General features: G+C 40.6%; 42 protein-coding genes, 13 tRNA genes, 6 rRNA genes and 1 other annotated feature (2 of these 62 running past the window's edge). Of the genes, 2 read left to right on the forward strand and 59 right to left on the reverse strand.

All coding sequences use genetic code 11. The features are described 5' to 3' along the window. From MKX29_RS08530 to spoIIE, 49 genes are all read right to left on the reverse strand, one after another. On the reverse strand, positions 1–113 hold the 5' portion of the coding sequence (locus tag MKX29_RS08530) for a Mini-ribonuclease 3 (protein ID WP_341105061.1). Its footprint begins 313 nt before the window's first position; only the first 113 of its 426 coding nucleotides appear in the window; it begins with the start codon at positions 111–113; its stop codon lies off the left edge, out of view. A gap of 5 nt (positions 114–118) precedes the next feature. Then, entirely contained in the window at positions 119–1519 is a 1401-nt protein-coding gene (gene cysS, locus MKX29_RS08535; RefSeq protein WP_341105063.1) for a cysteine--tRNA ligase, read from the reverse strand. Beyond that, complete coding sequence (gene cysE / locus MKX29_RS08540) at positions 1519–2169, reverse strand: serine O-acetyltransferase (protein WP_224938661.1); 651 nt, start codon at positions 2167–2169, stop codon at positions 1519–1521. Before cysE ends, cysS begins: the two co-directional genes overlap by 1 nt. Before the next feature lie 149 nt (positions 2170–2318). Continuing rightward, positions 2319–2545 (reverse strand) — a binding site (T-box leader). Positions 2546–2612: 67 nt separating this feature from the next. Then, the gene (gltX, locus tag MKX29_RS08545) at positions 2613–4070 is read right to left on the reverse strand and encodes a glutamate--tRNA ligase (protein WP_341105065.1); all 1458 of its coding nucleotides are present in this window, start codon (positions 4068–4070) and stop codon (positions 2613–2615) included. Positions 4071–4223: 153 nt separating this feature from the next. Further along, a complete protein-coding gene (gene ispF, locus MKX29_RS08550; RefSeq protein WP_095371246.1) occupies positions 4224–4703 on the reverse strand; it encodes a 2-C-methyl-D-erythritol 2,4-cyclodiphosphate synthase in 480 nt (159 codons plus the stop codon). 13 nt (positions 4704–4716) lie between these two features. Then, a complete protein-coding gene (gene ispD / locus MKX29_RS08555; RefSeq protein ID WP_341105067.1) occupies positions 4717–5406 on the reverse strand; it encodes a 2-C-methyl-D-erythritol 4-phosphate cytidylyltransferase in 690 nt (229 codons plus the stop codon). Positions 5407–5493: 87 nt separating this feature from the next. Beyond that, positions 5494–6576, reverse strand: coding sequence for a PIN/TRAM domain-containing protein (locus tag MKX29_RS08560; protein WP_224938658.1), 1083 nt, complete (start codon positions 6574–6576; stop codon positions 5494–5496). A gap of 217 nt (positions 6577–6793) precedes the next feature. Then, positions 6794–7867: a DNA integrity scanning diadenylate cyclase DisA gene (gene disA, locus MKX29_RS08565; RefSeq protein WP_095371249.1), complete on the reverse strand. Its 1074-nt coding sequence runs from the start codon at positions 7865–7867 to the stop codon at positions 6794–6796. A 4-nt stretch (positions 7868–7871) separates the two neighbouring features. Then, positions 7872–9251 carry a DNA repair protein RadA gene (gene radA, locus MKX29_RS08570; RefSeq protein ID WP_095371250.1) on the reverse strand — a complete coding sequence of 460 codons (1380 nt, stop codon included), beginning with the start codon at positions 9249–9251 and terminating at the stop codon, positions 7872–7874. Positions 9252–9410: 159 nt separating this feature from the next. Then, positions 9411–11855, reverse strand: coding sequence for an ATP-dependent protease ATP-binding subunit ClpC (clpC, locus tag MKX29_RS08575; protein WP_341105069.1), 2445 nt, complete (start codon positions 11853–11855; stop codon positions 9411–9413). A 6-nt stretch (positions 11856–11861) separates the two neighbouring features. After that, the gene (locus MKX29_RS08580; protein ID WP_224938656.1) at positions 11862–12941 is read right to left on the reverse strand and encodes a protein arginine kinase; all 1080 of its coding nucleotides are present in this window, start codon (positions 12939–12941) and stop codon (positions 11862–11864) included. A gap of 2 nt (positions 12942–12943) precedes the next feature. After that, positions 12944–13492: a hypothetical protein gene (locus tag MKX29_RS08585; protein ID WP_281202953.1), complete on the reverse strand. Its 549-nt coding sequence runs from the start codon at positions 13490–13492 to the stop codon at positions 12944–12946. 27 nt (positions 13493–13519) lie between these two features. Further along, positions 13520–13981: a CtsR family transcriptional regulator gene (locus MKX29_RS08590; protein ID WP_095371254.1), complete on the reverse strand. Its 462-nt coding sequence runs from the start codon at positions 13979–13981 to the stop codon at positions 13520–13522. A gap of 247 nt (positions 13982–14228) precedes the next feature. After that, positions 14229–14345: ribosomal RNA gene (gene rrf / locus MKX29_RS08595) — 5S ribosomal RNA — on the reverse strand. Between the two features lie 75 nt (positions 14346–14420). Then, positions 14421–17353: ribosomal RNA gene (locus tag MKX29_RS08600) — 23S ribosomal RNA — on the reverse strand. 252 nt (positions 17354–17605) lie between these two features. Then, positions 17606–17681: transfer RNA gene (locus MKX29_RS08605), tRNA-Ala, on the reverse strand. Positions 17682–17696: 15 nt separating this feature from the next. Then, positions 17697–17773 (reverse strand) — tRNA-Ile (locus MKX29_RS08610). 99 nt (positions 17774–17872) lie between these two features. Beyond that, a 16S ribosomal RNA gene (locus MKX29_RS08615) occupies positions 17873–19421 on the reverse strand. A gap of 184 nt (positions 19422–19605) precedes the next feature. Beyond that, positions 19606–19681 (reverse strand) — tRNA-Ala (locus MKX29_RS08620). 16 nt (positions 19682–19697) lie between these two features. Continuing rightward, positions 19698–19774 (reverse strand) — tRNA-Pro (locus MKX29_RS08625). A gap of 4 nt (positions 19775–19778) precedes the next feature. Then, positions 19779–19855 (reverse strand) — tRNA-Arg (locus tag MKX29_RS08630). 9 nt (positions 19856–19864) lie between these two features. After that, positions 19865–19953 (reverse strand) — tRNA-Leu (locus tag MKX29_RS08635). Between the two features lie 6 nt (positions 19954–19959). Further along, positions 19960–20034, reverse strand: a tRNA-Gly gene (locus MKX29_RS08640). Positions 20035–20052: 18 nt separating this feature from the next. Then, positions 20053–20137 (reverse strand) — tRNA-Leu (locus tag MKX29_RS08645). Between the two features lie 9 nt (positions 20138–20146). Next, a tRNA-Lys gene (locus MKX29_RS08650) sits at positions 20147–20222 on the reverse strand. Between the two features lie 7 nt (positions 20223–20229). Then, positions 20230–20305, reverse strand: a tRNA-Thr gene (locus MKX29_RS08655). A 17-nt stretch (positions 20306–20322) separates the two neighbouring features. Next, positions 20323–20398, reverse strand: a tRNA-Val gene (locus MKX29_RS08660). Positions 20399–20407: 9 nt separating this feature from the next. After that, a 5S ribosomal RNA gene (gene rrf, locus MKX29_RS08665) occupies positions 20408–20524 on the reverse strand. A 75-nt stretch (positions 20525–20599) separates the two neighbouring features. Beyond that, a 23S ribosomal RNA gene (locus tag MKX29_RS08670) occupies positions 20600–23532 on the reverse strand. Positions 23533–23755: 223 nt separating this feature from the next. Then, positions 23756–25304 (reverse strand): 16S ribosomal RNA (locus MKX29_RS08675). Together the 16S, 23S and 5S rRNA genes with 11 tRNA genes alongside form the textbook arrangement of a ribosomal RNA operon. Before the next feature lie 887 nt (positions 25305–26191). Continuing rightward, positions 26192–27691, reverse strand: coding sequence for a lysine--tRNA ligase (gene lysS / locus MKX29_RS08680; RefSeq protein ID WP_444507431.1), 1500 nt, complete (start codon positions 27689–27691; stop codon positions 26192–26194). 237 nt (positions 27692–27928) lie between these two features. Continuing rightward, positions 27929–28930 carry a tRNA dihydrouridine synthase DusB gene (gene dusB, locus MKX29_RS08685; protein WP_341105075.1) on the reverse strand — a complete coding sequence of 334 codons (1002 nt, stop codon included), beginning with the start codon at positions 28928–28930 and terminating at the stop codon, positions 27929–27931. 17 nt (positions 28931–28947) lie between these two features. Beyond that, positions 28948–29172, reverse strand: coding sequence for a helix-turn-helix domain-containing protein (locus MKX29_RS08690; protein WP_095371256.1), 225 nt, complete (start codon positions 29170–29172; stop codon positions 28948–28950). Next, positions 29088–29651 carry a 2-amino-4-hydroxy-6-hydroxymethyldihydropteridine diphosphokinase gene (gene folK / locus MKX29_RS08695; RefSeq protein ID WP_224939144.1) on the reverse strand — a complete coding sequence of 188 codons (564 nt, stop codon included), beginning with the start codon at positions 29649–29651 and terminating at the stop codon, positions 29088–29090. The genes MKX29_RS08690 and folK overlap by 85 nt, the downstream gene beginning before the upstream one ends. After that, complete coding sequence (folB, locus tag MKX29_RS08700) at positions 29651–30022, reverse strand: dihydroneopterin aldolase (RefSeq protein WP_425389333.1); 372 nt, start codon at positions 30020–30022, stop codon at positions 29651–29653. Before folB ends, folK begins: the two co-directional genes overlap by 1 nt. Next, positions 30006–30842, reverse strand: a complete 837-nt coding sequence (gene folP / locus MKX29_RS08705; protein ID WP_341105079.1) for a dihydropteroate synthase — start codon at positions 30840–30842, stop codon at positions 30006–30008. Before folP ends, folB begins: the two co-directional genes overlap by 17 nt. A 10-nt stretch (positions 30843–30852) precedes the next feature. Then, positions 30853–31713 (reverse strand): aminodeoxychorismate lyase, encoded by an 861-nt coding sequence (gene pabC, locus MKX29_RS08710; RefSeq protein ID WP_341105081.1) that lies wholly within the window; start codon positions 31711–31713, stop codon positions 30853–30855. After that, entirely contained in the window at positions 31703–32305 is a 603-nt protein-coding gene (pabA, locus tag MKX29_RS08715; RefSeq protein WP_341108236.1) for an aminodeoxychorismate/anthranilate synthase component II, read from the reverse strand. Before pabA ends, pabC begins: the two co-directional genes overlap by 11 nt. After that, positions 32302–33711 (reverse strand): anthranilate synthase component I family protein, encoded by a 1410-nt coding sequence (locus MKX29_RS08720; protein WP_281203194.1) that lies wholly within the window; start codon positions 33709–33711, stop codon positions 32302–32304. The genes pabA and MKX29_RS08720 overlap by 4 nt, the downstream gene beginning before the upstream one ends. A 171-nt stretch (positions 33712–33882) precedes the next feature. Continuing rightward, entirely contained in the window at positions 33883–34806 is a 924-nt protein-coding gene (gene cysK / locus MKX29_RS08725) for a cysteine synthase A (protein ID WP_341105083.1), read from the reverse strand. Between the two features lie 177 nt (positions 34807–34983). Then, on the reverse strand, positions 34984–35856 hold the full coding sequence (locus tag MKX29_RS08730) for a peptidyl-prolyl cis-trans isomerase (protein ID WP_251163608.1): 873 nt from the start codon (positions 35854–35856) through the stop codon (positions 34984–34986). A 108-nt stretch (positions 35857–35964) separates the two neighbouring features. Continuing rightward, positions 35965–36843: an Hsp33 family molecular chaperone HslO gene (gene hslO / locus MKX29_RS08735; RefSeq protein WP_095371265.1), complete on the reverse strand. Its 879-nt coding sequence runs from the start codon at positions 36841–36843 to the stop codon at positions 35965–35967. Between the two features lie 37 nt (positions 36844–36880). Then, on the reverse strand, positions 36881–37660 hold the full coding sequence (locus MKX29_RS08740; RefSeq protein WP_095371266.1) for a type III pantothenate kinase: 780 nt from the start codon (positions 37658–37660) through the stop codon (positions 36881–36883). 558 nt (positions 37661–38218) lie between these two features. After that, positions 38219–40216 carry an ATP-dependent zinc metalloprotease FtsH gene (ftsH, locus tag MKX29_RS08745; protein WP_095371267.1) on the reverse strand — a complete coding sequence of 666 codons (1998 nt, stop codon included), beginning with the start codon at positions 40214–40216 and terminating at the stop codon, positions 38219–38221. A gap of 122 nt (positions 40217–40338) precedes the next feature. Continuing rightward, a complete protein-coding gene (hpt, locus tag MKX29_RS08750; RefSeq protein ID WP_095371268.1) occupies positions 40339–40884 on the reverse strand; it encodes a hypoxanthine phosphoribosyltransferase in 546 nt (181 codons plus the stop codon). A 24-nt stretch (positions 40885–40908) separates the two neighbouring features. Continuing rightward, positions 40909–42300 (reverse strand): tRNA lysidine(34) synthetase TilS, encoded by a 1392-nt coding sequence (tilS, locus tag MKX29_RS08755; RefSeq protein ID WP_341105085.1) that lies wholly within the window; start codon positions 42298–42300, stop codon positions 40909–40911. Between the two features lie 98 nt (positions 42301–42398). Next, positions 42399–43340 (reverse strand): serine/threonine protein kinase, encoded by a 942-nt coding sequence (locus tag MKX29_RS08760; RefSeq protein WP_341105088.1) that lies wholly within the window; start codon positions 43338–43340, stop codon positions 42399–42401. After that, positions 43324–44061 carry a VWA domain-containing protein gene (locus MKX29_RS08765; RefSeq protein ID WP_095371271.1) on the reverse strand — a complete coding sequence of 246 codons (738 nt, stop codon included), beginning with the start codon at positions 44059–44061 and terminating at the stop codon, positions 43324–43326. The genes MKX29_RS08760 and MKX29_RS08765 overlap by 17 nt, the downstream gene beginning before the upstream one ends. A gap of 115 nt (positions 44062–44176) precedes the next feature. After that, positions 44177–46651 (reverse strand): stage II sporulation protein E, encoded by a 2475-nt coding sequence (gene spoIIE / locus MKX29_RS08770; protein ID WP_341105090.1) that lies wholly within the window; start codon positions 46649–46651, stop codon positions 44177–44179. Between the two features lie 327 nt (positions 46652–46978). On the opposite strand from spoIIE, the gene MKX29_RS08775 reads away from it, so the two are divergent. Both MKX29_RS08775 and MKX29_RS08780 read left to right on the forward strand, forming a co-directional pair. Then, positions 46979–47055, forward strand: a tRNA-Met gene (locus MKX29_RS08775). Between the two features lie 11 nt (positions 47056–47066). Next, a tRNA-Glu gene (locus tag MKX29_RS08780) sits at positions 47067–47138 on the forward strand. 514 nt (positions 47139–47652) lie between these two features. Here MKX29_RS08780 and MKX29_RS08785 read toward each other — a convergent pair. The 10 genes from MKX29_RS08785 to mfd all read right to left on the reverse strand — a co-directional run. Continuing rightward, positions 47653–47895: a hypothetical protein gene (locus MKX29_RS08785; RefSeq protein WP_341105092.1), complete on the reverse strand. Its 243-nt coding sequence runs from the start codon at positions 47893–47895 to the stop codon at positions 47653–47655. Positions 47896–48109: 214 nt separating this feature from the next. Continuing rightward, positions 48110–48556, reverse strand: coding sequence for a S1 domain-containing RNA-binding protein (locus MKX29_RS08790; protein ID WP_095371273.1), 447 nt, complete (start codon positions 48554–48556; stop codon positions 48110–48112). Between the two features lie 95 nt (positions 48557–48651). After that, complete coding sequence (locus MKX29_RS08795; protein ID WP_095371274.1) at positions 48652–49062, reverse strand: FtsB family cell division protein; 411 nt, start codon at positions 49060–49062, stop codon at positions 48652–48654. Between the two features lie 22 nt (positions 49063–49084). Continuing rightward, positions 49085–49714 (reverse strand): spore cortex biosynthesis protein YabQ, encoded by a 630-nt coding sequence (gene yabQ, locus MKX29_RS08800; protein WP_224939132.1) that lies wholly within the window; start codon positions 49712–49714, stop codon positions 49085–49087. Beyond that, the gene (gene yabP / locus MKX29_RS08805; protein WP_095371276.1) at positions 49711–50010 is read right to left on the reverse strand and encodes a sporulation protein YabP; all 300 of its coding nucleotides are present in this window, start codon (positions 50008–50010) and stop codon (positions 49711–49713) included. Before yabP ends, yabQ begins: the two co-directional genes overlap by 4 nt. A gap of 82 nt (positions 50011–50092) precedes the next feature. Next, positions 50093–50356 (reverse strand): RNA-binding S4 domain-containing protein, encoded by a 264-nt coding sequence (locus tag MKX29_RS08810; protein ID WP_224939131.1) that lies wholly within the window; start codon positions 50354–50356, stop codon positions 50093–50095. Positions 50357–50388: 32 nt separating this feature from the next. After that, entirely contained in the window at positions 50389–51831 is a 1443-nt protein-coding gene (mazG, locus tag MKX29_RS08815) for a nucleoside triphosphate pyrophosphohydrolase (protein WP_251163603.1), read from the reverse strand. Positions 51832–51875: 44 nt separating this feature from the next. Next, positions 51876–53438, reverse strand: a complete 1563-nt coding sequence (locus MKX29_RS08820; protein WP_341105096.1) for a putative polysaccharide biosynthesis protein — start codon at positions 53436–53438, stop codon at positions 51876–51878. A 620-nt stretch (positions 53439–54058) separates the two neighbouring features. Next, the gene (gene spoVT / locus MKX29_RS08825) at positions 54059–54595 is read right to left on the reverse strand and encodes a stage V sporulation protein T (RefSeq protein WP_095371279.1); all 537 of its coding nucleotides are present in this window, start codon (positions 54593–54595) and stop codon (positions 54059–54061) included. Positions 54596–55015: 420 nt separating this feature from the next. Next, on the reverse strand, positions 55016–57671 hold the 3' portion of the coding sequence (mfd, locus tag MKX29_RS08830; RefSeq protein WP_281203201.1) for a transcription-repair coupling factor. 881 nt of this gene lie beyond the right edge of the window; the window shows 2656 of its 3537 coding nt (coding positions 882–3537); the start codon falls outside the window, past its right edge; the stop codon is at positions 55016–55018.

The raw sequence follows: 57671 nt of genomic DNA on the forward strand, positions 1-57671 counted from the left end.
CCTTTTTGTAATAGGTCCTGACGTACGTATTGTTCATAAACAGCATCGCCCATATAAGCAAGGGCGAGACTGTTTAATTGTTTAGGATTAAGATTTTCTTCGTATGAAAGCATCTCTCTTATCCTCTTTTCCATCTTGTTCCTTGAGCTGTATCCTCAAGAATAATATTCATTTCTTTTAATTGATCACGAATTTGATCAGCTAATTGGAAATTGCGATCTTTTCTTGCTTGAATCCGATCGGCTATCAATTGATCTACTTCCTCATCTAGCAGTTCTGGCTCATCCTCTAACGATAGTCCAAGTACATCGAAGAAATCCTCGAATTGAGTCATAAATGCATCAATTACAGCAGTGGATGTATTCTTTTCCATCAAATAATAATTCGCTTGTTTTGATAATTCAAATACAATAGAGATGGCATTCGCCGTGTTAAAATCATCATCCATATCTGTGATGAATTGCTTTTGTAAATCACCAATTTTCTCTAACCATTCTTGGTTATTTTCTGTTAACTCACTACTCGCCTCTTTACGATGTTTTAAATTCTCATACGATGCTTTAATACGCTCATAACCCGCTTTTGTATTTTCCAGCAATTCTTCATTATAGTTAATTTGATTACGATAATGCACTGCTAACATGAAGAACCTTAACACTTGCGGATTGTGCTTCTTAATAATATCGTGTACCAAGACGAAATTACCGAGTGATTTAGACATTTTCTCGTTATCAATATTTATATAGCCATTATGCATCCAGTAACGAGCGAAGGTTTTACCTGTCACTGCCTCTGACTGTGCAATTTCATTCTCATGGTGAGGAAATGATAAATCTTGTCCTCCCGCATGAATATCAATCGTGTCACCTAGATATTTACGAGCCATAGCGGAGCACTCAATATGCCACCCTGGGCGACCTGCCCCCCAAGGACTATCCCATTTAATTTCACCTTCCTTCGCCGCTTTCCAAAGGACGAAATCAAGTGCGTCTTTCTTCTTCTCACCAACAGCAATACGATTGCCTAACTTTAACTCATCAATCGATTGATGAGAAAGCTTGCCATACTCTTCAAACTTTCGTGTATGGTAGTACACATCTCCTTCTGATTCATAGGCAAAACCTTTATCAATCAGCGCTTGGATAAAATCAATAATCGTATCCATATTTTTTGTTACTCTCGGGTGTGTGTCTGCTTTTTTGCAGCCTAATGCCGATACATCTTCAAAATACGCTTCAATAAATCTCTCCGCAATTTCCGGCACCTCTTCACCTAGTTCTTTGGCCGTGCGGATTAATTTATCATCGACATCTGTGAAATTTGACACAAAATTCACATCATATCCGCGATACTCCAAATATCTCCTCACTGTATCGAACACAATTGCAGGGCGAGCATTTCCTATATGAATATAATTGTATACAGTAGGTCCACAAACATACATCTTTACTTTACCCTCTTCTAACGGGATAAACGGCTCTTTTTTTCTTGTTAACGTATTATATAATTGAATCGCCATTATGAGTGGCTCCTTTCAGCTTTCAGTTGTTCAAACTCTTTTTTCACGTGCTCTAACTCATTTTCTAGCTCTTTAAAGCGATCAGAAATGGGATCTGGTAAGTCTGTATGATTTAAATCTTTCGTTACTTTGACGCCATCTTGGATTTTTACCTTACCAGGTATACCAACAACCGTTGAATTAGGTGGCACTTCATGTAAAACAACTGAGCCGGCACCTATTTTTGAGTTTTCCCCAATTGTAATGGATCCAAGCACTTTTGCCCCTGTAGCAATAAGAGCATTATCCTTAATCGTTGGATGTCTTTTGCCTTTTTCTTTCCCTGTTCCCCCAAGTGTTACACCTTGGTAGACAGTGACATTATCTCCAATCTCGCATGTCTCTCCAATAACAACACCCATCCCGTGATCAATAAAAAATCGACGGCCTATTTTCGCCCCAGGGTGAATTTCTATCCCAGTAAAAAAACGGCTAATTTGCGAAACCAACCTTGCAAGGAAGAAAAATTTATTTTTATAAAGACTGTGTGCAATACGATGATTCCAAATCGCATGTAATCCTGAGTAGGTTAACACTACTTCAAAAACACTTCTTGCGGCAGGATCCTGTTCAAACACAACATCTATATCTTCCTTCATTCTTTTAAACATGCTCTCTCCCTCCAGTCTTTAAATAGCATTTTTCTCGTATAATAAAAACAACAAAAGTAACAGTGATTACATTCTCTCTTTTGGTGGGTCCTTATCACCATTTAAACAAATAACATATCTATAAATAAAAAACGCCCCTGTCTAAAATAGACAGAGACGTTTACACGCGGTTCCACTCTGTTTAAGCTTTCATAATAATAAAAGCTCCAACTCTGCCTCGTTAACGGGAAGGTAACCGCCTATTTCTACTATAAAGGTTCGAAACAGGACTCAGAGGGGCACTTCAGAGAATGAGAGGTTTAAACCACTTTCAGCCGATGATGGTTCTCTCTAATAAACAGTCATTACTCTTACTTTTCCTCTTCAATGATTTAGCATCTATAATGATTTTCTAAATATTTATACGTTAATATTCTATACTATATTATATTTTTACCGATATGTTAACCTAAAATACGCTGTAGGCGAATTTTTACAGTTTCCCTACCTAATAACTCCATTGCTTTCGGTAGGTCTGGACCATGTGTCTGCCCCGTTGTTGCTGAGCGAATCGGCATAAATAATTTTTTCCCTTTATGTCCTGTCGCTTTCTGTACTGACTTCATTGCCGCCTTTATTTGATCAGCTTCAAATACCTCAAGCGCCTCTACTTCATGTAAGAAAGCAGTCAACACTTCCGGTACTTGCTCTTCAGCTAAAACTTCGCTTGCTTCTGGTTCAACTTCGATATCCTGAACAAAGAATAATTCACTTAGTTCAATGACTTGCGCACCATAACTCATTTTCTCTTGCAGCAACACAACTAATTTCTTTAACCATTGTAACTCATCCTCAGAAGGATTATCTCCTACTTTGCCTGCTTTTTTAAAATGAGGTAACGTTAAAGCAAGTAACTGGTCACCATCTAGCTTTTTCATGTACTGCGCATTAATATGAGCAAGCTTCTGCATATCGAATAAAGCCGGTGACTTAGATAATCTTGACTCATCAAAGATTTCAATTAGCTCTTCTTTGGAGAATAATTCTTCCTCTCCACTCGGAGACCAACCAAGTAAAGCGATAAAGTTAAACAAAGCTTCGGGCAAGTAACCTAGCTCTTCGTATTGTTCAATGAATTGAATGATTGACTCATCACGTTTACTTAATTTTTTACGACTTTCATTCACTATTAGCGTCATGTGACCAAATACAGGTACTTGGAAGCCAAGCGCCTCATAAATCATCATTTGTTTAGGTGTATTTGAAATATGATCATCTCCACGTAATACATGAGAGATTTTCATTAAATAATCATCTATGGCTACAGCAAAATTATATGTCGGTGTCCCGTCTTTTTTAACAATTACATGATCACCTATGCCATCTGACTCAAATGACACTTCTCCTTTAACCATATCATTGAATGCATACACTTTTCCTTGTGGGACAAGAAAACGAATACTCGGTTTTCTTCCTTCAGCTTCGAGTTGTTGGCGATCATCGTCTGATAAATGTCTGCACTTTCCAGAGTAAATCGGCGTTTCACCTTTAGCCATTTGCGCCTCACGTTCAGCTTCTAACTCTTCTTCCGTACAATAACACTTATAAGCTTGTCCACTATCAAGTAACTGTTGATAATACTTTTTGTAAATTTCGTTTCTTTCTGATTGACGGTACGGGCCGTATCCACCATCTTTATCAATACTTTCATCCCAGTCTAAACCAAGCCATTGTAAGTATTTTAATTGACTCTCTTCTCCGCCCTCAATATTACGTTTTTTATCTGTATCTTCTATACGAATGATGAATTTACCATTTTTACTACGAGCAAATAAATAATTAAACAAAGCTGTACGCGCATTACCAATATGCAAATGTCCCGTTGGACTTGGTGCATAGCGTACACGAATATCACTTGACATGATGATCCTCCTTCAAAATCGGTTCTATTTCGAAAAACCGCTGATTGCTATATAAGCCACCTGACGATCCATCTTTTTATCAAAAATTGAATATGAATAGCACCCTTTATTTTATCATCCTACTGTAAGTTGTCAAAGTCCGTAAATAACCGACTAGGCACTTTTCTTCAACAACACTACCACTTGAGCAGCAATTCCTTCGCCTCTACCTGTAAATCCTAGTTTTTCCGTTGTCGTGGCTTTCACGTTAATGTTCTCTACTTCTGATTCTAACAATTCCGCTATTCTTTCTCTTATAGCAGGAATATAAGGAGCCATTTTTGGCTTTTGAGCAATAATAGTACAATCTGCGTTCACAAGCTCATAACCCTTTTCTTTTACCAATTGCCAAACATGTTGCATCAGTTTAGCTGAATCCGCATCTTTAAAATCTGGGTCTGTATCAGGGAAGTGCTTACCAATATCACCTTCACCAATTGCACCTAAACAGGCATCTGACACTGTATGTAATAAAACATCCGCATCTGAATGTCCAAGTAATCCTAATTCATATGGAATCGTAACCCCACCCATAATCAGTGGTCGCCCTTCAACTAATTGATGTACATCAAATCCTTGACCAATGCGAAACATATTATCTTCTCCTTTAGATAAAGTCATCTCTTTTATTTAAAATCGCCTCAGCAAAATATAGGTCCTCAGGCGTTGTTAGTTTAATATTATCGTAATTCCCTTGTACAAAAGCAATCTTATTATGTACCCTCTCCACCAAGCTTGCATCATCAGTCCCTACAAATTGGTCCTTTTGCGCTTTCTCATATGCCGCTTGTAAAATACTAAGCTTAAAAGCTTGAGGGGTTTGCACAGACCAAAGACTCGTTCGATCAATTGTTCCCTCGACTAATCCATCACGTCCCTTTTTTATCGTATCTTTCACTGGAACGGCTAAAATGGCGCCATCATTGGCCTGAGCTTGAGATACAAGTTGATCGATATGCTCTTGTTCAACAAAAGGACGAGCGGCATCATGCACTAACACAATCCCTTCACCTGTTAACGCACGAATCACATGACTAATGCTATGCTGCCTTTCCTGTCCACCACCGATATACGCCTTCACCTTATCAATCCCATGCTTAGCGATTAACGCACGTATCTCCTTTTCCTCTGCAGGATTAATAGCTAAATAAATCCCTTCACACGCAGAGTCTCGTTGGAAAACGCGCAATGTATGTATAAAAATAGGTACCCCTCTTAGTTCTAGCAACAGTTTATTTTTTGAAGCACCCATTCTCTTCCCTTGCCCCGCTGCAGGGATGACGACTCTATACCCCATATTTTCTTTTAACTCCCTTAACCAGCATAAAAAGCGGAAGAAAAGAGCCAGTTTACGGCCCCCTCTTCTGCTTCTTCTATACTATAATTATAATGCTTTTTCTAAAAGTTTGGGTTTAGCAAAAATCATTCTACCCGCAGATGTTTGCAATACACTTGTCACTACTACATCAATATGCTTGCCAATATAATTTCTACCTTCTTCTACGACAATCATTGTGCCATCGTCTAAATAGGCAATCCCTTGATTTTGTTCTTTTCCGTCCTTAATGACCTGAACTTTCATTTCTTCTCCCGGAAGCACAACCGGCTTCACAGCATTCGCCAGATCATTAATATTTAGAACTGCGACTTTCTGTAGCTCGCATACCTTATTCAGGTTAAAATCATTGGTTACAACCACACCGTTAGTTAATTTCGCTAATTTCACTAGCTTACTATCCACTTCTTGTATTTCTTCAAAATTACCTTCGTAAATTTCTACCTTTATAGATAGCTCACTTTGAATACGATTGAGAATGTCTAAACCGCGGCGGCCACGATTTCTTTTTAACACATCAGATGAATCGGCAATATGCTGTAATTCTTCTAACACAAAACGAGGAATAACGATTGTTCCTTCTAAAAATCCTGTTTGACAAATATCAGCTACTCGACCATCGATAATAACACTTGTATCTAATATTTTAAGCTTATTCACATCAGATTGACTATCTTCTTCTTCAGTTAACTTTTTCTTTTTGTTTGTAAAAAGATTGAGTAATTCATCTCGTTTTTTAAATCCAACTTGAAAACCTAAATATCCAAATAACAGTGTTAAGACGATAGGAGCAACAGTATTTAATACCGGTATCTCGAGTGTCGACAATCCATAACCAAGTAAAAACGCAACAACAAGACCAAACACCAGTCCAACACTACCAAATATAATATCGGTAATTGGCACCTTTACAATCGATTCTTCTGTCCATTTAATGAAATTGACAACATGGTCAACCGCCCAAAATGTTAAAAGATAGAAAATAATAGCTCCTAAAATGGCGGAAACATAAGGATTATTTAATAATGGAATGTCATCTAAACTAATTAGAAATAGTAATTCTGGTATCACAAAAATTCCTAATGTGATCCCAAATATAAGGAAACAGACTTGTACAATTCTCTTTAACATTCCCTCACCTCCTTTTATTCATTATTAACAAATTCCAAAAATAAAAAACGCACAATATTGGAAAATTTTATATTATAAACAAAAAATTATTGCAGTAAACTAAATAAAAGGATAGATTAAACGGTTATGAATACTCTTAGACTAGCACCGTAAGTAAGGGAATGTCAAATGATAAACTACCTATTCTATCATAAGGTGAATAGTAGTTCAATGGTATTTATAAATGTCGGTCGGAAAAAAATTGGTCTTGTATAAGCTTGAGGCCTTCATCAATCTTCCTAGCCCGTACCTCTCCTATACCTTCTACCTCATCTAATTCTTCAATAGAAGCTGCCGCTATATACCTAAGTTCCTCAAAGCGATCAACGAGGTTATCAATAATAATAGGTGGTAATCGCGGCACCTTATGCAGCACACGAATCCCTCTAGGATGAATGACTTCTTCGGTATGAATATAGCCATGAAAGCCTAGCAATTTCATGATAACTGAGTCTTCTAAAGTCTCACCTTTTGATAACTCTTGAAGCTTTTGAAGCGCTTCCTTTGCCCTAATATCACGGTCATTAGCATAATCCATAATAACGAATTCTGATTCTCTTTCCATTTCAATCAATAACTCATTCATTTGTAAACGAATGAGACGTCCTTCTGTCCCTAACTCACTTAAATAAGTTAGTAACTCATTTTTGATTCTTAACAGCATTTCTATATTATGCATAACATTTAACACATCATTATAGGTCACCTGTTCTTCAAATTCGAGAATACCTAAATTAGATATACTTTGCTCAAGAACAACTTTATATTTCTCTAATGTTGTGACTGCCACATTAGCCTTTGTTAATATAACGCCAATATCCTTTAGTGAATAACGAGAAGCCCCTTTATATAAAGTAATGACATTACGGCGTTGTGAAACAGCAATAACAAGCGCACCTGTTTGTTTCGCCACCCGCTCTGCTGTCCGATGTCGCATCCCTGTCTCAGAGGAAGGAATACTCGAATCTGGTGCGAGTTGGGCGTTGGCAATAAGAATTTTATTTCCTTCTTGATTGAGAATAATCGCCCCATCCATCTTCGCTAGCTCATATAAATAGTTTGGCGAAAAAGGGCAATTAATTTGGAAGCCCCCATCCACTAAACTGGCAATCTGCTCCTTAGAACAAAGAACAATTAATCCACCCGTGTTTGCTCTTAATACATTATCTATACCTGCACGTAGGGGTGTCCCTGGTGCTAAAAATTTCAATAATTCGCTGATCGTAATTTCACTTTGTTTCTTTGAATCCATATGCTTACCCTCCTAATGCAGCTTCAAGTGCTTCACTAACCGAGTGAACGCCAATCAATTGAACATTTTTAGGACCTGTCCAGCCGCTCAAATTATTCGCTGGTAAAATAATTCTCTCAAATCCTAGTTTCGCAGCCTCCTGGACTCGCTGTTCAATTCTTGAAACTCTTCTTATTTCTCCAGTAAGGCCCACCTCACCGATAATGCAATCTGTTGCTCTTGTTGGCTTATCTCGAAAGCTTGATGCGATACTGACTGCAACCGCCAAATCAATTGCTGGCTCATCTAGTTTTACCCCTCCAGCAACCTTCAAATACGCATCTTGATTTTGTAACAACATACCGACCCGTTTCTCCAATACCGCCATTAATAGCGGCACACGGTTATGATCAATCCCTGTTGCCATTCTTCTTGGGTTACCAAAACTCGTAGGGGATATTAATGCTTGTATTTCTACAAGAACGGGCCGAGTTCCTTCCATTGAAGCCACAACAGTTGAACCCGCTGCTCCTTGTGATCGTTCTTCTAAAAAAATCTCTGAAGGGTTTGCCACTTCTTCTAAACCTAATTCTTTCATTTCAAAAATACCCATTTCATTCGTAGAACCAAATCGGTTTTTGACTGCTCTTAAAATTCGATACGTGTGATGCCTTTCCCCTTCAAAATAAAGCACCGTATCCACCATATGTTCAAGCAACCTAGGGCCGGCGATCGACCCTTCTTTCGTTACATGTCCAACAATAAAGATCGCAATCCCTTTCGTTTTCCCGATTCTCATAAGCTCAGCCGTACACTCTCTTACCTGCGATACACTACCAGGAGCCGAGGTCACTTCCGGGTGATAAATAGTTTGAATGGAGTCAATGATAACAAACTCCGGCTTCACCTCATCAATCGTTTGACTAATCTCTTCTAAACTTGTCTCTGCATAAACAAGTAGATGTTCTGATGAAATATTTAATCTGTCAGCTCGTAGCTTCGTTTGTCTTATCGACTCTTCTCCAGAAATATAAAGTACAGAATGCTGTTTATTAGATAATTGGGAAGAAACTTGCAACAGTAGTGTTGATTTTCCAATCCCAGGATCTCCACCTATTAAAACGAGAGATCCTCTGACAACCCCACCACCAAGGACTCGATTTAACTCCTTCATTTCCGTATAAATACGTGGCTCATTGACTGTTTCAATTTTTGGAATCGGAGTCGCTTTTGCTCTAATCGTTGTCTCTTGTGTATGTGCAAACGCCCCTCTTCTCGAATTAGCAGGTTTCTCAATTTCTTCCGTCATTTTATTCCATACACCACATCCGGGACACTTCCCCATCCACTTTGCCGATTCATAACCACATTCTTGACATATGAATTTTGATTTTCTTTTCGCCAATCTTCATTCTCCTTCTCTTTCGTACAACACATTTATATTTCTTACTATATCAATGGAATCGTTTGTATTCAAAGGTTAACATATAATTGGAAGAAAATTTGTTGTTATCAAAAAAGGTACACACTATTGATTAGCGTGTACCTTCTCTCTAACATCTAATTATTTTTGTGCTGTGCCAGTTGGTTCGGCAGTTTTTACGACAAATTCGCCATCCTCAACATCGATTACTACCTCTTGACCAGTAAGCACTTTTCCTCTTAATAATTCCTCAGATAAGCGATCTTCAATATGCTTTTGGATCGCTCTTCTAAGCGGCCGTGCACCATATTCTGGATCGTAGCCTTCTTCTGATATTTTTACCTTAGCAGATTCAGATAGGGATAATGTAATATCCTGTTCTTTTAAACGGTTCGTTAAGGCATCGGACATGAGTGTAACAATCTCTTGCAGATGCTTTCTTTCTAATGCATGGAAGACAATAATCTCATCGATACGGTTTAAGAATTCAGGTCTGAAGGCCTTTTTCAATTCCTCCATAACCTTGCCTTTCATATCTTTGTAATCATGTTCATCATCTTGAATATTGAAGCCTACATATTTATTACGCTTAAGTGCTTCTGCACCAACATTTGACGTCATGATGAGCACCGTGTTTCGGAAATCGACTGTACGTCCTTTAGAATCTGTTAACCGTCCATCTTCCAATACTTGCAGAAGAATGTTAAATACATCCGGATGGGCTTTCTCAATTTCATCTAATAAGACAACTGAATACGGTTTTCTACGTACTTTCTCAGTTAATTGGCCTCCTTCTTCAAATCCAACATAGCCTGGAGGTGAACCAACTAATCTAGATGTGGAATGTTTCTCCATATACTCAGACATATCGAAGCGAATCATCGCTTCCTCATCACCGAACATCGCTTCAGCTAAGGCCCGAGCAAGTTCTGTCTTACCCACACCTGTTGGACCTAGGAAAACGAAAGAACCAATTGGTCTCTTCGGATCTTTAAGACCCGCTCTTGCCCGTCTAACTGCTTTAGAGATCGCCTTTACTGCTTCCTCTTGGCCAATTACGCGAGAATGTAAGATTTCTTCTAAATTCAATAGTTTTTCGGTCTCAGTTTGTGCCAATTTCGTAACTGGAATTCCTGTCCAGTTAGAAACGACATTGGCAATATCCTCTACAGTCACTTCAGTATTTTCTTTCCCTTGCTTTTCTTTCCACGTTTTCTTAGTTTCTTCTAACTTTTCTCTTAATCTTTGTTCATTGTCTCTTAAAGATGCTGCTTTCTCAAACTCTTGACTTTGAACAGCTGCATCCTTTTCTTTTCTTACATCTTCTAATTTAACTTCTAACTCCTTGAGATTCGGAGGCGTTGTATAAGAACGTAGGCGAACTTTTGAACCTGCTTCATCAATTAAATCAATTGCTTTATCTGGTAAGAAACGATCAGAGATATAACGATCTGATAACTTAACTGCCGCATCGATGGCTTGATCCGTAATTGTCACCCGGTGATGGGCTTCATAACGGTCACGTAGTCCTTTTAATATTTGTACGGACTCATCTGCAGTCGGCTCATCAACCGTAATTGGTTGGAACCTACGCTCAAGCGCTGCATCCTTCTCAATATATTTGCGATACTCATCTAGCGTCGTCGCTCCAATACATTGTAGCTCTCCACGCGCAAGTGATGGCTTTAAAATATTTGATGCATCAATCGCACCTTCTGCTCCACCAGCACCAATTAATGTATGCAATTCATCGATGAACAAAATAATGTTGCCCGCCTGACGAATTTCGTCCATCACTTTCTTCAAGCGATCCTCAAATTCTCCTCGGTATTTTGTACCTGCAACTACCGTACCCATATCTAAAGTCATTACACGTTTATCACGTAGCGTTTCCGGCACTTCATTATTTATGATCTGTTGTGCAAGGCCTTCTGCTATCGCAGTTTTACCCACACCAGGTTCTCCAATTAATACTGGGTTATTTTTTGTTCTTCTGCTTAATACTTCAATTACACGTTGAATCTCTTTACTACGGCCAATAACTGGATCTAAGCTTCCTTCACGTGCAATGGCAGTTAGATCTCTCGCTAAACCATCTAATGTTGGTGTATTTGCATTGGCTGAAGAGCTGCCTTGATGCCCGTTAGACTCGCTACTACCAAGTAATTGTAGTACTTGTTGTCTTGCCTTATTTAAACTTACGCCAAGGTTATTAAGGACTCTTGCAGCTACACCCTCACCTTCTCTAATTAAACCAAGTAAAATGTGCTCAGTTCCCACATAGGAATGGCCCAATTTTCTTGCTTCATCCATTGATAGTTCAATTACTTTTTTTGCTCTTGGTGTATAATGCGGTGTTTGGGAGGCCTCTTGCCCTCTACCTATTAGATTTTCAACTTCCGTTTGAATTTTTTCTGAACCCAGACCTAAGGCATAAAGTGCTTTAGCGGCAATTCCTTCACCTTCACTTACTAACCCTAGAAGTATATGCTCAGTCCCAATATTGTTATGTCCTAAGCGAATGGCTTCTTCCTGTGCTAATGCTAATACTTTTTGTGCTCTCTCAGTAAAACGTCCAAACATCATCTATCATCATCCTCCCAACTCTTGATCTTCCATTTTTAATCTTTCTCGAATAAGAGAAGCTCTACGAATATCCCGTTCAAACGGTCGTAATGGGCCTCCAGCATATTGCTGTAAAAATCCTGGTTGTGTTAAAACCATTAATTCATTTAATATATTTTTTGATATGCCTTGTATATAGTCCATGTCTATTCCAAGGCGAACATCCGATAAACATCTAGCCGCTTCTTTTGATTCAATGATTCGGCTATTAGATAAAATACCATAGGATCTGAAGACTCTATCTTCTAATTGTATGTTAGAGGTTTTCGCTAATGCTTCTCTTGCTGACCTTTCCTGCGAAATTAATTGCTCCACAACACTTTTTAAATCCTCAGCAATATCTTCTTCTGATTTCCCTAATGTGATTTGGTTAGAAACTTGAAAGATATTACCTAATGCTTCGCTACCTTCTCCATAAATTCCTCTAACAACTAATCCAAGTTGGTTAATTGCTGGAATGATTCTATTCATTTGATGAGTTAATACTAATCCTGGTAAATGCATCATGACAGATGCTCTGAGACCTGTGCCCACATTTGTTGGGCAACTAGTTAAATACCCTACCTGTTCATCATATGCATAATCAATCTCAGTTTCTAACCAATCATCAATTTGGTTTGCAACTTCTAATGCTTCTGATAATTGGAAGCCTGGAAATAAACACTGTATACGTATATGATCTTCTTCATTCAACATAATGCTAACCTCTTCATTTTCAGTAAGTAGGCAGGCACCATGACTAGCGTTTTCTGCTAAATGAGGACTAATCAAATGTTTTTCCATCAGCACCCTTTTTTGCAATGGTTGTAAATCATCCATTTGCAATAACGAAAAGTCACCATAAGTATCAAAAGTCGATTTTTCCATTCTTGCTTTAATGATATCTATCACACGTTTAGCTTCATCATGAGAAAAGATGGTTGGAAAATTAACCTGTTTAATATTGCGAGCTAAACGAATTCTAGAACTAAGTACGATATCAGAATCAGGACCTTCTGCACTCATCCAAGAGCTGACAGCCTGATTGATAAACCTTTCTAAAGACAAGTTCATTCCCCTCCCTCTAGATGGTTTTTCATTTCTTTTTCCAATTGACGTATTGCATCTCTTGTCTCTGCTGCTTTCTCAAACTCCTCTTTAGTTATAAGTTCTTTCAAGTTTATTTTTAAATCCTCAATTTGCTTTTTTAAATGGATATCTCCACCCATTCTTGTAGGGATTTTTCCGTTATGATTCCAATTACCACTATGAAGCCTTTTAATAATTGGCTTTAACTGTGCTCGGAAAGAATCATAACAGTGGGCACATCCGAATTTCCCGACTTTAACAAATTGAGGAAAGGTCATCGAGCATTGCTCACACTGTACTACCTGCGTTTGTTTATTTAACTGAGCTTGGTTATTTGCATAACTTGTATCTATATTAAATAATCCGCTCAATAGATTATTAATAGAAAACCCAGATCCATTATTTAACATAAACATATCCCCATGTTCTTGGGCACATTTTTCACATAAATGGAACTCAGCCTTTTCGCCATTCATAATTTTTGTAAAATGTAGAGTCGCAGGTCTCTGATTACATTCTTGGCATATCATCTGTTTCACCCCTCCATACTTTACAACCTACTTATATTTCAATGTATTTAGCATCGCAACAAGCATCCTTGCTCTTAACTCATCCCTATAGGGTAACTCTAAGTAAAGAACTGAACGATCAATGACACTTAACATAATCTTCGCTTCTCGAGTAGTAATAATCTCTTCTTCAACTAATCTGTTTATAATATTTTCAGCACTATTTTGTGAAATACGATCACGTACAATCCTAATCAATTGATTAATTAAATCAACATAATCATATGCTTGCACTTTGGTGATTCTTATATAACCACCACCGCCACGTTTGCTTTCGACAGCATAGCCTTTTTCAACTGTAAACCGAGTATTTATGACGTAATTTATTTGAGATGGGACACATTGAAATTTATCAGCGATCTCGCTTCGCTTAATTTCAACAATTTCCCTTTCGCTAAGTTCCAAGACTTCTTTAAGATATTTTTCAATAATATCTGATATATTTTTCACCCGGCCTCCCCCTATCTGACTTTGACTATATTTGACATAAATTATACATGATTTGTGTGAAATGTTGCAACGAAGTAGTATTATTAATTTTCCCCTTTTTTTCTAAATCTCAAACGTATGAAATATAGGTTCGTTCATTAAATTTATATTATGTTTAGATTGTATAGATGTTATTTGTCCATTTAAATAAACGAATTCATTATAGCATGACAAAAAAGAGCACATAAATGATGTGCTCTTTTATCTTGCCCGGCAACGTCCTACTCTCACAAGGGGACAGCCCCTAACTACCATCGGCGCTGAGAAGCTTAACTTCCGTGTTCGGTATGGGAACGGGTGTGACCTTCTCGCTATCGCCACCGGACTATGAAATTGTAAGGGAATCGTTCCCTCAAAACTAGATAATGCTGAAGAAGATATTTATTGAGTAATCGCCTGTTTGGTTAAGTCCTCGATCGATTAGTATTAGTCAGCTACATGTGTCGCCACACTTCCACCTCTAACCTATCAACCTGATCATCTTTCAGGGATCTTACTAGCTTGCGCTATGGGAAATCTCATCTCGAGGGGGGCTTCATGCTTAGATGCTTTCAGCACTTATCCCTTCCGCACATAGCTACCCAGCGATGCCTTTGGCAAGACAACTGGTACACCAGCGGTGCGTCCATCCCGGTCCTCTCGTACTAAGGACAGCTCCTCTCAAATTTCCTGCGCCCACGACGGATAGGGACCGAACTGTCTCACGACGTTCTGAACCCAGCTCGCGTACCGCTTTAATGGGCGAACAGCCCAACCCTTGGGACCGACTACAGCCCCAGGATGCGATGAGCCGACATCGAGGTGCCAAACCTCCCCGTCGATGTGGACTCTTGGGGGAGATAAGCCTGTTATCCCCGGGGTAGCTTTTATCCGTTGAGCGATGGCCCTTCCATGCGGAACCACCGGATCACTAAGCCCGACTTTCGTCCCTGCTCGACTTGTAGGTCTCGCAGTCAAGCTCCCTTGTGCCTTTACACTCTACGAATGATTTCCAACCATTCTGAGGGAACCTTTGGGCGCCTCCGTTACTCTTTAGGAGGCGACCGCCCCAGTCAAACTGCCCACCTGACACTGTCTCCCATCCCGATAAGGGATGTGGGTTAGAATTTCAATACAGCCAGGGTAGTATCCCACCGACGCCTCCACCGAAGCTAGCGCTCCGGCTTCTAAGGCTCCTACCTATCCTGTACAAGCTGTACCAAAATTCAATATCAGGCTACAGTAAAGCTCCACGGGGTCTTTCCGTCCTGTCGCGGGTAACCTGCATCTTCACAGGTACTATAATTTCACCGAGTCTCTCGTTGAGACAGTGCCCAGATCGTTACGCCTTTCGTGCGGGTCGGAACTTACCCGACAAGGAATTTCGCTACCTTAGGACCGTTATAGTTACGGCCGCCGTTTACTGGGGCTTCGATTCAAAGCTTCGCGTGAGCTAACCTCTCCTCTTAACCTTCCAGCACCGGGCAGGCGTCAGCCCCTATACTTCGCCTTGCGGCTTCGCAGAGACCTGTGTTTTTGCTAAACAGTCGCCTGGGCCTATTCACTGCGGCTCATCAAGGCTTTAACACCCTAATGAGCACCCCTTCTCCCGAAGTTACGGGGTCATTTTGCCGAGTTCCTTAACGAGAGTTCTCTCGCTCACCTTAGGATTCTCTCCTCGCCTACCTGTGTCGGTTTGCGGTACGGGCACCTTATTCCTCGCTAGAGGCTTTTCTTGGCAGTGTGGAATCAAGAACTTCGGTACTAAATTTCCCTCGCTATCACAGCTCAAGGTATATGACCATGGGATTTGCCTCATGGTCCCTCTAACTGCTTAGACGCACATCCAATCGTGCGCTTACCCTATCCTCCTGCGTCCCCCCATCACTCAAACAGAATACGGTGGTACAGGAATATCAACCTGTTGTCCATCGCCTACGCTTTTCAGCCTCGGCTTAGGTCCCGACTAACCCTGAGCGGACGAGCCTTCCTCAGGAAACCTTAGGCATTCGGTGGATGGGATTCTCACCCATCTTTCGCTACTCATACCGGCATTCTCACTTCTAAGCGCTCCACCAGTCCTTACGGTCTAGCTTCAACGCCCTTAGAACGCTCTCCTACCACTGAACATCAACGATGTTCAATCCACAGCTTCGGTGATACGTTTAGCCCCGGTACATTTTCGGCGCGGAGTCACTCGACCAGTGAGCTATTACGCACTCTTTAAATGGTGGCTGCTTCTAAGCCAACATCCTGGTTGTCTAAGCAACTCCACATCCTTTTCCACTTAACGTATACTTTGGGACCTTAGCTGGTGGTCTGGGCTGTTTCCCTCTTGACTACGGATCTTATCACTCGCAGTCTGACTCCCATGGATAAATCTTTGGCATTCGGAGTTTGTCTGAATTCGGTAACCCGATGAGGGCCCCTAGTCCAAACAGTGCTCTACCTCCAAGATTCTTACGCATGAGGCTAGCCCTAAAGCTATTTCGGAGAGAACCAGCTATCTCCAAGTTCGATTGGAATTTCTCCGCTACCCACACCTCATCCCCGCACTTTTCAACGTACGTGGGTTCGGGCCTCCATCCAGTGTTACCTGGACTTCACCCTGGACATGGGTAGATCACCTGGTTTCGGGTCTACGACCACATACTCATTCGCCCTATTCAGACTCGCTTTCGCTACGGCTCCGTCTGTCCAACTTAACCTCGCATGTAATCGTAACTCGCCGGTTCATTCTACAAAAGGCACGCTATCACCCATTAACGGGCTCTAACTACTTGTAGGCACACGGTTTCAGGATCTCTTTCACTCCCCTTCCGGGGTGCTTTTCACCTTTCCCTCACGGTACTGGTTCACTATCGGTCACTAGGGAGTATTTAGCCTTGGGAGATGGTCCTCCCTGCTTCCGACGGGATTTCTCGTGTCCCGCCGTACTCAGGATCCACTCTGGAGGGAACGAAGTTTCAACTACAGGGCTTTTACCTCCTATGGCGGGCCTTTCCAGACCTCTTCGTCTATCTCGTTCCTTTGTAACTCCGTATAGAATGTCCTACAACCCCAAGAGGCAAGCCTCTTGGTTTGGGCTAATCCCGTTTCGCTCGCCGCTACTCAGGGAATCGCGTTTGCTTTCTCTTCCTCCGGGTACTTAGATGTTTCAGTTCCCCGGGTCTGCCTTCCATACCCTATGTATTCAGGTATGGATCCTATCCCATAACGGATAGGGGGTTTCCCCATTCGGAAATCTCCGGATCAAAGCTTACTTACAGCTCCCCGAAGCATATCGGTGTTAGTCCCGTCCTTCATCGGCTCCTAGTGCCAAGGCATTCACCGTGCGCCCTTATTAACTTAACCATTGTTCGGCTTGCGATAAGCTACGCATTTCGGCGTCAGCTCACTCGTCAACATCCTCATGTGCACAAGACGCACACTCCGGTGTTTCCTTGCTCGCTTCCTTGAACTGCTTGCTTCTCACAACCCTCACGGTTGTGTGTTTTAAAAAAAGTTTAGTATCTCTACTCTATTATATAGAGAGAAAATAACTAAGGTGGCGATTACTCGGTAATCTTCTTCATTACATTATCTAGTTTTCAAAGAACGATTTGTTGGTGGAGCCTAGCGGGATCGAACCGCTGACCTCCTGCGTGCAAAGCAGGCGCTCTCCCAGCTGAGCTAAGGCCCCGTATTAAAGTTAAAATGGTGGGCCTAAATGGACTCGAACCATCGACCTCACGCTTATCAGGCGTGCGCTCTAACCAGCTGAGCTATAGGCCCACATAACTTCACGGTAAAGTATTTAATCATATCAAAGAGATTGCACTCTCAAAACTGAACGAACAGTCTAACATCAAGTTAATTCCGTATATTCCTTAGAAAGGAGGTGATCCAGCCGCACCTTCCGATACGGCTACCTTGTTACGACTTCACCCCAATCATCTGTCCCACCTTAGGCGGCTGGCTCCAAAAGGTTACCCCACCGACTTCGGGTGTTACAAACTCTCGTGGTGTGACGGGCGGTGTGTACAAGGCCCGGGAACGTATTCACCGCGGCATGCTGATCCGCGATTACTAGCGATTCCGGCTTCATGTAGGCGAGTTGCAGCCTACAATCCGAACTGAGAATGGTTTTATGGGATTGGCTAAACCTCGCGGTCTTGCAGCCCTTTGTACCATCCATTGTAGCACGTGTGTAGCCCAGGTCATAAGGGGCATGATGATTTGACGTCATCCCCACCTTCCTCCGGTTTGTCACCGGCAGTCACCTTAGAGTGCCCAACTGAATGCTGGCAACTAAGATCAAGGGTTGCGCTCGTTGCGGGACTTAACCCAACATCTCACGACACGAGCTGACGACAACCATGCACCACCTGTCACTCTGTCCCCCGAAGGGGAAAGTCCTATCTCTAGGATTGTCAGAGGATGTCAAGACCTGGTAAGGTTCTTCGCGTTGCTTCGAATTAAACCACATGCTCCACCGCTTGTGCGGGCCCCCGTCAATTCCTTTGAGTTTCAACCTTGCGGTCGTACTCCCCAGGCGGAGTGCTTAATGCGTTTGCTGCAGCACTAAAGGGCGGAAACCCTCTAACACTTAGCACTCATCGTTTACGGCGTGGACTACCAGGGTATCTAATCCTGTTTGCTCCCCACGCTTTCGCGCCTCAGCGTCAGTTACAGACCAGAAAGTCGCCTTCGCCACTGGTGTTCCTCCAAATCTCTACGCATTTCACCGCTACACTTGGAATTCCACTTTCCTCTTCTGCACTCAAGTTCCCCAGTTTCCAATGACCCTCCACGGTTGAGCCGTGGGCTTTCACATCAGACTTAAGGAACCGCCTGCGCGCGCTTTACGCCCAATAATTCCGGACAACGCTTGCCACCTACGTATTACCGCGGCTGCTGGCACGTAGTTAGCCGTGGCTTTCTGGTTAGGTACCGTCAAGGTACCGGCAGTTACTCCGATACTTGTTCTTCCCTAACAACAGAGTTTTACGATCCGAAAACCTTCATCACTCACGCGGCGTTGCTCCGTCAGACTTTCGTCCATTGCGGAAGATTCCCTACTGCTGCCTCCCGTAGGAGTCTGGGCCGTGTCTCAGTCCCAGTGTGGCCGATCACCCTCTCAGGTCGGCTACGCATCGTCGCCTTGGTGAGCCGTTACCTCACCAACTAGCTAATGCGCCGCGGGCCCATCTGTAAGTGATAGCAGAACCATCTTTCAATCTAATTATATGTATAAATAGATATTATCCGGTATTAGCCCCGGTTTCCCGGAGTTATCCCAGTCTTACAGGCAGGTTGCCCACGTGTTACTCACCCGTCCGCCGCTAATCTTTGGGAGCAAGCTCCCTCAGATTCGCTCGACTTGCATGTATTAGGCACGCCGCCAGCGTTCGTCCTGAGCCAGGATCAAACTCTCCAATAAAGTGTTTGATTAGCTCGTTTGCACCTGTGGTGCTTTGTTGCTGATAAATCAGCTTTTTTAGAATTACGCTTGACGTTTTACGTTCGTTCAGTTTTCAAAGAACAATCTCGTTCGCCTCAGAAGCGACTTTATAATCATACAACATCTTAACTTGTTATGTCAATAACTTTTTTTAAAATGTTTTTGGTGGAGCCTAGCGGGATCGAACCGCTGACCTCCTGCGTGCAAAGCAGGCGCTCTCCCAGCTGAGCTAAGGCCCCAAAAGAGTAATAAAAATGGTCGGGAAGACAGGATTCGAACCTGCGACCCCTTGGTCCCAAACCAAGTGCTCTACCAAGCTGAGCTACTTCCCGTATATGGCGCGCCCGAGAGGAGTCGAACCCCTAACCTTTTGATCCGTAGTCAAACGCTCTATCCAATTGAGCTACGGGCGCATCAATAAGTGGTGCCGAGGACCGGAATCGAACCGGTACGGTAGTCACCTACCGCAGGATTTTAAGTCCTGTGCGTCTGCCAGTTCCGCCACCCCGGCACTTATTGGAGCGGAAGACGGGATTCGAACCCGCGACCCTCACCTTGGCAAGGTGATGTTCTACCACTGAACTACTTCCGCAAATATTCAAAATAAAAATGGTGCGGGTGAAGGGAGTCGAACCCCCACGCCTTGCGGCGCCAGATCCTAAGTCTGGTGCGTCTGCCAATTCCGCCACACCCGCATATATAAATGGTGAGCCATGAAGGACTCGAACCTTCGACCCTCTGATTAAAAGTCAGATGCTCTACCAACTGAGCTAATGGCTCGTACAAGTGGTGCCGGCCAGAGGACTTGAACCCCCAACCTACTGATTACAAGTCAGTTGCTCTACCAATTGAGCTAGGCCGGCAAATAAACACAAAAAAATGGTGGAGGATGACGGGATCGAACCGCCGACCCTCTGCTTGTAAGGCAGATGCTCTCCCAGCTGAGCTAATCCTCCAATATGTATGCCCGGCAACGTCCTACTCTCACAAGGGGACAGCCCCTAACTACCATCGGCGCTGAGAAGCTTAACTTCCGTGTTCGGTATGGGAACGGGTGTGACCTTCTCGCTATCGCCACCGGACTATGAAATTGTAAGGGAATCGTTCCCTCAAAACTAGATAATGCTGAAGAAGATATTTATTGAGTAATCGCCTGTTTGGTTAAGTCCTCGATCGATTAGTATTAGTCAGCTACATGTGTCGCCACACTTCCACCTCTAACCTATCAACCTGATCATCTTTCAGGGATCTTACTAGCTTGCGCTATGGGAAATCTCATCTCGAGGGGGGCTTCATGCTTAGATGCTTTCAGCACTTATCCCTTCCGCACATAGCTACCCAGCGATGCCTTTGGCAAGACAACTGGTACACCAGCGGTGCGTCCATCCCGGTCCTCTCGTACTAAGGACAGCTCCTCTCAAATTTCCTGCGCCCACGACGGATAGGGACCGAACTGTCTCACGACGTTCTGAACCCAGCTCGCGTACCGCTTTAATGGGCGAACAGCCCAACCCTTGGGACCGACTACAGCCCCAGGATGCGATGAGCCGACATCGAGGTGCCAAACCTCCCCGTCGATGTGGACTCTTGGGGGAGATAAGCCTGTTATCCCCGGGGTAGCTTTTATCCGTTGAGCGATGGCCCTTCCATGCGGAACCACCGGATCACTAAGCCCGACTTTCGTCCCTGCTCGACTTGTAGGTCTCGCAGTCAAGCTCCCTTGTGCCTTTACACTCTACGAATGATTTCCAACCATTCTGAGGGAACCTTTGGGCGCCTCCGTTACTCTTTAGGAGGCGACCGCCCCAGTCAAACTGCCCACCTGACACTGTCTCCCATCCCGATAAGGGATGTGGGTTAGAATTTCAATACAGCCAGGGTAGTATCCCACCGACGCCTCCACCGAAGCTAGCGCTCCGGCTTCTAAGGCTCCTACCTATCCTGTACAAGCTGTACCAAAATTCAATATCAGGCTACAGTAAAGCTCCACGGGGTCTTTCCGTCCTGTCGCGGGTAACCTGCATCTTCACAGGTACTATAATTTCACCGAGTCTCTCGTTGAGACAGTGCCCAGATCGTTACGCCTTTCGTGCGGGTCGGAACTTACCCGACAAGGAATTTCGCTACCTTAGGACCGTTATAGTTACGGCCGCCGTTTACTGGGGCTTCGATTCAAAGCTTCGCGTGAGCTAACCTCTCCTCTTAACCTTCCAGCACCGGGCAGGCGTCAGCCCCTATACTTCGCCTTGCGGCTTCGCAGAGACCTGTGTTTTTGCTAAACAGTCGCCTGGGCCTATTCACTGCGGCTCATCAAGGCTTTAACACCCTAATGAGCACCCCTTCTCCCGAAGTTACGGGGTCATTTTGCCGAGTTCCTTAACGAGAGTTCTCTCGCTCACCTTAGGATTCTCTCCTCGCCTACCTGTGTCGGTTTGCGGTACGGGCACCTTATTCCTCGCTAGAGGCTTTTCTTGGCAGTGTGGAATCAAGAACTTCGGTACTAAATTTCCCTCGCTATCACAGCTCAAGGTATATGACCATGGGATTTGCCTCATGGTCCCTCTAACTGCTTAGACGCACATCCAATCGTGCGCTTACCCTATCCTCCTGCGTCCCCCCATCACTCAAACAGAATACGGTGGTACAGGAATATCAACCTGTTGTCCATCGCCTACGCTTTTCAGCCTCGGCTTAGGTCCCGACTAACCCTGAGCGGACGAGCCTTCCTCAGGAAACCTTAGGCATTCGGTGGATGGGATTCTCACCCATCTTTCGCTACTCATACCGGCATTCTCACTTCTAAGCGCTCCACCAGTCCTTACGGTCTAGCTTCAACGCCCTTAGAACGCTCTCCTACCACTGAACATCAACGATGTTCAATCCACAGCTTCGGTGATACGTTTAGCCCCGGTACATTTTCGGCGCGGAGTCACTCGACCAGTGAGCTATTACGCACTCTTTAAATGGTGGCTGCTTCTAAGCCAACATCCTGGTTGTCTAAGCAACTCCACATCCTTTTCCACTTAACGTATACTTTGGGACCTTAGCTGGTGGTCTGGGCTGTTTCCCTCTTGACTACGGATCTTATCACTCGCAGTCTGACTCCCATGGATAAATCTTTGGCATTCGGAGTTTGTCTGAATTCGGTAACCCGATGAGGGCCCCTAGTCCAAACAGTGCTCTACCTCCAAGATTCTTACGCATGAGGCTAGCCCTAAAGCTATTTCGGAGAGAACCAGCTATCTCCAAGTTCGATTGGAATTTCTCCGCTACCCACACCTCATCCCCGCACTTTTCAACGTACGTGGGTTCGGGCCTCCATCCAGTGTTACCTGGACTTCACCCTGGACATGGGTAGATCACCTGGTTTCGGGTCTACGACCACATACTCATTCGCCCTATTCAGACTCGCTTTCGCTACGGCTCCGTCTGTCCAACTTAACCTCGCATGTAATCGTAACTCGCCGGTTCATTCTACAAAAGGCACGCTATCACCCATTAACGGGCTCTAACTACTTGTAGGCACACGGTTTCAGGATCTCTTTCACTCCCCTTCCGGGGTGCTTTTCACCTTTCCCTCACGGTACTGGTTCACTATCGGTCACTAGGGAGTATTTAGCCTTGGGAGATGGTCCTCCCTGCTTCCGACGGGATTTCTCGTGTCCCGCCGTACTCAGGATCCACTCTGGAGGGAACGAAGTTTCAACTACAGGGCTTTTACCTCCTATGGCGGGCCTTTCCAGACCTCTTCGTCTATCTCGTTCCTTTGTAACTCCGTATAGAATGTCCTACAACCCCAAGAGGCAAGCCTCTTGGTTTGGGCTAATCCCGTTTCGCTCGCCGCTACTCAGGGAATCGCGTTTGCTTTCTCTTCCTCCGGGTACTTAGATGTTTCAGTTCCCCGGGTCTGCCTTCCATACCCTATGTATTCAGGTATGGATCCTATCCCATAACGGATAGGGGGTTTCCCCATTCGGAAATCTCCGGATCAAAGCTTACTTACAGCTCCCCGAAGCATATCGGTGTTAGTCCCGTCCTTCATCGGCTCCTAGTGCCAAGGCATTCACCGTGCGCCCTTATTAACTTAACCATATGTTTGGGTTGCTTTCGCTTCCCTCACGGTTGTGTTTTTAAAAAAGTTTAGTATCTCTACTCTATTACTATTATATAGAGAGAAAATAACTAAGGTGGCGATTACTCGGTAATCTTCTTCATTACATTATCTAGTTTTCAAAGAACGATTGAATTGAGAGATTATACTCTCAAAACTGAACGAACAGTCTAACATCAAGTTAATTCCGTATATTCCTTAGAAAGGAGGTGATCCAGCCGCACCTTCCGATACGGCTACCTTGTTACGACTTCACCCCAATCATCTGTCCCACCTTAGGCGGCTGGCTCCAAAAGGTTACCCCACCGACTTCGGGTGTTACAAACTCTCGTGGTGTGACGGGCGGTGTGTACAAGGCCCGGGAACGTATTCACCGCGGCATGCTGATCCGCGATTACTAGCGATTCCGGCTTCATGTAGGCGAGTTGCAGCCTACAATCCGAACTGAGAATGGTTTTATGGGATTGGCTAAACCTCGCGGTCTTGCAGCCCTTTGTACCATCCATTGTAGCACGTGTGTAGCCCAGGTCATAAGGGGCATGATGATTTGACGTCATCCCCACCTTCCTCCGGTTTGTCACCGGCAGTCACCTTAGAGTGCCCAACTGAATGCTGGCAACTAAGATCAAGGGTTGCGCTCGTTGCGGGACTTAACCCAACATCTCACGACACGAGCTGACGACAACCATGCACCACCTGTCACTCTGTCCCCCGAAGGGGAAAGTCCTATCTCTAGGATTGTCAGAGGATGTCAAGACCTGGTAAGGTTCTTCGCGTTGCTTCGAATTAAACCACATGCTCCACCGCTTGTGCGGGCCCCCGTCAATTCCTTTGAGTTTCAACCTTGCGGTCGTACTCCCCAGGCGGAGTGCTTAATGCGTTTGCTGCAGCACTAAAGGGCGGAAACCCTCTAACACTTAGCACTCATCGTTTACGGCGTGGACTACCAGGGTATCTAATCCTGTTTGCTCCCCACGCTTTCGCGCCTCAGCGTCAGTTACAGACCAGAAAGTCGCCTTCGCCACTGGTGTTCCTCCAAATCTCTACGCATTTCACCGCTACACTTGGAATTCCACTTTCCTCTTCTGCACTCAAGTTCCCCAGTTTCCAATGACCCTCCACGGTTGAGCCGTGGGCTTTCACATCAGACTTAAGGAACCGCCTGCGCGCGCTTTACGCCCAATAATTCCGGACAACGCTTGCCACCTACGTATTACCGCGGCTGCTGGCACGTAGTTAGCCGTGGCTTTCTGGTTAGGTACCGTCAAGGTACCGGCAGTTACTCCGATACTTGTTCTTCCCTAACAACAGAGTTTTACGATCCGAAAACCTTCATCACTCACGCGGCGTTGCTCCGTCAGACTTTCGTCCATTGCGGAAGATTCCCTACTGCTGCCTCCCGTAGGAGTCTGGGCCGTGTCTCAGTCCCAGTGTGGCCGATCACCCTCTCAGGTCGGCTACGCATCGTCGCCTTGGTGAGCCGTTACCTCACCAACTAGCTAATGCGCCGCGGGCCCATCTGTAAGTGATAGCAGAACCATCTTTCAATCTAATTATATGTATAAATAGATATTATCCGGTATTAGCCCCGGTTTCCCGGAGTTATCCCAGTCTTACAGGCAGGTTGCCCACGTGTTACTCACCCGTCCGCCGCTAATCTTTGGGAGCAAGCTCCCTCAGATTCGCTCGACTTGCATGTATTAGGCACGCCGCCAGCGTTCGTCCTGAGCCAGGATCAAACTCTCCAATAAAGTGTTTGATTAGCTCGTTTGCACCTGTGGTGCTTTGTTGCTGATAAATCAGCTTTTTTAGAATTACGCTTGACGTTTTACGTTCGTTCAGTTTTCAAAGAACAATCTCGTTCGCCTCAGAAGCGACTTTATAATCTTACCATTCCACCAACATCATGTCAACTACTTTTTAAAAATAATTTTTGATGATTAGTTGAGTAAACTTGCTCTCTCTTGGGAACAAAAACTACTATATCACGATTAAAAAGTGTTTGCAATATAATTTTTAAAGTTTTTATCAAGAAACTTCTTTTTTGAAAACAAACTTCAAATGTATAATTTCAACTTCCCAACTAATCTTTTAATAGTTTTCTCTATTGTACTATTACTTTAATTTCTCTTTTATCTTCTATGTAGAATCCTTACAGGAAAATATACCTTTGTACTTTTACTCGTCACATAATCTACATTCAAGTAGAAACGCAAACAGCAAATAGCACTTAAACCTTTCTGTTTTTGCTCTTAACACCGCTCCGTCAAAAACCACCTATATTCTAGAACGAACGACGGCCAGCCCTACGTATAGTGAAAAAAGACTCGAATCTCAATTGTTTGGTAATGGATGTAATACTGATGCACCCACTTTTTCCTCACTCTCCTTCTCTAACAATTCAATTTGAAAAGTAAGAAACACAATTAATAAACCCATGGCGATTAGCAAACAGTCAAAATGAAGTAGTAAAGGTTAAAGTAACATAACTACAAAATTAGAAACGAATTCAGGATTGCTTCTAATAAATTATCAAGTTTTACTAATCATAGTACACCGTTTCATTTATTTAAATACAATTAAAGCCAGCTGAAGTTTACTTTTGTGAACTTCAACTGGCTTTTTCATCCATTAATATTTATTTCTGACGCATATGCGGGAACAATAACACATCTCTAATAGAAGCTGCGTTTGTTAGTAACATAACTAAACGGTCTACACCAATACCTAGTCCACCAGTTGGTGGCATTCCGTATTCTAACGCTTCAATAAAGTCGTTATCCATCATATGTGCTTCATCGTTTCCTTGCTCACGCTCTTTTAACTGCGCTTCAAAGCGTTCTTTTTGATCAATTGGATCATTAAGTTCTGTGAATGCATTAGCGTGTTCTCTAGCGACGATAAATAACTCAAAACGGTCAGTAAAACGTGGATCGTTTTCATTCTTTTTCGCAAGTGGAGAGATTTCTACCGGGTGTCCGAAAATAAAGGTAGGTTGAATTAACTTCTCTTCTACTTTTTGTTCAAAGAATTCATTGACGATGTGACCATATTGCATATGCTCGGTAATTTCCACACCATGCTCTTTTGCAAGCGCACGTGCTTCATCAACTGATGTTTCTTTCCAGAAGTCTACACCAGTATATTCTTTAACCGCATCTACCATATGAAGTCTTTTCCACTCTGGTTTCAGATTAATTTCATATTCACCATACTGAACAGTGGTTGAACCTAGAACTTCTTTTGCAATATGTGCAATAAGGTTCTCTGTCAAGCTCATAATATCACGATAATCAGCATAAGCCTCATATAGTTCAATCATCGTAAACTCAGGATTATGTCTTGTAGACACTCCCTCATTACGGAATACACGGCCGATTTCATACACTTTCTCCATCCCACCAACAATCAGGCGTTTTAAGTGTAGTTCAATGGCAATACGCATATATAATTCCATATCCAACGCATTATGATGAGTAATAAAAGGTTTCGCTGAAGCCCCACCAGCAATAGCATGCATCATTGGTGTTTCTACTTCAAGATAACCTTGATCATCTAAATAACGTCTCATAGATTGTATTATACGGCTACGAGTAATGAAGGTATGTTTACTTTCTTCACTCATAATCAAATCTAGGTAACGCTGGCGATATCTTTGCTCCACGTCTTTTAAACCATGGAATTTATCAGGTAAAGGGCGTAGGGCTTTTGTTAATAATTCAAATTGTTTTGCTTTAACAGAAAGTTCCCCTACTTTTGTTTTGAAAAGAACACCCGAAACACCGACAATATCACCTAAATCAGCAGATGTAAAAACTTCATATGCTTCTTCACCAACAGCATCCTTACGAACGTATAATTGGATTTGTCCAGACAAATCTTGAATATGAGCAAAACCCGCTTTACCTTTACCGCGTTTTGTCATAATTCTACCTGCAATGGTTACAGGGATTTCTTTTTCCTCTAATTCTTCTTTTTCAAATTGAGAGTATTCCTCAACCAATTGCTGTGATTGATGTGTGCGATCAAATCTTTTTCCGAAAGGATCTACGCCTTGTTCACGAAGACTGTTCATCTTTTCACGTCTAACCACTAATTGGTCATTTAATTCTTCATGATTTTGACTCACAGATACCATCTCCATCTTAAATCTTTTATGTAGACGCCTAAGGGCGGTTTACGAAGATTTAGTATTTTATATCTCTATTATTGTACACAATACAACAACGACAGACATCTATTAAGTAAAGAAATAGAATAAAAACTGCCAGCAAGTGACTGGCAGTCGTTCATTGTTTCACAGAAATATTATAGTTAAATATAAAAATGATGTCAAACCCGCTATTAAACGTTAATTGCCACTAGTTGTAGTTAATTAGACTGCTTTTGAAGCTTGTCTTTCTTTTTCTTCCATTTCCACTACTAACTCAGAAAGGACGTTTACAACATCTTCTCTAGTATTACATTCATTGATAGCTGCACGAGCTTTTGCATTTCCTTTGATTCCTTTTAAATACCAAGCCGCATGTTTACGCATTTCCCGCACAGCAATATGTTCATTTTTCAATTCAATCAATCGATCCATATGCAATGTACAGACATCCATTTTCTCACGAACGGACGGTTCTCCCATTAGCTCTTCGGTTTCTAGATATTTGACAGTCCGATAGATCATCCACGGGTTCCCTAAAGCTGCACGTCCAATCATTACCCCATCGACACCTGTTTCATCTAACATTCTTTGGGCATCTTGGGGAGTCTGTACATCTCCATTACCGATTAAAGGGATTTGAATGTTTTGTTTTACTTCTCGAATGATGTCCCAGTTAGCTGTACCTTCATACATTTGCACTCTCGTACGACCGTGCAACGAGACCGCTTTACCTCCAGCACGTTCTACTGCTTGGGCGTTTTTCACGGCATATATATGGTCTTCATCCCAACCCATACGCATTTTGACTGTTACAGGCTTTTCTACCTCCGACACAACCGCTGAAACCATTTCGTAGATTTTATTTGGGTCTAAAAGCCATTTGGCACCCGCATCACATTTGGTGATTTTCGGCACAGGGCATCCCATATTAATATCGATAATATCTGCATTAGTATTTTGGTCAACAAATTTCGCTGCCTCAACCAAGGTTTCTTTTTCCCCGCCGAAAATTTGTAGACTTAACGGCTTTTCACGCTCATCTATATACAGCATATTCATTGTTCTTTCATTTTTTAAAATAATGCCCTTATCGCTGACCATTTCGGCACATACAAGTCCTGCTCCGAATTCTTTTACTGTTAATCGGAATGCAGAGTTACACACACCAGCCATCGGTGCAAGGACCACTCGGTTCTTGATGTTAACATCACCAATTTGAAACATATCCGAGAGACCTCCTTCTATTTATGGATTTCCTGCTCTTCAGGTGGAGCTAAATCCTCCATTGTCACATGTAGTAATGTTGTAATTTTTTCTAGTAACTGTTCCGTAGGCATACGATTACCTCTTTCAATCTCACCAATGATAGAAACTGATATACCTAACTTTTTCGCAAAACCTTCTTGGGTGTATCCTTTGAGCTTTCGAAAAGCGCGAATACGTCTCCCCCATTTTTCCGCTTCCATATCCGAACTCCTTTTTTGTCTGGGATCGCCTCTAATTTCTCATGTAAAGGCTGTTCCTCATCCGGTAAGCAAATGGTTGGTTGAATCTCTAGAAGTGGAATGAGCACGAAAGCTCTCTCATGCATACGTGGGTGTGGAACGATTAACGTCTCTGTCTCAATATTTTCTTGATTATACAGTAAAATGTCAAGGTCTATATTTCTTGGCCCCCAACGAATAACCCTTTTTCTACCAAGATCTTGCTCAACTCTTAATAAAGCTTTTAATAGTTGCGAAGAAGATAATGTCGTACTAACTTGTATAACCATGTTCAAAAATTGAGCTTGGTCTTCAAACCCAACAGGGTCCGTCTCATATATGGAGGAATAATTTACTATTTCTATATCTTCACTCTTTGCTAGCTCGCTAATTGCTTCATATAAGTTTACGTCTCGATCTGGCATGTTTGAACCCAAGCCGATAAAAGCTATATTTGTCACTATTTCCTACTCCTTGTCATTTCTATTGCTACAGAATCATAATGACCCGGAATAGGGGGATCCGGCTTCACTACTTTTACAGTTATTTGAGATATTTGTTTAAAGGTGGCTAATGCTTCTGAGGCAATTTTCTCTGTTAGTGCCTCTACTAACTTGAATGGTTTTCCCTCTACTATTGTCTTACACAACTCATATAGATCTGCATAATTTATCGTGTGATTTAAGTCATCACTTTTCCCCGCTTCACTTAAATCTAACTCAATTGTTAAATCCACATAAAAACGTTGCCCTAGGCGATTCTCTTCAGTATATACCCCGTGATATCCATAAAACGCCATGCGATTTAAATAGATTTTATCCAAGATTAACATCCTTCCCAATAAGCGCATCCATCATTTTAGCCATACGGCTTATTTCCTTTACATCATGTACACGCATAATCTGACAGCCCTTTTGAATACCATAGCAGACTGTCGCTCCTGTCCCTTCCATTCTTTCATCAACAGGTAGGTTCAGCACATTGGCAATCATTCGTTTCTTTGATGTACCTAACAATACTGGATAACCAAATGCCACAAGCTGATCAAGATGACGCATCATTTCTATGTTATCTTCATGGCTTTTCGCAAATCCTATACCTGGATCTAAGATGATATTGTCATCCCTAACCCCCGCTGCCTTAGCAATCGCGATACTCTCATATAAGTCATTCATACAATCTCTAAAGAATGAATCATAGTTTTCATTATCTCTATTATGCATTAAGATAATGGGGACATCTTTTTCAGCGGCTAATGATGCCATTTCTTTATCTCTCTTCGCACCCCATATATCATTAATAATGTGTGCACCTGCTTCTAGGGCGTGCTTCGCCACTTCCGCTTTATAAGTATCAATAGAAAGAGGAATTCGAACTTCCTTTACAATCGCTTCTATAGCGGGAACAACTCGTGCAATTTCTTCCTCAACAGAAATCTCTTCATATCCTGGCCTCGTAGATTCGCCACCAATATCAATAATATCTGCTCCAGCCTCCACTAATTCCTTCGCTCTCTCTACCACACCCTCTAATTGGTTATATTTACCACCATCAGAAAAAGAATCAGGCGTGATATTAAGTATGCCCATAATTAATGTCTTCCTACTATAGTCTAAGGTATAAGAACCACACTGTAATACACTATTTGCCATGCTATTCCTCCTAAAATGAATCTCTACTCCATAAATTCTCTCTTTGTTGTTTATATACCCCCTGCAACAAGGTTACTATCGCTCCATTTAGACCAGGGAGCTTTCGACCTTCCATTGTTTTAAGTGGAACAATTTCCTGTATAGAGTTAGTAATAAACACCTCATCTGCATCAACGATTTCAGCACGGTGGAACACACCTTCTTCAATCTCCAACCTTAACTTTTTAGCTATCTTTATAATAAATTGCCTCGTAATACCGTTTAAAATACCTGTATCAATCGCTGGTGTGTATAATACATTTCCTTTAGTCCAAAAAACATTGGAAGAAATGCCTTCAGCCAAAAAACCATCCTTTGTTAAAAAAATTCCCTCTAACGTATCATCTGCACCTAATTCCTGTTTGGCTAAAATATTGTTTAAAAAGTGGTGTGATTTTAAACGCTCAGCCCCTTCTGGTGTATTTCTTCTAATAGAAAGGATTTTTCCATTTTTTTCAACCGGTAGGGGGGCTTCAGGTAATTCATTGGCAAAAATAATAACGGTAGGGTCTACATAATGGTCAGCACTTAGACCTACTTCGCCTATTCCCGCAGAAACATTTACTCTTATTCTAGCATTTCTTAACTGATTCCTTTCTAATAAGTCAGCTAAACGAGATTGTAACTCTTCTCGCCCGTTAAATGGACTACGAATACAAACAGCATCTAACCCTTGTTTCAACCGCGCTAAATGGTCATCCAATAAAAACGGGTGTCCATTGTATATACGAAAGGTTTCAAATAAGCCTAAACCATATAAATACCCATGATCAAATGGAGAAATACTCGCTTCTTCTTTTCGCACAAGCTTGCCATTGACACTAATATACAACGTGTTTGCCCCCTTGTTGAATGAGGCCATGCTGATTGAGGAAGTTTAAGAGCAAATCTTTTCCTGCTGAAGTCATAATGGATTCAGGGTGAAATTGCACGCCTTCTATTGGTAACAGTCGATGTTTAATACCCATAATTTCACCTTCCTCCGTCCACGAAGAGACTTCGAAGCAATCTGGAAGGGTCTCTCTGTCCACAATTAAAGAATGATAGCGTGTAGCTAAAAACGGCACTTCAATTCCCCTATAGATTGTTTGTTGGTTATGAAAAACAGGTGAAGTTTTCCCATGCATCAATCTATCTGCTCGGACCACCTTGCCTCCAAATACTTGTGCAATTGATTGATGCCCTAAACATACACCGAAGATAGGGAGTTTCCCGGCAAAAGCTTCTATCGCCGCTAAGCTAATACCCGCTTCATCCGGACTACAGGGTCCTGGTGAAATCATTAAGCACGAGGGGGAAAGTGCTTCAATATCAGCGATTGTGATTTCATCATTACGCTTAATTAACACATCTGCACCTAATTCCCCTAAATATTGCACCAAATTAAACGTAAAAGAATCAAAGTTATCAATCATTAATATCACTTTTTCCAATCCCCCTTCTCTTCAGCTAACTCTTTTGCACGCCATAGCGCCTTGGCCTTCTTTAACGATTCTTTATATTCTAAATGAGCTTCAGAATCAATAACGATTCCCGCTCCTGCTTGTACATATGCCACTCCCTCTTTGACTAGCATTGTTCGAATCATAATATTCAACTCTAAATCGCCATTAAAGCCGATCCAACCAAGTGACCCTGTATAGATACCTCTTCTTACTGGTTCTAATTCATCAATTATTTCCATCGTTCTAATTTTCGGTGCACCTGTAATTGTGCCGCCTGGAAATGAGGCATCGATTAAATCGTACCCATCTCTACCGTTAGCTATTTGCCCCCTTACATTCGACACAATATGCATGACGTGGGAGTATTTTTCAATCACCATAAACTCATTGACCTCAACCGTTCCATATTGGCACACACGTCCTAAGTCATTCCGTTCTAAATCAACAAGCATGACATGCTCAGCCCGTTCCTTTTCATTTTCAATCAATTCATTGGCTAATTTAAGATCCTCTCTTTCATCCTTACCACGTGAACGAGTACCCGCAATTGGCCTTGTACTCACTTCATCGCCTTTTTTCTTTACTAGTAATTCTGGCGACCCACTGACAAGCTGGTAATCAGGGGTGTTTAAATAACCCATATAAGGAGATGGATTCAGTTCACGTAAGTGACTATACACTTCGATGGGAGGAACGTTCAACTTTTGACTTCCTCTTACAGAAAGATTGACTTGGAACACATCACCACTCGCAATATATGATTGTACCTTTTCCACTGCTCGAACAAACGTTTCTTCACTGATGGAAACGTCTTTTAAAGTAGGTTCCTTTTCTCCAGCTAATTGTACCTCTCCTTGTTCTACTTCCTCAGTCCATCGATTCACCCATGCTGTTTCCCTCGAGGTGACATCGTCTTCTTCATCATGGGCAAATATCAACCATAATTCTTCTGTATCATGATCAAAAACGAACCATTCCTCAAACAAGAAGAAGTGCGTATCTGGCATTTCCAAATCATCTTCAGTCATGTCTGGTAGGTTTTCAATATAACGACCGTAATCATAACTTACAAATCCCAATACACCTCCATGAAAATCTGGTAAACTCCCTAAAGGCTCTTCGATTTCATATTGCTTTAACCACTTTTTCATTTCATGTAATGGGTTGCCATGTGCCACTTGCACCCCTTCACTTGTTTTTATGTATAACTTATTATCTTTCCCTGTAAACTCAACGACTGGACAAAAGCCAGCCATACTATAACGGCCACTTCTACCGCTCTCTAATAAAATATGTATATCATAGTCCTTAGCTATCTTTTTGTATAATGGAAAAAACCATTCCTTCGAATAGCTTAACTTTTTTGTATGTATCATCTTTTTCATTGAATCTCACCTCATACTCATCATACCGAATTGCTTACAAATTACTAGTCATTTTCTCATTGTAATAATTGTTAATCAAAAATGAAGGCTAGTCACCAAGTACGATGGTGCCAGCCTTCATTTTTGAATAAAAAAACAGCAGTGCTCATCACTGCCGTTCTCTTGATCGTTTTAATCAAATTGATAAAGTGGTGTACTTAAGTAACGCTCTCCATTACTTGGAATAATCGCCAATACTTTTTTGCCTTCTCCAAGCTCTTTGGCTACCTTTAAAGCCGCGTGAATAGCTGCACCTGAAGAGATACCACCTAGAATCCCTTCCTCTTTAGCCGCTCGACGGGCTTGAGCAAACGCATCTTCATTGGCAACAGCGATAATTTCATCATATACCTTCGTATCTAATATCTCAGGTACAAATCCTGCGCCAATACCTTGAATCTTATGCGGTCCTGGCTTTCCACCTGAAAGAACAGGAGAATCAGCAGGCTCAACTGCATAAATCTTAATATCCTTGTATTGTTCCTTCAGTACTTGACCAGCACCTGTAATCGTGCCACCTGTACCAATACCAGCAATAAATGCATCTAATTGATCGCCCATTTGCTCAACAATCTCTTTTCCTGTTGTCTCGCGATGTACTTCAGGATTTGATAAGTTTTCGAATTGTTGTGGCATGAAGTATCCATGCTCTTTCGCTAATTCTTGCGACTTTCTTATTGCACCACCCATACCATCTGGTCCCGGCGTTAACACTAATTCTGCTCCATATGCACGAAGAAGATTTCTTCTCTCCATACTCATGGTCTCAGGCATCACTAAAATCGTTTGATATCCTTTTGCTGCAGCAACCATAGCCAGACCAATACCGGTATTCCCACTAGTTGGTTCAATAATTGTATCGCCTTCTTTTAAATCACCACTTTTTTCAGCGGCTTCTATCATTGCATTGGCAATACGATCTTTTACACTGCTCCCAGGATTCATATACTCCAACTTTAAATAAATATCCGCACTTCCATCTTCTACAATACGATTAAGCTTCACTATTGGTGTTTGTCCAATGAGTTCAGTAATTGAATTTGCAATACGTACCATCTTCTCCACTCCTTATTCCGAGTATTATTATTGGTTTTATTTAAATTTATCAATCACACAACCAATTGTCAACGAATATGCAGGCATAAAGCCCTTTAATTATTAGAAAATTTAAAACTTTATACCCGAACGATTCATGTTAGCTTATGCTATATGATACCTATAAATAACAAAAAACTACATAGCCCCATCATAAAAAGTTTCGATATCCACTTCATCCTTAAAAGGTTCAGTAGAAACAGGAAGATCCATTTGCTCTAAAGCCATTTGTCTCCGTATTTGGGATTTAACATCCTTAAAGGAATAGGTTTCTCCCTCAACAAACTCTTGTAACAGAACTATAGCATACCCCTCAGCGGTTTTTACTGGGTCAGACCATTCTCCGGCTTTTAAATCTTGCGCCGCTTTAATGATGGTTTCATATTTTTCGTCATCAACTGTCACATAACCAAGGTCGCCACCCTGGGCAGCTGTTAAAGTATCTGTTGATTTTTCCAACGCCATAGCTGTAAAGCTTGAGCCATTGTCTAATTCTTTCACTGTTTGTTCTGCTTCTTCTTTAGTTGCCAGTACAATTTGTGATAGATGATATGTATCCTTAATTTCATATTGAGCTTGGTTATCTTCGAAGTATTGTTGCAGCTTTTCCTCAGAAATACTTACTTCTTTTGTTAAAAGCTCCTCAAGCATTAAACTATCTTTAATTTGCTTTCTCCATTGGTCTTCATTGATTGATAAAGCAGCGGCAGACGTGCCATACGCTGATTTTAACATTTTGATTTCACGGTCAATCTCTTCTTTATCTATTTCAACATCGTATTTATCTCCAGCAGCCTCGATGACCTTCCCATCAATCATTTCGTCTAACACTTCTTTCCCGTAGCGACCCTCCATTTCATTTAACCAATCTTGCCTTGTAATTTCATCTTTTCCAATCTGTGCCACAACTTCAGATTGACTCGGTTCGCTCTTCCCAAGAAAATAAGCAACGCTCATAAAGTTAATCACAATGAGTATTAGTATGATTAACCATAAATGTTGTCTTTTCAAAGCTCCTCCCCCTACTACTTTGCATATATTTCTGTATAAAAAAAGGCTTAGGTGCACCTTCTATTCCCTATTGCTCTTAAGAATCAAGATACGCCCAAGCTCTCACATTTATTTTGCTTCTTGTTTAAATGCTTCAAGTTCTTCTTTATTATAGTGATAAGCTTCATTACAGAAATGACATTGTGCCTCTGCACTACCTTCTTTCTCTATCATATCTGCAATTTCCTCTTTTCCTAAACTAATAATCGCATTCCCAAACCGTTCTTTTGAACAGGTACAAGTAAAACTAACATCCATCTTTTCTAAGAAATTCACTTGATCTTTACCAAGAACACTTTGTAAGATTTCTTCTGGTGTTAGCCCCTTTTCAATCATTGTTGAAACAGGTTCAATATGTGATAGCCTCTCTTCAATGGCTGCAATTGTTTCTTCATCGGTTCCAGGCATTAACTGGATAATAAAACCACCTGCAGCTAATATACTATTGTCATCATTGACTAATACACCCACACCAACGGATGAAGGTGTTTGTTCAGATGTGACAAAGTAGTAAGTAAAATCTTCCCCAAGCTCACCTGATACAATCGGTACTTGCCCAGAAAAGTTTTCTCTCATTCCAATATCCTTTACCACTGTCAAAGTACCTTCTGTTCCAACCCCACGACGGACATCAAGTTTGCCCTGTGCATTGGATTCAAAATGCACTTGGGGATGAGTCACATAACCACGCACTTCCCCTTTGGCATTACTATCAACTAGAAGTGGACCAAGTGGGCCATTACCTTCGATTTTAATAGTGATTTTGTCTTCTCCCTTTACCATCGCCCCCATCATTACACCAGCGGACATTGCTCTCCCGAGTGCTGCTGAAGCAACTGGCCATGTATGATGCCTTCTTTGCGCTTCTCCTACTGTTTCTGTTGAACGAACGGCAAATGCCCTCACTTGTCCTTCATAAGCTAAAGCTTTTACTAAATAATCACTCATTTTAATACTCCTTCCATGACGAATACAGACGTTATTTCTACTTTTTTATCGTGTCCATATTTCGTTTATAAATAAGCTGTAAACCTTTTAAGGTTAAAAATGGATCAATGATATCTATAACCTTTGATTCCTTTGCAATCAATGAGGCCAACCCACCTGTACCTATAACAAGCGGTTCCTCTTTTGCTTGTAACTTCATTCTACTTACAATTCCCTCTACTTGGCCAACATAGCCAAAGAGAATGCCTGATTGCATAGCTGAGACGGTATTCTTTCCAATAATCCCATCAGGCCTGACAATTTCTATTCGCGGTAATTTCGCTGCTCTAGAGTATAGCGCTTCAGTAGAGATACCAATACCAGGTGCAATCGCACCACCCATATACTGTTTATGCTCATTAATATAACAATACGTAGTTGCTGTGCCAAAATCAACAATTACGAGCGGCCCGCCATATTCATGAATACCTGCCACCGCATTAACAATTCTGTCGGCTCCCACTTCTTTTGGATTATCATACTTAATATTCAAACCTGTTTTGACCCCTGGACCCACAACTAATGGTTTGATATGAAAGTATTTTTCGCACATTCGCTCCAAAGCAAACATAATCGGAGGAACAACGGAGGAAATAATAATACCATCTATATCAGCAAAAGATAATTGCTCATGCTCAAACAACGATTTCACAATCATTGCATATTCGTCCTCTGTCTTATGACGATCAGTCTCTATTCGCCAATGATACTTTAACTCATCTCGTTGATAAACACCCATCATCATATTTGAATTCCCTACATCAAAAACAAAGATCAAGCATCCTCACCACACTTACCATAAAATAATTACACTTTAATACTGAGAACATCATATCACACCTCTGTTCAGATTATCCAAATTATAAAACTGCAACCCTATTGTCTAAACGCTGAATGATCAATGGCTTTTCGAATCAATGAAGATTCATCATTTCTATTTAATAGGACAACTTACTAAATAATTTCCTTTAATTAATGGTAGCTGTCCTCTTACTTCATTAAAAAGAAATAAAATCGGTCAAGTTATGTAGTTCTTGCTCCGTTAATAATTAACCATAGGTGGTTGTATAATTGTATAAACCTGATCCCGTATAACAACTTTTGTTCTGCTATCTTTGATAAATTTCCTCTTGTTACACTTTTCAAATCCATTTTGCTTCTACGCTACCTTTGATGAATTTCTTCTTGTTGCACGTGCAAATCCATTTTGCTCCACTACCTTTGATAAGTTTCCTCTTATTGCACGAAGAAATTTTCTGTTATACGGTTCAACCCCCACATTATAGACAGAAAAAAGAAAAAGCCCCTCAATAGTGAGGCGCTTTTTCTTTATTGATTAAGATTTACGATCTTCATCAATTGCTGGAGGCTCTTCTTCTTCAGCAGGGGATTGTTTTTCCCTTGTTTCAGTGATTTCACCTTCATTATCTTTACGATCGTCATCTTTTCGAATATTTACTTTAATATTTGAATCTTCTATTGTTTCACTTGTTTTAGAAGCTGGGCGTTCAGGTAGTGTACCATGATCAGATAGATGTTTAATTTGCTCCGCATCTAGCGTTTCCACTTCTAAAAGTGTTTTTGCAATGATATCTAGTTTGTCACGGTTCTCTGTAAGGATTTGCTTACAGCGTTGGTAACATTCTTTAATCATGCTTTGAATTTCTAGATCAATCTCATATGCAATCGCATCTGAGTAATTACGCTCGTTATTGAAATCTCTACCTAAGAATACTTGACCACCTTGTGATTGACCAAATTGTAGAGGTCCAAGTTTGTCACTCATACCAAATTCAGTTACCATTCGGCGTGCAATACCTGTTGCACGTTGGAAGTCATTATGGGCACCAGTAGAAACCTCACCAAACACGATTTCCTCTGCTACACGTCCTCCAAGTAAACCAACAATCTTATCAAGTAATTCTGGCTTCGTTTGGAAGTAACGATCTTCTCTCGGCAGCATAACAGCATATCCGCCTGCTTGCCCACGAGGTACAATTGTTACTTTATGAACCATATCAGCTTCATCTAAGATTAAGCCGATTACAGTATGACCTGCCTCATGGAAAGCCACAATATTTCTTTCTTTTTCAGATATAACACGACTCTTCTTAGAAGGCCCTGCAATTACACGGTCAGTCGCTTCATCCACATCGGTCATATCCACCTTCTTCTTATTCTGACGAGCGGCAACAAGTGCTGCTTCATTCAATAAGTTTTCAAGGTCTGCACCAGAGAAGCCTGGTGTACGTTGAGCAATCGTTTTTAAGTTTACCGATTCATCTAACGGTTTATTTTTTGCATGAACTTTTAATACCGCTTCACGACCTGTTACATCCGGACGATCAACTGTAATTTGACGGTCAAAACGACCTGGACGTAATAACGCAGGGTCAAGGATATCTGGACGGTTTGTTGCAGCAATGATAATAATTCCTTCATTTGCACCGAAGCCATCCATTTCTACAAGCAATTGGTTAAGTGTTTGTTCACGTTCATCATGCCCACCACCGACACCGGCGCCACGCTGACGACCAACCGCATCAATCTCATCAATAAATATAATACATGGTGCGTTTTTCTTCGCATTCTCGAATAAGTCACGTACACGAGAAGCACCAACACCGACAAACATCTCAACAAAGTCAGAACCACTAATAGAGAAGAAAGGTACGCCTGCTTCTCCAGCAGCTGCTCTCGCTAATAACGTTTTACCAGTACCTGGAGGTCCCACTAATAGAACACCTTTAGGAATTCTCGCACCAAGTTCTGAGAATTTTCGTGGGTCTTTCAAGAATTCAACAACTTCCACTAATTCTTGCTTCTCTTCGTCCGCACCTGCTACATCTTTAAAACGGACCTTCTTTTTGCTTTCATCATATAACTTTGCCTTACTTTTACCGAAGTTCATTACACGGCCACCGCCGCCTTGAGCTTGGTTCAATAAGAAGAAGAATAAAATGAAAATGATGATGAATGGAATCATCGTTGTAAAGAACGTTACCCAGCCATTTGCTTCTTCTGCTGGTAGGATCTCTAATTTGGAATCACTTGCTAACTCTTCCACTCGGTCTATCACGGAGTCGCTATTAGCAATATATGTGATAAAATATTTACCTTCTTCATAGCCTTCTAATTGACCACGTACTTCATAAACGCCCCTTACAGGCTGTAAACTAAGGCTTTCAACTTGACCAGACTCTAAATTCTCAACAAATTGGTCATAAGTCATTGCCTCTGTCGGTTCGTTATTGCCATTAAAGAAACTGACAACCCCTATAATGACTAAAAATATTAATAAATAAAAGATGGTGTTACGGAAAATCCGATTCATCCCTTACCTCCTCCCACGGTAAACAAACTACATAGTATCGTATCATACAAAATTGTGCATATACAAGGAATTACACTTGGTCAGACTGGGTTTTGTAAAGTATTTCACACATCGCTTTTCACTTAATTATTATTGCTATACACCTCAGGTTTTAAGATACCAATATATGGTAAGTTTCGGTATTTCTCAGCATAATCTAATCCATATCCTACGACAAACTCATCTGGTACATTAAATCCTACGATATCCGCTTTAATTGCTGCTTTTCTACCAGTTGGTTTATCAAGCAGAGTAACAATTTTTATCGATTTCGCTTTACGATAACGGAATAACTCTACTAAATAGCTCAATGTTAATCCACTATCAATGATATCTTCTATGATGAGGACATCACGTCCCTCAACAGAAGTATCAAGATCTTTCAAAATCTTTACCTCTCCTGAAGAGACCATGGAATTCCCATAACTGGATACATCCATGAAATCCATTTCAAGATGGGTATCAATTCGTTTAATTAGATCGCTCATAAATGGCATTGCGCCTTTTAAGACACCTATTACAAGAGGAAAACGTCCATCATACTCCTCTGTTAATAAGCCGCCTAACTCTCTCACTTTTTGCTGAAGCTCTTCTTCAGTAATTAAGATTTTTTCAATTTCGTTTCGCATCTTATTCCTGCGCCCCCTAGAAGATCATTGCTTTATGTATTTCAGAAAAATATAGCTTGTATCAGGTGAATATTCAGCTGCTTGATCAGACTTTTTTAATCCTGGTAGCCATATAATGTTACCACTTGCATCCGTAACAACTGGCCATAAATCCCGTTTTTGCCGCGGGATTTTCTGATCGATAAAGATATCCTTTAACTTTTTGCTACCATTTATTCCTTTTAACTTCATCCTATCTCCATTTTTCCTTGTACGAATCGTTAATGGTAAGGCAATATCCGCTTTAACCAAAAAATAATCCATTTGTTGATATTCCTGTAATGGGTGATCGACATAATGCATGCTGATCTCGCCTACTTCAGGAATAACAAAGTTTCCTGGCTCTTGTATTTGAAATAAATACGGCTGTACGGTTGTTTTTTTACTAGTGGATAAGAAACAACAATCATATGAACGTACAACGGTTAAACCATTTGGGAAATGTAAGGTTCCAGACGGATGAGGATGAGTAATTAAGGAAAAAACATTTTCAATATGTGTAGCGGATAAAGAAGATGGCCTTTCCTGATATAGATAATTTAATATTAGTTGAATCACTCTTCTTTGTAAAGGTTTTGCGACATCTGTAAATCTGTCAATATAAAGAAGAATTTCACTAGCACTTTTCCTCTCTGTTACACTATTCAATTGTGCTTCTGCTAATTCCTGCATAAATACCTCATCTTCGCTCAAATCCTCACTAAGGCGTTGGAAATGGTGATGCACTTGAGGATTTTCCCTTTTTAAAAAAGGCAAGATATTTTTCCTAAAACGATTTCTGCTATAGATTTCTTTTACATTGCTAGGATCTATTCTAGGTTCTAAATGATGAGTCTCTACATAGGAATCAATTTCTTTTCGACTTAAGCAAAGGAACGGCCGTATAATCGCCCCTCTACTAAAAGGTCGTATAACTGGCATACCCGCTCTAGCAAGTCCACTACTCCCTCTAGTCATTCTCATTAACATTGTTTCAATTTGATCATCACCATGATGACCTAATGCAATGTAATCAAGCGCTTCTCTTTGCATCACTTGCTCAAAGAAACGATAGCGACAGTCCCTTGCAGCAATTTGCGAGCTTTTCCCCGTTTCCTTCATATGTGCAGAAACATCAATTCGTTGCATATGAAAAGGAATACCTGACTTCTGACAATAGCGCTCTACAAACTTAGCGTCTTCATAAGATTCTTCGCCCCTAAACATATGATCCACATGGATTACTACTAATTGAAAACACTCTTGTTTACTTAATTGCTGCATAAAGTGAAGTAAGCTTAATGAGTCTGGCCCTCCTGAGACAGCAATTCCCACACGCTTATTTTCCAATTCAATGCCCTTTTGTGATAAAAATGCTTTTACCTTTGCATAAAACATAACATTCTTCCCTTATGTTAAACTATTACTTCTACTAAAAGGATATCACTTTTTTAATGTTTATTTCCAAAGAAACGATTATTTCTACCTAAACCCTCTCACACCATTTGACTATATAAATAGAAAAAGTAAATACAACCAATAAATAAGATTAAAACGATCGCTCCAGTTTTTCCATTGGGCTTTCCTTTAGTCTTTCGGGATGGTTGCCTAGATGGTGGGGACACACCAGTTCCTTTTGGACGATTTTGCTTATATGAACAGGCAAGCAAGGCTTGTCTCATATCTTCAGCAGTTTTAAACCTGCCTTGAAGTGCTGGTATGAGAACTCCTTCATAAGTTTTTAAGATTTTATGTTTCTTTACCCTATCCATTAATTGTTCTAAACCCCTTCCGTCTTTAGAGAAACGGCTTGGATAGGCGCAGTGAATAAAAACCATAGCTGTTGAAAATAAATCATAAGTAGGTTCAGCTTTTCTACTACCAAGCCCCCAATATCCCCGGTCGTAAAATTCTGTAAACTCCTTAATGGCTCTACCTTTTAATGTTGTTCCCCCTACATCTATACACCGAATACGCGGGGCTCTTCCCGTGACAATCAGATTCTCCGGTTTTAAATCTCCAAATACCCATCCCGCTTTGTGTAGCTCCTCTAGATCAGAAAGTAATTGCAGCATGAGCACAGGTATCCACGCCTCTCCTTTCTGTTTAATAAAAGAGTGGAGATCAGGACCATGGATATATTCCATCACATAAAAAGAATACATAGTGGATGAGGAAAATTGCCAATCATCAACATCAAGCAAAGAAGGCCCTAGGGTAGACCCTTGGACCTTCGTAAAGGATTTTAGCACATTCACTTCAGAAGTTACTGTATACCCATTTTCACTTATTTTTAAAGCAACGAGTTGCTCAAGGTATGTGGCGAGATAAACTACACCATTAGCCCCTGCACCTAGTTCTTTTTCGATACGGTATTGCTTGTGATGCCATTTCCCGTTAATAATCGCACCTTTTTGTAGATTAAATTGACTCTTCATAGTACTCATCGTCATTTCTAGAAATTAAATTGCGTAATGATCGCTTCTTCTCAAAATAGGTAATCGCCTCTCTTAAAGCTGGTCCAGTGGGTGTAATACCACCTGTTGAGAGTTTAGCGAACACAGAAGTTAACGATTCGAGCTTAGGTGTCCAATCTAGCAATTTTTCGACATCATTCTTTTTCCCGGGAAATACAAACAGAGAAAATTTATTTTTTCCCGTTCGTGCATTTAAGCTTAAAGATAGATCAAATAAGGCTTCCTTGACTGTAGGTAGCTTATGTTTCATACTTGCACTCGTATCGACAAGAATCAACACTTCCATTTCAACCGTTTCCCCTAGCTCATCCACGACCTCCATTACCTCGCCTCTTTGTTCTGGAGGCAAATCCTCAATCGTTTGTTTATTTCCTAAGATTTGCGTGAGTTCACGATTGACTACTCCTTGTAATGTTTGTGTCATCGCCTGCCTTGTTACCATCTGGACGGTATGCGATAGCTGTCTAGCATATACGACTTGACTTACCCCACCCCCGGAAAGGGCAATACTCTCAATTTCCTGCATTCCCTTCTCGTCAATAACGTCATTCTCCATTACACCTATCACATTTACGGAAACTCCCTGCTCTTTTGCTAGAGCCGACATCGCTATAGGGTCTTCTCCAACATTTGAACACCCGTCTGTAATAAGTAAAATTTGTTTTAGGGTACCTGTTTTCATCTTTTTCCCTCCTAATCTGATAGAAGTTACTTAGTGATTACTAACCATTTTCAACGGATTAGAAAGGAAATATACATAAAAATGTCATCTATTGGAGATTCTATTCTATTTAACATTAATTCGCTTGTTTATGGAACGGTATACTCGACCATTTCGGGATATTGTGCTTTACTTTTGCCACCATCACCGTCATATCATCATCAATACGTCCCGCTCTTGATCGAATCACCTCTTCCATAATTAAATCTGCCACTTCTTGTGGGTCGTTCGTTTTTAACTCAGTTATTTTCCTCTTCATCCAAAGATCAAAGTTCTCCACATGTTTCGGCCCTTCAAATACACCATCGCTCATCATAATTAATAAATCCTCTGCTTTTAATTGCTTACTAACAACATCGACATCGAATTCTTCAATCATGCCTATAGGTAAATTACTTGCTTGCACTTTCATCACTTGGCTCCCTCTTTTAATAAAACTCGGTGTGGAGCCTATTTTTAAAAATTTAGCATCAGCATTTTGTAAATCAATCATCGCCAAATCTAATGTGGAGAAAATTTCATCTGTTGTCCTTAATGACAGAACAGAATTGACCGATTTTATGGCCACTTGCTCTTCTATACCTGATTGCAATATTTTCTGTAGTAATTCTAACGTTTCTTTGCTTTCTATATGTGCTCGTTCTCCATTTCCCATCCCATCACTAATGGCAATTGCATACTTACCGCTACCTAATTCAATTGTTGAATAACTATCTCCTGATACTAAGCCACCGTCCTTAGCCGCATGTGCCACTGCCGTATCAATGACATATGCCTTTGCTGAACGAAAAGTAACATGGCAATAATCATTGGCATAACTCGCACATTCCTCAGATTTAACTAAGATTGTTTCTCCTAATATATCTGAAAGCATTGGTGCAATTAATTTCTCACATTCCCCGTGCCCATTGCAGTATGGGATCGTCATCTCTATATCAACATCGCCTTGCTCCAAGCTATAAATTTCTACCTGTTCTACCTCTACCCCAAATTCTTGGATGGCCTCTAATATCAGTTCTTCCTGTTTATGATGATTCTCTCTCTCTCTTTGAATTTCTTTAGCAAAATCCCCCATCACTGCAGACACACCTAATAATTGATCTGCCACAAGCTTCCTACTTTCTTGTACTTGTTTTTTCAACCGTTGATTTGCTTTATAAAAAGTAAGCTCCTGTTGAATCACTTCTGTTGTTTTCTTCGACCGTGTACAGTGTTTTTCCCACTCCCTTTCTAGTCGTGAAGAAATTTGTCCGTCTTTTTCATCTAAATCATGCATAATGTTTTTCATATAATCATATGTTGTATCAAAGTTCCTAGCCCAGCAGTGATCCTTTTTAAAGCAAGTTTGGCATGTCTTCTCTGTGACATTACTTAGGAAATAATCCAATTCTCGATCTGTCTCATCATTTTCCACCACAGGAGCTTGATGTTGCATGGCAAAGCTTTGCGATAACGCTTGAAAAACATTAGAAAACTGAGAAACTCTGTGCGCAGTTACATCCCGCATTTTTCTCATGTACTGCTGTTGCTCTGCGGCATATTCTGCTGTCCCAGGGATATGTTTCGCTAGCTTTGAAGTAAAACTTTGAGGCGTTAATAGAAATAGAAATATTGCTACTCCCGTTTCGTATAAACCAATTAATAAGTTTGACTGATTGTCACCATACATTCCCATGAGTAAGGTAGCAATGAGCAAACCAAATGCCACACCTATTTTCTTCCCTTCTTTTAATAACCCACCTAGCAAACCAGAGAATGCTAATAAACTCATATGGAAAAAACTTGAAATATTAGCCAAACTAAATATTAGCCCTGTCACGACACCAACCGTTGAGCCAACCGTGGCACCAGCGACAAATGAAAACACAAGCACCAAATAACGAGACATCACATGTTCGACTGATAGGTCATATACGGTCCATCCGATTGTTCCTGTCATTACTGAGGCTAGCATAATAATGAGGCAGACGATTTCCTCTGTTTTTAATGATTGCCTCCTCCGATTAAAAAATAGTAACGGCAGGCTCTGTAGGAATATTAAACATAGGATAAATCCTAAACTAGCCTCTACACCAGCCATCATGAAATCGTACATCGCCACATGTCCCGTTAAGATATAAGATTGGATAAACGAACTGATTAATAATGTCACAGCCACATATATAGGCATTACTTTTAATTCATTGGTAACCCACTTTTTACTTATCCGAAAAACAAACAGAAAAAAGAAAGATGTTAAAAACGTGGTCACACCATGAGTAAATGATAAAGTCGAAGCTCCTCCAATCAATCCAATTAAAGCAAGCGGTGCTTTATCCTTTCTTACTAAATACATCGCAGCAAAAAAGGGCAGAGTGAATGGTGTCAACTGGGACAATATAAGGGCTCGTCCAAGTAAAAAACCAATAATTAAAAACAAGTACCCCTTCTTAATAAAGAAAGTTTCTAAGCCCGTCTGTATTTTCCCACCTATTTTTGAGAGCTCCATCTTGGGACGACGAAGATCCACTTCCCCTATCGGTTCTGCAATTGTTCGTTCGAGTTTTTCCATCATTCCCACTCCCTATTTGTTTCTTTTTTGCTATTATAAAGGGCTATGTCTTAAAAGTTTGTCAAAATAATGGACAAGTACCTCTTTTTCGTTCGACTGATTTCTTTATAAAGTGCAAAAAGAGTACAAAAGCAGCATCAATTAAAGGATTGGAATTGGACCATACGTTCTCCTGTTGTCTAAAAAACCAGACATCACATGCTTCCAAAAAATGACGAAACCCCATCAACTATTCCGACAAAAATTTTCCGGGGGAAATAATATTGACAGACTTGTAGAATCTTTGTATTATATATCTTGTGCTTTTAAAAGAAAGCAACTTCAAATGGCGGTGTAGCTCAGCTGGCTAGAGCGTACGGTTCATACCCGTGAGGTCGGGGGTTCGATCCCCTCCGCCGCTACCATTTTTTATAGAGGCCCGTTGGTCAAGCGGTTAAGACACCGCCCTTTCACGGCGGTAACACGGGTTCGAATCCCGTACGGGTCATCACTTATATTAGCTATAAAACAAACCTGGGCAGCTTCAACTGTTCAGGTTTGTTTTTTACTCATTTTTAATGATAATAACAGCAGCCCTAGCATGTGTTTTTTTTGTTTGATTTTTGATTTTTTTCGCCTAATCTAATCGAACTTTTCTCTCTGACCTAATTTCTGATGCGTTTCTTGTCTAATCCAATCAAACTTTTCTCTCTAGCCTAATTTCTGATCCGTTTCTTGTCTAATCCTATCAAACTTTTCTCTCTGGCCTAATTTCTGGTGCGTTTCTCGTCTAATCCAATCAAACTTTTCTCTCTGACCTAATTTCTGGTGCGTTTCTCGTCTAATCCAATCAAACTTTTCTCTCTGGCCTAATTTCTGGTGCGTTTCTCATCTAATCCTATCAAACTTTTCTCTCTGGCCTAATTTCTGGTGTGTTTCTCGTCTAATCCTATCAAACTTTTCTCTCTGGCCTAATTTCTGGTGCGTTTCTCATCTAATCCTATCAAACTTTTCTCTCTGACCTAATTCTGGTGCATTTCTCGTCTAATCCTATCATACTTTTCTCTCTGACCTAATTTCTGGTGCATTTCTCGTCTAATCCTATCAAACTTTTCTCTCTGACCCAATTTCTGACCCGTTTCTCGTCTAATCCTATCATACTTTCCTCTACCACCTGATTTCTGACCCGTTTCTCGTCTAATCCAATCAAACTTTCCCCTCTGCCCTAATTTCTGACCCGTTTCTCGTCTAATCCATTCAGTCAATCTTCTGCACCCTATCCCCCACATACGCACAATTCCTTATACGCAAAGTTTCTTATACCTACCTAAGTCACCACACTTAATCGTTATAACTTACAATCATTGCCATTCGTCACAATAGTTGCGGAAGAATAATAAAAAAAGCAATCCCAATAAGGATTGCTTTTGCAGGAATCGTCGTGATCCCCTTGCTCGTATATATTAATTCAGCAGCAAGTTAACCTCGTTTAGCTCCTCTGCCACCACGTTTTGATTCTGTATTTCTCTTAAGAGAAGATAAACGGTCTTCACTGTCTTTCAAAAAGCGAGCCATTTTAGATTCGAATGTCTCCTTTGAAGGACGGTGATTATCGTTTGTTCTACCTTGACGTGGGCGCCCAGAATAGCCTCTCGACTCTCTTCTTTCAGGCCTTTCCGTTCTCTCAGGACGATCAACAGCTTTCTTAATTGATAAACCAATTTTACCGTCTTTCTCCACATTAATAACTTTCACTTCAACAGTATCGCCTACTTTGAGGTGATCATTAATGTCCTTCACATAATTGTCTGCAACTTCACTAATATGCACAAGGCCTGTTGATCCTTCCGGCAGCTCTACAAACGCTCCGAAATTAGTGATGCCTGTAACCTTTCCTTGTAACTTGCTGCCTACTTCGATTGACATAAAAAGATATTTCCTCCTTAAAGATATAAAGTAAACCCAAATGTATTCATACTTATACTATATTATACCGAAAGATAAAAATAGGTGTCAACTTCTCATTGAGCTGACTCATTTTCTTTTTTTTCCTTTTCATCTGTTTCATCCGGCATTTTGAAGATGATTTCACCTTGTTCAGAAAGATAATAATCCCTTCTAGCAAGTTTCTCTAAATACTCTTCATCATGTAACCTAACAATCTCTTCATTCAAGGCCTTTTCTGACTGTTCTAGTTCTTTCAATTGATGAGCAAGTTTTACCTTTTCTTCTTTCTTTTCACCTAGGGCAGCAGATTGGGATACGATAGTCGTAATCATAAATACTGAAACCACAGCAACAAATACAAAAAAGACAGTCAGTCTACGATAGAGAAGCTTCTTTCTCCGTTGAGAACTGATTTTATTGGCTTCCTGTTGTTCGATATAGCTTGAATGGATCTTGGCTACATTTTTATTCTTGTTGGTACTCATACAACTATCTCTCCCTTCTAAGTTATTCTTTCTTCTTCCACTTTTCCGCCAGTTTTTTAACATATTCTTTCCCTTTTTGGAAATATCCTTTTAATTTATCATAGAACTTATCGACTGATTTTTTAAAAGGGTCTGGTAATATACGAATAAGAAGTCGAAATATCCATCTTACTGGTGATAATAGTACTTTTAAGATGAACATTAGCACATTACTTGTCCATTTTATCAGTAGTAGAAGAAGTTTGCCCACTAATACCAATAGCCCTATTAAGGTAGTGAAAAAAAACTGAACAGGTCGAATAATTAATAGACGAATGACCTTCACAATAAAATAATAAATAGAAATAATCGTAGAAATAACTATCTCTAATAGCTTTAGGTAAATATTCTTCATTAACGCTTGATAGGCTGCAAAACCGCAAAGTAAAGCTAAAAAGATGTAGAATCTTAACTCTCCTTCATTGACAAGGAACAAAATATAAAAAATAGCTAGTCCTTGTAATAGCCAAAAAAGGATGTCATTTATAAAGACAACCCAACTCTTTCTTAGTGGCCGTTTGAGAAAGCGCTGATACGTATCTAAGCTCGCTCCAAAAAGGGAACCCATCCCAATCATAGAGAGCATCGTCAAAAATTGGACCGATAACGTCATCGGAATAACTTGCTAAAGAGCCCTTTAGCTTTTTCTCCATGTTGATCATCTAAATAAACAAGGTCGAAAATTTTCCCTTTTATGGAGACAATTCCTTTGTCCACATCTAAATTCTTCATTTGTAGATTTTGCCCTTTAATAGCTAAAAAACCCATGACAGTTTCTAATAAAAACTCTTCATTATCAAAGCTTTCTACCTGCTTCACTCCCGTAATATCTAGCAGCCTTCTGCCACGCATGATCACATCATGATCAGGAGCAGTTTGTTTACTCGAGTTCTCATGGTATTGGCTCATCTTTATCCCTCACAATCCATAGTACAATCCTTTAATACATATGTATGAAGATTGCTCAGGGATTAGAACAAGCGCTATTTATTTATTCTTGATTCATTCTTTCTTCACTTACTATCGTGTACATTTCCGCTGCATCATCTTTTCTTGTTGTTTCCTGTATTTTATCTATTCGCACCTTTGTCACTTTCTGCCCAAATCGAATCGATAATTCATCACCAACTTTTACATTGGTACTTGCCTTCGCTTCTAATCCATTAATAGCAATACGCCCTTGGTCAGAGACTTCCTTTGCCAATGTACGTCTTTTTATTAATCGAGATACCTTTAGAAATTTATCTAAGCGCATACTTTCACTCCCCTTTACCCTAAAAAGTTCATTTAGTAACCTTTTTTCTTCGCTTCTTCCCAAAAACGATCCATTTCCTCCAGGCTCGCCTCTTCTAGATTCTTATCTAGTTTTTTCTCTATATATGAAAACCGATTCGTAAATTTCGTATTGGTTCGATGTAATGCTTCTTCTGGGTTGATTTGATAATACCGAGCAATATTGATAAATGCAAATAATATATCACCAAATTCTATTATGCGATTGTCATTATTATTCTCGGCTTCCAATTGAAATTCTTTAATTTCTTCAAACACCTTATCCCACATTGGTTGGATGTTTTCCCAATCGAAACCGACCTTTGCAGCACGTTTTTGTAACTCTTCTGCACGCAACATGGCTGGATATGATTTTGGAACACCATCCAATAGTGACGATGTTTTTTCGCCTTTTTCTTGTTTTTTCATTTCATCCCAGTTACGTAACGCTTCATTTACATCTTCTGCTGCTCTCTCTCGAAACACATGCGGATGTCTAAAAACCATTTTTTTAGAAAGACCTTCTATTACATCATGAATAGAGAAGTACCCTTCATCTTCTCCTATCTGGGCATGAAGCATAACTTGTAACAACACATCCCCTAGCTCTTCAATTATATGATCAATATCATCTTCTTCAATCGCTTCGATTAATTCATACGCTTCCTCGATTAAATATTTCTTCAAAGATTGATGTGTTTGTTTCTTATCCCACGGACATCCATTTGGACCTCTTAAGGTAGCAATGATTTCTTTCAGTTTAGGGAACGTTGGGTAAAGAATCTCTTCATTCATAACGGGAGGGACATATACAGATGTTAAATTAGTTAAAGCTAAATCATGATCTAGTTCATAAAGCGGAACTTCCTTAATCACTTCTTCACTGCTTCCGGCCGCTGTTACAATCTTTACTAAATAATCATCCGGTAAATATTCCATTAACGTCAACTTTACTTCAGATGCAATAAATGCATCATACACTTGTCCGATAATCATATGTTGTGTAAGAACAAGTTCACTTCCCTTTAAGTCCGTACCATCTAATAGTGTAAAACCTTCAACTGGATCAACCCTTAACGCTTGGAACATGCTATCTAGAAAACTTTGGCCACCCTTAAAGTCTAAATTAACTCCATACTCATCAGCCCTTTCAATGAGTAATTGTACCGTTTTTTCTGCTACAAGCGGGTGACCCGGCACAGCATAAACAATGTTTTCTACTTTTCCTTTTTCTAACAAAAGGGTGCTTATTTCTTCGTACACCTCTGCAAATTGATCATGTGATTCATAGATTGTGTCAAAGGATTCAAATAGCACTCCTTCGGCGGTTAAGGCTGATACCACAGGGTGTTCTTTTGTTCTTAAATAGACTTTATTAACACTGGTTAATAGCTTATATACTCCTAGTGGCAGTTGATTAAGATCTCCTGCCCCAAGGCCAATAACTGTTACCTTCATTATAAATAATTCTCCTTTATTTTACTTTTTGTGTCGGTTTGTTTTTATCTTCTTTTCATAAAATGGAGAAGCTTTTCTCCAAAAGGTAACTGACGTAGCTCTGCTTCTGTAAATATGTTGCTGCGAATCGTAAGAAATAAATAAAGAATCGCACCAAGAGCGGCGCCGGTTAACGATTGAAAGGTAGCAAGTACTCGTCCACTCATGAATGAAAGTGCAGTAACAGAGAGATACAAATTTAAAAAAATCGTCATCAGAATAGCAGAACTAAGAATTGTCAATAACACACGTACTGAAACAAGTGTGACACTTTGGTTCCATTTTAACCGAAACAGCAAAGCAATTACCATCAACGCTAACGCAATGTATGTGGCGTACACAGCCCCATATATTCCATAATGCGGTACCAATGAGGTATTCAGAAAGTACTTAATGCCCACTCCGATTAAAATCGTCCACGCTGGAAAAAAGCTATTTCCTAGGCCTTGGTGTACGGCTGCCAAAGTAATCACAAGAGAGCTTAGTAAAATAACAATAGACATTAGACCTAGAACGGCTGAACCTTTATCATTTTCGAATAGCATGACATTTGTTTGTCTCACTATCGCCCAAAGCCCCACTGAAGCGCCAACGCCAAATAGAAGGCTCGCTCTTATGACCAATTGGATTTTTTCATTGAGTAGATAAGGTTGCTTTATTTTTACGTATGTAAGAATTGGTACGAGCGATAAACTCATCGAAGTGGCAACAATAGAACCTAATTGAATAAGTGGCTGGCCTCTGTCATATACACCCTTTAATGTCTTTGCTTCAATTTCAGAAAAACCCGATGTCGTCAATAATGCATAAAGATTGAGGGCATCTGCTAACTGGATAAAAATGAGTAATAAACTACTCACACAAATAGCAAAGCTTTGGACAATAATCTCTTTAGACAGTTGTAAATACGAGCTAACACCCCTGTGCTTCTGCCTTATTCTTGGTGCACTTTTCATTTCTTTTATAAAATAGAATAGCAAGATTGCAAAAGCTGCCAAAGAGGCTAAAATGACACCATAGTAAACTCCACCGCTAACAGAATAAATGGAAGCACCCATTTTAGTTAGTATATAAGCATAAAGCAAGATAAACAGCACTCGTATAAGTTGTTCACTCACTTGGGAAACAGCTGTTGGCATCATATTTCCTTTTCCTTGAAAAAAACCTCTTAACACTGATACAAGTGGTAATATTAAAAAACTAATAGCAACAATGCGCAAGGAATCAGCCAATTGAGGATCGTTCATATAGTAAGCTAAGGCATCGGCACTAAAATACATCGTTAAGCAACATAAAACAGCAATCATTGATAACAATAATCCGGCAACTTTTAATAATCGCCGTCCACCTTCCTCACCATTCCTCGTTCTTTGCTCAATATATAGTTTTGAAATCACAACAGGAAAACCTGTTGTGGCTAATACAAGAAAGATCCCATAAAAAGGGTACACTTGTTGATAAATATAAAACCCGATATCTCCTACTATGTTTTGGAAAGGAATGCGATAAACCGCGCTCAACAATTTGACAATGATTCCTGCCGCAGTCAAAATAACCGCACCTTTCATTATACTCGTAGAAGTTTGATTGGTATCCAGAAGATATCTCCCCCTATAAGCACGACGATACCGCTTAACTATGAACTTCGAAATGTATTATAGCATATTCATTTATTGATATTTGTCTCTCGCTCCTTGCCTGAGGGAGGCATTTGTAGTTTTTCGGTAAAAGGATGCTTAGCTATGATTTCTCCTTATGTTTAAGTAAATCCTACTTGACACTATCAATTTTTGAAGCGATTATTTGATATTAGCTCTGGCCTAATTATGATTTCTTCACGCTTGGGTTTCTTTGATTTACATCTCCCATCTTTTCCAGACAAATTCCCTTGAGTGCTTCTTACCGAAAATTTCATTGAGATGCTGGTTTTTAGACTCGTTACCATCTTAATCGGTCTTTTCAGAACGCGGCACTTTTTTACCCGATTAAGCATTTCCTGTCGACTTCAGTTAAGGGGCTGATTCGTTTCTAATGGCATCTTACGCCAGATCATTTTCATCTAACTTTAGCAGCATTCAGCTCCCGAAAGTAAATGTCTACACAAAAATAAAGCGAACAATCATCATTAAGAATATGATTGTTCGCACTAGATGACGCTAGAAAAGTTCCAGCTCATATTACCTATATACTATGATTCCATTTGTCTCGCTAAAAATCCAGCTGCGGTTTCGACGGATTTTTGTTCAACTGCACCAATGGTGTCATCTTTCGCAATGATTACGACTGCGCCAATTGGATCGCCATTGGCTACTATGGGTCCTATTGTGTAAGATGCGACGGATTCTGTATGATTATCTACAATTGAAATTTCGCTTGATTGGGTCACAAGAACAGAGCTACGATCCTCCATTGTCTTCTCTACTAGATCACTAATACTCTTATTTAAGTAATCCTTCTTAGAGCCTCCTGCAACAGCGATATATGTATCTCTATCGCAAATTAAGACCGGATTTCCTAAGCTATCATATAATGCTTCTGCATATTCTTTTGCGAAGTCACTAAGCTCAGAGATAGGTGAGTATTTCTTTAAAATTACCTCTCCATCGCGGTCTACAAAAATCTCAAGTGGATCTCCTTCACGGATTCTTAAAGTTCTCCGGATTTCTTTAGGAATGACGACACGACCCAAATCATCAATACGACGAACAATACCTGTTGCTTTCATTCAACGTTGCCTCACTTTCATCTGATGATTAAATTACTGAAAAGAAAAAGCCGCTTAACTCTAACCGATCCATGGCCATTAGGACGATACAACGAGAATTCTTCCCATTTATTCCTTCGCTAATGATAAATATTTCCCTTTACAGATGATTTTCGGTTAAATCTAACTTAAACTACAGCTTTTACTTTTCAAAATAGCTATGATTCATAAGGAAGATATCATGAATGCATCGCCATGTTTGAACTTAGTATCTTTCATAAGGAAAGTTATATACACGTCCAACTATTTTTTCTTTTAGGTGTGATTCATTCCAGAAAGGGATAAACATTCCATTTATGTGCTCTATCCTTGAAATACCCTTGTCCTTTCTCAATCAAACATTGCAATTCTTACAATGAAATTACCAATATTTTTCAACAGTTACTTGGCTGTTTTTTCAGGAACCTTCTTTGTATCTTGTAATCCCTTCATAAAGGTAAACGCATTTTCTAACCATTCTTTCGTGGCAATTCCTTTTATATGGAGAACTGCTTTCAGTTTTTTTCCATCCATACCAAGCCCAATCATGCGACCAAATTGATTGCTGAGCTTGAATACTTTTTGCCCATCAGCTTCCACACTACCTTGCTCAGATAATAGGACAAGCACTTCATCTTTTGATTGCTTCACTAGTTCGACTCCAGCCACTTCTCCATATACCTTCATTTCAGCAATTTTAAATAAATACGCGACTTCTTCCGGATAATCACCAAAGCGGTCAACCATCTCATCTTTCAATTCATCAATATCCTCTAGGCTCGTAATCCCACGGAAGCGTTTATACATTTCAATTTTCTGATGTCCATCAGAAATAAATGCATCTGGAATATAAGCATCAATTTCTAAATCAATTTCCATTGGCTCTTTTCTCGGCTCACCGCCCATGGATTCTTTCCTCTCTTCAATTGCTTCTTTTAGCATTTGTGAATATAGATCAAACCCAACAGAATCAATAAAGCCATGTTGCTCCGCTCCAAGTAAATTACCTGCACCTCGAATCGTTAAATCACGCATGGCAATTTTAAATCCAGAGCCAAGCTCCGTAAATTCTTTAATCGCCTGCAAACGTTTCTCTGCCACTTCTGTAAGGACTTTATCTTTACGATAGGTAAAGTACGCATAAGCCACACGGTTAGACCTACCTACCCTTCCTCGCAATTGATACAACTGAGATAAGCCCATGCGATCAGCATCATGAACAATTAATGTATTTACATTTGGTATATCTACACCAGTCTCAATTATCGTTGTACTTACTAAGACATCATATTCACCGTCATAGAAACCAAGCATGACGCTCTCTAATTCATTCTCCGTCATCTGACCATGTGCATAAGCGACCCTTGCATCAGGAACAATCATAGAGATTTCCTCTGCTTTACGCTCAATATCCTCCACGCGATTATACAGGAAATAGACCTGACCACCACGTGCTAATTCTCGCTCGATTGCTTCCCTCACCAATACACCGTTATATTCCATCACATATGTTTGTACTGGAAAACGATTTTCAGGTGGTGTCTCAATAACGGATAAATCCCGAACGCCCAGCATGGACATATGCAATGTACGCGGAATTGGTGTCGCTGTTAATGTTAAAACATCGACATTTGTTTTTAATTTCTTGATTTTCTCTTTATGAGTAACACCAAACCTTTGTTCTTCGTCTATAATCAACAAACCGAGATCTCGATAAGTCAAATCTTTAGAAAGGATACGGTGTGTACCAACGACAACATCAACCGTCCCCGCTTTTAATCCTTTAATTGTTTCAGTTTGTTGTTTCTTCGTACGGAATCGACTCAACATACCGATTTTTACAGGATAGTCTTGGAACCGCTCAAGCATCGTTTCATAATGCTGTTGTGCAAGGATCGTTGTTGGCACAAGAAAGGCAACTTGTTTACCATCTGCCACTGCTTTGAATATCGCTCGTATAGCCACTTCTGTTTTTCCATAACCCACGTCTCCACAAAGCAAACGGTCCATTGGTCTTTCTCTTTCCATATCTTTTTTAATCTCATTAATGGAACGAATTTGATCTTCTGTTTCTTGATATGGGAAAGCAGATTCAAACTCTCGCTGCATATCACTATCAGGGTTAAAAGCGTATCCTTTCGATGCTTCTCTTTCGGCATATAATTTAATAAGGTCATCGGCGATATCTTCAACAGAGGATTGGACTTTTTTCTTTACCTTCTTCCAATCGTTACCGCCAAGTTTATAAATCTTCGGTTCTTTTGATTCAGACCCTACATATTTTTGTACAAGGTCAATTTGTTCAACAGGAACATAAAGTTGATCACTACCTTGATAACGAATATTCAAATAATCTTTATGGACACCATTAATCTCTAAAGTTTCAATCCCTAAATACTTACCAATACCATGGTTGACATGAACAACGTAATCACCAATCTTTAATTCCGAATAGCTCTTAATTCTTTCTGCATTGGAAAGTTTTTGTCTCCTCTGTTTCTTTCTTGTTTTATGATTAAATAGCTCTTCTTCTGTAATCACGGCAATCCGTTGATTATTTAGCTCAAAACCTGTTTGAATGGCCCCTTCTAAAATCTGAATTCTTCCTTGTGCAAGGAGAGAGTCCTGCTTGATGATAGCGGATTCAATATCATAATCCTCTAACACATTTTGCAATTTGTGAACCCGCTCTTCATCTACAGCAAGAAAAACAATAGCATAATTTCCTTTTTTCCAGCGATCAACCTCTGTTTTAAGCACATGCATTTGACCATGAAAATTTTGCATCGGCTTACAGGAGATATTAATAATATTTTGCGGATTTGTATTCGGTACATGTCGTAAAAATAAGGACATATAAACAATCGGATTTTTCTTACTATACATTAATTCTTTTAAAGAATGGGAAGTGACAACGTCGTGAATAATTTGTCCTTCTTCAAGTAGGTTCGTGTACCATTCTGCTTCTTCTTTATCAAGGGAATCATTCATTTCTTGTACGCGACTGACTTCGTCTACAAAAATCAATCCGTTCGCAGGAAGATAGTCTATTAAACTA

This window comes from Cytobacillus sp. FSL R7-0696, from assembly GCF_038006865.1.
Taxonomy (GTDB): domain Bacteria; phylum Bacillota; class Bacilli; order Bacillales; family Cytobacillaceae; genus Cytobacillus; species Cytobacillus kochii.

Excerpts from the sequence above, each read along its gene's own strand:
- cysS (WP_341105063.1), bottom strand. The coding sequence starts at position 1,519 with ATGGCGATTCAATTATATAATACGTTAACAAGAAAAAAAGAGCCGTTT.
- cysE (WP_224938661.1), bottom strand. The coding sequence starts at position 2,169 with ATGTTTAAAAGAATGAAGGAAGATATAGATGTTGTGTTTGAACAGGAT.
- gltX (WP_341105065.1), bottom strand. The coding sequence starts at position 4,070 with ATGTCAAGTGATATTCGTGTACGCTATGCACCAAGTCCAACGGGACAT.
- ispF (WP_095371246.1), bottom strand. The coding sequence starts at position 4,703 with ATGTTTCGCATTGGTCAAGGATTTGATGTACATCAATTAGTTGAAGGG.
- ispD (WP_341105067.1), bottom strand. The coding sequence starts at position 5,406 with ATGGGGTATAGAGTCGTCATCCCTGCAGCGGGGCAAGGGAAGAGAATG.
- MKX29_RS08560 (WP_224938658.1), bottom strand. The coding sequence starts at position 6,576 with ATGTTAAAGAGAATTGTACAAGTCTGTTTCCTTATATTTGGGATCACA.
- disA (WP_095371249.1), bottom strand. The coding sequence starts at position 7,867 with ATGGATTCAAAGAAACAAAGTGAAATTACGATCAGCGAATTATTGAAA.
- clpC (WP_341105069.1), bottom strand. The coding sequence starts at position 11,855 with ATGATGTTTGGACGTTTTACTGAGAGAGCACAAAAAGTATTAGCATTA.
- MKX29_RS08585 (WP_281202953.1), bottom strand. The coding sequence starts at position 13,492 with ATGATATGCCAAGAATGTAATCAGAGACCTGCGACTCTACATTTTACA.
- lysS (WP_444507431.1), bottom strand. The coding sequence starts at position 27,691 with ATGGTATCTGTGAGTCAAAATCATGAAGAATTAAATGACCAATTAGTG.
- dusB (WP_341105075.1), bottom strand. The coding sequence starts at position 28,930 with ATGTTTCAAATTGGTGATGTTAACATCAAGAACCGAGTGGTCCTTGCA.
- MKX29_RS08690 (WP_095371256.1), bottom strand. The coding sequence starts at position 29,172 with ATGGAAGCGGAAAAATGGGGGAGACGTATTCGCGCTTTTCGAAAGCTC.
- folB (WP_425389333.1), bottom strand. The coding sequence starts at position 30,022 with ATGTTAATCTTGGATAAAATCTATTTAAATCGCATGGCGTTTTATGGA.
- folP (WP_341105079.1), bottom strand. The coding sequence starts at position 30,842 with ATGGCAAATAGTGTATTACAGTGTGGTTCTTATACCTTAGACTATAGT.
- MKX29_RS08720 (WP_281203194.1), bottom strand. The coding sequence starts at position 33,711 with ATGAAAAAGATGATACATACAAAAAAGTTAAGCTATTCGAAGGAATGG.
- cysK (WP_341105083.1), bottom strand. The coding sequence starts at position 34,806 with ATGGTACGTATTGCAAATTCAATTACTGAACTCATTGGACAAACACCA.
- hslO (WP_095371265.1), bottom strand. The coding sequence starts at position 36,843 with ATGAGTGATTATTTAGTAAAAGCTTTAGCTTATGAAGGACAAGTGAGG.
- ftsH (WP_095371267.1), bottom strand. The coding sequence starts at position 40,216 with ATGAATCGGATTTTCCGTAACACCATCTTTTATTTATTAATATTTTTA.
- hpt (WP_095371268.1), bottom strand. The coding sequence starts at position 40,884 with ATGCGAAACGAAATTGAAAAAATCTTAATTACTGAAGAAGAGCTTCAG.
- tilS (WP_341105085.1), bottom strand. The coding sequence starts at position 42,300 with ATGTTTTATGCAAAGGTAAAAGCATTTTTATCACAAAAGGGCATTGAA.
- MKX29_RS08760 (WP_341105088.1), bottom strand. The coding sequence starts at position 43,340 with ATGAAGAGTCAATTTAATCTACAAAAAGGTGCGATTATTAACGGGAAA.
- MKX29_RS08765 (WP_095371271.1), bottom strand. The coding sequence starts at position 44,061 with ATGAAAACAGGTACCCTAAAACAAATTTTACTTATTACAGACGGGTGT.
- spoIIE (WP_341105090.1), bottom strand. The coding sequence starts at position 46,651 with ATGGAAAAACTCGAACGAACAATTGCAGAACCGATAGGGGAAGTGGAT.
- MKX29_RS08790 (WP_095371273.1), bottom strand. The coding sequence starts at position 48,556 with ATGTCAATCGAAGTAGGCAGCAAGTTACAAGGAAAGGTTACAGGCATC.
- MKX29_RS08795 (WP_095371274.1), bottom strand. The coding sequence starts at position 49,062 with ATGAGTACCAACAAGAATAAAAATGTAGCCAAGATCCATTCAAGCTAT.
- yabQ (WP_224939132.1), bottom strand. The coding sequence starts at position 49,714 with ATGACGTTATCGGTCCAATTTTTGACGATGCTCTCTATGATTGGGATG.
- yabP (WP_095371276.1), bottom strand. The coding sequence starts at position 50,010 with ATGAGCCAATACCATGAGAACTCGAGTAAACAAACTGCTCCTGATCAT.
- MKX29_RS08810 (WP_224939131.1), bottom strand. The coding sequence starts at position 50,356 with ATGCGCTTAGATAAATTTCTAAAGGTATCTCGATTAATAAAAAGACGT.
- mazG (WP_251163603.1), bottom strand. The coding sequence starts at position 51,831 with ATGAAGGTAACAGTTATTGGCCTTGGGGCAGGAGATCTTAATCAACTG.
- MKX29_RS08820 (WP_341105096.1), bottom strand. The coding sequence starts at position 53,438 with ATGAAAGGTGCGGTTATTTTGACTGCGGCAGGAATCATTGTCAAATTG.
- spoVT (WP_095371279.1), bottom strand. The coding sequence starts at position 54,595 with ATGAAAGCAACAGGTATTGTTCGTCGTATTGATGATTTGGGTCGTGTC.